Origin of the sequence: Hahella sp. HN01 (genome assembly GCF_018986435.1) — a bacterium.
GTDB lineage: Bacteria > Pseudomonadota > Gammaproteobacteria > Pseudomonadales > Oleiphilaceae > Hahella.
This window is the reverse complement of record NZ_JAHMIN010000002.1, coordinates 1-57,671: the sequence shown is the minus strand read 5'-3', so window position 1 is coordinate 57,671 and position 57,671 is coordinate 1. Positions and strand designations below refer to the sequence as shown.

Below are 57,671 nucleotides of genomic sequence, written 5' to 3'. Positions count from 1 at the left end.
TAAAGGGAAAGAAGCTAAGCGTGGACAGCGGCTTCAACCGCCGCTTTTACGGAATGCGTCCGGACTGACGCCGAAACGCTGACGGAACATTTTGCAGAGATGGCTGACATCCTGCGCGCCGATTTCATCCGCCAGCACAGCCAGGCTGTGATGAGAATTCAGCAGACGCCAACGCGCATGTTGCAAGCGCATTTCCCGCCAATAAGCCCGCGCCGTACAGTCAAACTCGGTCATAAAAAGACGATCCAGTTGACGACGGCTGACCCCGATGGCGGCGGCGATATCGTCCACGTTGAAGGCGTCTCCCAGCCACTGGCGCATCAGGCTGGTCGCGCGCCCGACGCTGCGACCGAGTCCGCTCTCTCGGGACAGCGATTTCAGCGGATGGGTTTCGCTGCGCGCCTCATCCACCAGCATATCCGCCAGGCCTTTCAGGGCCCGGGTTCTCCCGCAATGACGCGCCAACAACTCCACCGCCAGATCCACCGCAGCGACGCCTCCCGCACAGCTGATGCGCTTGCCGTCGAAGCAATACAACTGCCCGGTGCGGACTTCAATACGGGGAAAAGCGACCTGGAATTCCTGCACATGGCGCCAGTGCATCGCCACTTTGGCGCCTTGCAACAAACCTGCGGCGGCCAGCAGGAAACAGGCGTTGTCGATACTGACCAGCGACAATCCCTGTGCGGCGGCCTTGCGCAGCAGAGGTCCGTATTCGTCGGCCAGCTCCATGCTGCGACGGGCCGTGCGGCCGCCAAACACCACCAGATAGTCAAAATCAGTGAGGCGCGTCTGCGCCGCTATTTCCTGCACTTCAATGGCGACGCCGCTGCTGGAAACGATCGAGCCCAGCTCCAGGCCCAGCACACGCCAGGCGCAATAACGCTGCGCGCTGTAATCCTCTTCATCAGCGCTGAAACGCAGCTTATCCAGAAATCCACCGAATGGCAGCATGGTGAACTCCGGCAGCGGCAGCAAAAGAAAACGTACGTCCGGAACGGAGGGTGCAGGTTGAGTCATATTCAGGCGCGGAGTTTCCTTGAGTCCTAATGACCAAAATCTACCTTAATACGTCCAATAATTACCATTGAAATCCGCCCTTGCGCCTTAGACTGCTCACATCACCTATTCACCAAGGCGTTAGCAATGACTCTGCAAACCTGGCTTCTGTTTCTGGCCGCCACCGCCGGTCTGTCCTGCTCACCCGGCCCTAACGGTCTGCTCGCGCTGACCCATGGAGCCCTTTATGGACGCGTCCGCGCCGTCTTTACCATTGTCGGCGGCGTGTTGGGATTTCTTCTACTGATGCTGTTGTCCATGTTCGGCGTCGGCGCCTTATTGCAGTCCTCGGAGACCGCTCTGACCGTGCTGCAATGGTTGGGTGGGGCTTATTTGATCGGATTGGGGATACAGCAATGGCGCGCGCCGGGGCTGCATTTGCAGTTACAGGACGAAGCCGCCCGCAAGAACAATGCGCGCCTGTTTCGTCAGGGCGCGCTGGCCGCGCTGTCCAACCCCAAGGTGCTGATTTTCTTTGCCGCCTTTCTGCCGCAATTTGTTGATCCGCAGCAGGGGTTGCCTAGCCAGTTCGCCATCATGGCGCTGACCTTCGCCCTGATCGAATTTACGGTCGAGGTACTGCTGGCGCAGGCTGCGCACCGTATCGGGCCGAAGCTGGAGAAACATGGCAAGCGCTTCAATCAGATTTGCGGCGGCCTCTTTATTCTCATTGGTCTCGCCTTGCCGCTCTCTCGCTGAAGCGGCATAAAAAAGGGCGCTCCGCTCAGCGGGCGCCCCTTTGACGACGGGTATTGGCGACAAGGATCACTCGCCTTTACCGATCTCCCGGTCATAAGCCAGACGCTTGGCGGCGTCCAGGGTCAACATCTGCATAAAGGCGGTGACTTCCGTATCGGAGCCCTGAGGAGCGCCAGCGCCGGCTCCGCCGCCAAAAACGTTGGTCGGCACGGAACGGCGAGCGAACGCGTCCGCCCACAGTTTATGAATTTCGATTTCCGCATCCAGTTTTTGCGCCAACGCGTTATCCGCTTTCAGGATCACTTCTTTCTGGTAGGCTTCCGCTTCCGCCAAAGTGCGCTTGGTTTCCGCCTCAATGCGGGCTTTTTCCAGATTGATCTCGGCGGTTTCTTTCTCGATGCGGGCTTGCTCTTTCATCTTGGTCGCGGAGGTCACCGCCAACTGCTTATCGGTTTCCGCTTCAGTGGTTTTCTGAATCTGATCCACCTTGGCTTTGGCCTGACGCTCCGCGACTTCGCGCTCCCCGCGGGCGATCGCCAACAGGCGCTGTTCTTCTTCCTGAATCCGCTGCTCACGGGCAATAGCGCGGTCCGCGCTGGCTTTCTGCTTTAATTGCATACGCTCGACAAAGCGGTTGTTGGGCGTCATGTCGGTGATGCGCGCATCCACCACGCTGATGCCAAACTGGGTAAACTTCTGGTCCTTGCGCCGAGGCGTTCCGTTGGCGTCCGTGACTTTGCGCACAACGAACACCGCTTTGGCTTCGTCGCCATATTCTTCCTGAGAGGCTCCCATCGAAGCGTTGGCGGAACCGGAAATTTTACGCTGCGAGCTGATCAGCATTTCTTCGCGTTTAACGATGTAAATGCCGTTGGACATCTGGTTTTCGAATTCCGTGTTGAACTCGGTGCGTCCGCCGCTGTAGTAATCCTCTGCGCTCATCAGCGACGCCGTGGCCTGCAGGGTTTCCTTGAATGCCGGAATCAACGCCGTACGCAGCAGGTTGGCGGGAGTGCGGTATTCATGGGCCAGGCGGGTGAAGCCTTCCTGGTCGGTGGGAATGCTGAAGCGTACGGTGGCTTCCGCCGCAGCGTCCACCTGATCCAGAAACATGATTTTCAGCGGAGGCAGCGCAGCGCTGGTTTCTGAGTTTTCCACTTCGACGTAGGAAACGGTGCTGTCGCCGCCTTTCACCGCTTGCACGGTCAGGGCGCGTTTCCAGGCGTTCCAGCGTCCCCACAGGTAAAACTGATAGCCCACGTCAGACACCACGTGCTCATCGCCTAAGATGGTTCTTACGTGATACACATAACCGGGCTCGGCGTAAAAAATACTGTTCCAGGTAACGACAACAGTCAGGACAATGCCAGTCAGAATGGATATCAATCCAATTGATAAATTGCGCATGGGGATTCCACAAGGTAGGTAAAAAAACCGGCGTATCTTAGAGAAAAATTAATTTTTGGTAAATAACGCCGATCATTGGGTTTATGACCGTCTTCACACTCCCGCCGCAAGCCGACGAATATGGAAAAACTTAGGAAATCACGCCCTCAGAGCGCCACTGAGCTTAACGGCGCAGGGAAAAGCCGCTAGATTATCTGGTGAAGCGACCTATCCCGACCAAGCCAACCGGAAACCGACGTGCGCATTCAATCCAAACTTATTCTGGCGCTGTTGATCGCCACCACGGCCATGTTCGCCGCCATGTATTCGCTAATGCAGTGGAGCTTCGACCGCGGTTTCCTGGATTACGTGAATCGTCGCGATCTGCAGCGACAGGAGACGCTGATCAACAATCTCCAGCGTTTCTATCGACAATCCGGCAGCTGGGAGCCCCTGCGCCGCGACCATAATCTGTGGCGGCGGCTGTTAGAGGCGGAAGACGACGACCAGCAACCCTGGCGACCGCCTCGTCGCAACGAGGATGATCGTCCCGACCGCCCGCACCCGCCGCGTCCGCCGACCTTGCTGGACGCAGACAAACAGGTAGTGACGGGCCGCTTCCGCAGTGATTTCATCATGGCGCCGATCAAGCTGGGCGATCAGACCGTCGGCTGGCTGGCGCTGCCCCCGCGCGTGCGAGTGACGGAGCAAAATGATCTGGCGTTCAGTCAGAGTCAGGATAAGGCGTTCCTGGTTATCAGTACGCTGATGGTGGCTATCGCCCTGCTTATCGCCTTGCCCCTGGCGCGTCAGTTCGTCACCCCCATTAAACGCCTCGCCGTCGCCACCCGACAGCTGGCCCAGGGCGCTTATGACGTGGAGCTGAAAGTCTCGGGCAAAGACGAGCTGGGACAACTGGCGCGGGATTTCCATCAACTGGCGCAAACGCTTCAGTCCAATGAAACCGCGCGGCGACGCTGGATTGCGGATATTTCCCACGAGCTGCGCACGCCGCTGGCCATCGCCAAGGGCGAGCTGGAGGCGCTGGTGGACGGCGTTCGCCCCACCAACCGCGACAACCTGCTGTCCATCCAACAGGAAATCGAACACCTGCAAAAACTGATTAACGATCTATACGAGTTGACCAACGCCGAAGTGGGCGCGCTGCGCTATCAAAAAGACGAAGAGGACCTGCGTCTGATCCTGCAGCACGCACTGGACAGGCATCACGCCAATTTCACCGCCGCCGGCTTTCAACTGATCCACGATCTGGCCCCCAGCCCCGCCATGGTGTGGGCGGACGCCACGCGATTAAGCCAGTTGCTGGATAATCTGTTCAGCAACACCTGCAAATACGCCGACCCCGGCGCCCAGGTGCGCGTCTCTCTCAATGTCGACCATGATCAAGTGCGGCTGCGCATCGAGGACTCCGGCCCCGGCGCGCCGGACGAAGCCCTGCCCAAGCTGTTCGACCATCTTTACCGGGTGGAGAACTCGCGCAATCGCAACACCGGCGGCTCCGGTCTGGGACTGGCGATTTGCCGCAAAATCGTCGAAGCTCATGAAGGCGATATCAGCGCCTCGCGATCACCACTCGGCGGACTGGCCATCGACGTGACTTTGCCGGCATATCACGAGTGACGCCGGCCGACCTTATCTGAATACAGCGGAGACAACGCACATGCCTCAGAACAGCATACTCATCGTGGAAGATGAGCCAAAGCTCGCCAGTCTGCTGAAGGACTATCTGCAACAGGAAGGCTACCAATGCGACATCATTGGCGATGGACAGCAGGCGTTGGAAAAAATCCGCGCCAGCGCGCCTGACCTGATTCTGCTTGATCTCATGCTGCCGGGTCTCGACGGTTTGTCCGTGTGTCGGGAGGCGCGTCGCTTCACCGATACGCCCATCATCATGGTGACCGCCCGGGTGGAGGAAATCGATCGTCTGCTTGGGCTGGAGCTGGGCGCGGACGACTACGTCTGCAAACCCTTCAGCCCACGCGAGGTGGTGGCCCGGGTCAAGGCCATCCTGCGGCGCGTGCGTGGCGCGCCTGCGGGAGAAGAACAGGTCCTGGCGCTGGACCCGTCCCGTTATCGAGCGGTCCTGCGGGGCAAGCCGCTGGAGTTGACCGCCATAGAGTTTCAATTGCTGAAAATGCTGGCGGATGAACCCGGCCGTATCTTCTCCCGCAACCAGCTCATGGACGGCATCTATCAGGATCACCGCATCGTCAGCGATCGCACGGTGGACAGCCATATCAAAAAGCTGCGCAAGAAAATCGCCGAGCTTTCTCCCGACCATGACTACATCCATTCCGTCTATGGTCTGGGTTATAAATACGAAGGATGACAGCGCTGTAATCCCTGTTCCTTAATGCCTCCACAATTCCTGCACATTTCGGGCTTAGATTGAGAATCACACAAAGCCAAACAGGAAATTGAGGAAAAAGGTTATGAAAAAATTCGCTGCATTCACCCTGACATGTTTAATCGCCGCCAGCGGATTCGCACTGGCCAAGGGCGGCCCCCATCAAGGCCCGAACATCGACCGTCTGGCGGAAAAGCTGGCGCTGACGGATGACCAGAAAACGCAGTTCGAAACCATTATGGAAGAGAGCCGCGAGCAACGTCACACCCTGATGGAGCAATACAAGCCGCAACGTGAAGAAATGCACACGGCAATGGAAAATCTGCGCACGCAAACCGACGCCAAACTGGGCGCCGTACTGAACGCGGAGCAGATGGAAAAACTGAAAGAAATGCATGAGGCGCGCGGCAAGCACAAAGAACGTCGCCCTCATCCTGAAAACTGCGATAAAGGCGACGACGAAGAGGTATAACCCCGCTTCCGTTGCAGGCTCCCCTTCTTCGCCGGCCGCCCCAAGGGCGCGCCGGCTTTTTTACGTCTGCGCCATGCTTAGTCCAGTTTGATGGAGCGCAGGTGCGCAGCGCGCACGCGGGCAGTCTCCATGGGATCAAGACGCTCCTCCAGATGCGCTTTCAAGCGCTGCCCGGCGACAAGCGTGGCGTCTTCGTTGTTGATGATAGGCATGGGGTAATCCTGTCCGATCACGCAGCCGGACATTATCTGTTCCGCATGAGGCATCTTCCAGGGCGCATGCAGATACGCGTCGCTCACTTCCCGTAACGCCGAACATTCCGCCCGGATAAATTTGCCGGCGGGATCGAGTCGATGGGATTCGGTGACCGGATTGTAAATCTTCTGCTCAAACATCCCCGTGGTGCCGGCGAACTGCTGCGTCAGCGGAAAATGCACCGCGGGGTCATAGTCGATAGACAGCCGCGCCAGATGCAACGCCGGCTCACGCCAGTGCAGCCATAGCTGATTGGCGGCGAAGGACATCAACAACCCACGCAACTGATAGTTGATCCAACCGTATTGAATCAGCGCCTTCATGGCGGCGTCGATAAGGGGAAAGCCGGTCTCGCCATTCTTCCATGCGTCGAACTTGGCTTCTTCGAACTGATGCTCGCGCAACCCGTTAAAGCTTTTATGCAGATTGAGCGACTCCATGCCCGGCTCGTCCTCCATCTGCTGCATATAATGGCTGCGCAGGTACAAACGGGACAGAAACTCGTTTATGGACTTCACCCAGTCCGCGGAGCGGCGGGAATGATAGGTCTGCAACGCGCGTCGGGACTGCTGCACCGCCTCGCGCAAACTGAGAACGCCGTGGGCCAGATAAGGGCTCAGGCGCGAACCACCGTCAAAGGCTGTGGCGGGATAGTGAGTGTCACGGAAGTAGTTTTGCCCACGCGCCTGCAGAAAACTCTTCAGCTCCTGAGCGGCGGCGGCGCGTCCGCCCGCCTGACGCAACACGCAGGGGGTAGGATCGGCGCCGATAGTCTCAGGCCAGACTTCCGGCTTGAGCGGCGACGTGCCCACCATCGGCAAAGTTTTGGGGCTGGGGTAACGGGGCTGCGCCATGAAATCCTTCCAGGCGGTCTGCCAACGCTCTGCGCCGGTGGCTCGCCGCAGCACGCCGCAGACAGGCCATTCCCGCCACAGCACGCCGTTGCGACGACACCATTCCCGCACAATCTGATTGCGCCGGTTACACCATTGCACACCGGTTTCCTGGTGGGAGTACAGCTCAAAGACGCCGAAGCGGCCTTTCAGGTATTCCAGCACGTTGATCATGCTGTCATGCATGAACCACAGGGGTTGCCCCAGCTTACTCAACGTCTGGTCAAGCTCCAGCAGCGTTTCCCGCACAAATCCCCAACGCCTTTCGCCAGCGTCAGGCTGCGCCCAATACTCCGGCTCCGCCACATACAGCGGCGCCACCGGACCTTGTCGGGCGGCGTGATAAAGCGGCCCATGATCGGTGACCCTGAGGTCACGTTTAAACCAGACAACCCTTACTGTCACTGACTCCACACCTGATCAGACTCACACCATCAAAACGCTTAGACTCCCCGTTATACTGTCCCGACCCGCTATCCGTTTTATGCGCGGGCCGGGGTGTTCCTTCGCCTTACGCAGTCTTTCTACCGCGTTTAAGCGTTCACAGCCAAATAAATAGTTGTAATTTAAGTGTCGGCAATGACGCCTAAAGTTGCAACAAATTGCCGATTTTGCGATGCGGTAGCGGTTTTTCGCCGCATACCTTGGCGATCTGATCTCCCGGGCGCACCAGCCGTCGATGAGTGCGCGCCATCAGATAACCCGCCGTGCGTGCTCGCACCGGCGTCCGTTGATTCGGCTCGCCGCCATCCAGACTAACGATCTCGGCGAAGACATCGCCCTGCTCCAACCAGGCGTCCAACGGCTTCTGGAACACCAGCAAACCGGCGGCTTCCGCTTTCATGGAATCCACGGACTCCAATGGGCTGACATGGATGTCGTCCAGTTGCGGAACCTGCGCGTCGCCCCGAATCAGATTTTCACTGACCAGATAATTGAACAAATTGGCGGCGTCGACGGCGGCCAGTTCATCGGAGACGTCGTATTGACCGCGATATTCCACCGTCACCGCCAGCTTCGGCATTTCCATGGGATTATCGGGAAAATCCTTCTGCAGCCAGTGCCAGGGTTGCAGGTGAGAGCCGTCAAAGGCGACGACCCCGTCCAGGTCCTCCGTCAACAGATAACGGGCGCCAATATGGCGACACAGGTCCTGCGCTTTCTCCGCCTGACGTTTGACGGAATACACGTGGGCGCTGGAGTGATCGTCGCAATGCAGGTCGAAGACGTAGTCCGCGTCGATGGACAACGCCAGCAGGGTTTTCTTCAATGCAGTGGTTTCATCTTCCGCCAGCTCCGCCGCCACGGCGGCGCGCAAGGCCTCACGCACCAGTTCGTTGTTGGTTTCCAGATCAGAGCCGAGTCGACCTTCCACACTGTCGCGAGCGTCCAGATACAGGTCCGCAAAGTTGCGGTTGAAATTGCCGGTTCCGGTGAGGTCGAAGCGCCCCGCCACATAGCCGAACACATTCTGAGACAGTCCAACGGGATTGGCGTAAGGGACTACGATGATTTCACCCTGAATCGCGTTCTGGCGCTCCGCCTCCTGCAATAAGGTCAGCAGATGCTGCAGCACCAGCAGACCCGGCCACTCATCCGCATGCAGACCGGCTTGAAAATACACTTTCGGGCGCGCATCCGCTTGTCCCAGCCGATGGACAAGCAATTCCCGACGGGTGCCGGGGGACGGGCTCATCAATTGAATACGCTCGGTTCGCATCATTCACCTCTGAATAAATTCCATGCCTTCAATAGCGCAGTCGTCAAGTGCGCACTATAGCATTAAAGTATTAGCTAAACGCGATGCCAAAGTGGGCCGCCATGCAACCGCAGCGAATCGCCTGGTGCAATTTTTTACTGCCTGTGCTGGTGGCCCATGCCGCCTGGCTGTGGAGCACTCTGCTCGGCGCCATCGATGGGTGTCTGCCGTACTGGGACGGTTGCGTGTCCATCAGCAAAGCGGCGCGCTCCAGCGACGCCCTGTATCTGTTTCGCGCCGGCATGATCATTCACGCTGTCTTACTGCTCGCCTTCTGGTTACAAGCAGGCGCTTTCCTCAAGCTGCATCAGTCTTCGAGCAGCGTAGTCCGCGCCATGCAGTGCCTGGGCGCCATCGGCGCGCTGTTTCTGGTGTTATACGCAGACTTCCTCGGCGTGGACGGACGCATTTACCGACTGTTGCGCCAGTACGGCGTCACCATTTATTTCTCTTTCACCGTGCTGGCGCAGATGCTGTTATTGCGAAGTCTCCTGACCCTGTCGCGCACCTCCGATTGGCCCGCCAGCGTCCGCGTGCAGACATGGCTGCGGGCGAAATCCTGGCTATGTTGGTGGATGCTGGCGCTGGGTCTGGCCAGCGTCGCCAACAGCCTGGTACTGCAAAATCCCGCGAAGGATCGTTGGGAGAATGTCATTGAGTGGTTTTTTGCATCCAGCATGACCACCTATTTCGCCTTCACCGCCATGATCTGGCGTCGTCTGGGCTATCGTCAGCGCCCGCACCTGGACGCCCCCCGCCATTAAAACCGGTCCAAATATTAAAACCTGTCCAAAGAGACAAAATGCACCGTAATGGAGCAGTCAGGATTAGATTTAGGGCACGATATCTTCCCTTCAATCTCCGTAAAATCTACGCAAAATCAAATAAAATACATATTTATCAATTGGTTAATAAGGTGCAGCAAGGTTGGCACAGTCTGTGCGATAAACAGGGTGAAGAGATTTCGCTAAGTTGTTACAGGCTTAACGTTTCTTCATCAATAGTCAGGGTACTTCTTTTGTACAACGACTGTTACCTCTACGCTCGTGCCTTAAGCCTCGCGATGGGACCAGGATGGACTTTTTAATAGGGACACCCCGGAAGCGAGGCATTTTTTTGTCTGCACGCCAGACGCCGTCGGCCTTCTTTCCCCTACTTTCGCCCTTTGTAAGCATTTGTTAAGCCTATCAACGAATTTCCGCTTGCTCCCCGCTAGATTGACTCGCTCACAAAAACAAAAAGGACAGGGAACACCATGCGAATCCACTGTGGCGCACTGCTTATCGTCAGCCTGCTGACGCCGCTTCTGAGCGCCTGCGGCGGCGATAAATCCGATGTATCCACTCTGCGCGACCCTCGCGAGCCGGAGCAACCGCCGCCGCCCAACGCCAACTTTCACGGTGTAGTGCTGGACGGTTATCTGCGTCAGGCCAAAGTCTGGCTGGATTTGAATGGAGATTATCTCGCCGGCGATGACGAGCCTGCAGTGATGAGCGGCGCCGGCGGAGAGTATGAATTCACAGCGGAACAACTGGCTGGCGTGGACGACCCCAAGCTATACCCGCTCATGGCCTACGCGCTTCCCTGCGTCACTCAGGATGAAGACCTGATGAACGCCGCCGTCCCTCCCGCCACGGATTGCGCGTCCAGCGAACCGGGACTGGTGGATAAAGCCTATTTTCTGATGGCGCCGCCCGGAAGCCCGGTCATTTCCCCGCTGACCACGCTGGTGCGCATGCAGTACGACCTGATGCGGGAGGAAGACCCGGAAGCCACCGTCGAGCAGGCGCACCAGCGCGCCCGTGAGCGGGTGGGCTTCAACAACAATTATCTGTTCGATTACGTCAAAAGCGGACAGTATCGCCACCACGTCTACGCCAAGGCTTTCGCCATGGCGTTACAGAACATGATGACGGAAGAGGCGCAAAGTATTGACGCCGCCCAGCGTCTCGACAATCTGGACGCCACCAAAGTGAAAGTCATGGGCGCCAGTCTGCTGCACAACGCGCCGAAAATCGCCTATGCGGCGGCGGGCGTCATGAAGGATATACGCTCCACGGAAGACTTTGCGGCCTATGATTTCTCTCTCTGGAAAACATCGCTGCAGTATGAAAATGCCCTTAACGATCCCCTTTCGATCAAGCAAATCAACTGGTACGTGCATCCGGACACGGAAAGCGCGGCGCTGGAGGGACGCAATGACAACGATGTGAAGCTACTCGCCCTCGCCGGCGTACAGGACCCCCAACGCAAGCACGTTGGTCGCGCCGGACTGACCTACGATTCCAAAGGCGCGGTGGCGGCGGTGCGTCTGGATGGCGGCGTGGATATGAGCCGTCGCGCCCTGTCTCTGGACGCCTATGTCTCCTCCCTGACCCTGGACCCGTTGTATACGGAAATTTCGCCCGCGGACGGCGAGTGGGACGTCGTCAACGCTTTGGCGCTGGATCGCGGTCGTTGGGTGGAAACGTTCAGTAAGGTCGGCGACGCCGTGTTGAGCCAGCGCACCAGCGAGACGGTTACCGGCCAGATGAGACCGCAAAAAGACGCAGGCGCGGGGCTCGTGCGCATCAATTCTTATTCTACCGACAGCGCGACCCACAATCAGGTGCTGGTCAAACGCGCTTTCGTCTTTGACGGCGACGGACATTTGTCCAATGACACCTACGATAACAATCTGGAAAAGCTGAACACGCAATACGCCTACGCCAGCGACGGCAGACTGAACGGCATGCGCACCTTTACGGACAGGCCGGAGAGTTCCTGCGTTACGGAGCCGGGGTGCGAGATAGCGACCTCCAACTTTACCTACGACGCCGAGGGCCGCAGACTGGCCCGACGTTATACCGACATTCATGACCCCGGTTTCGAATGGTGCGAACACTACGTGTATCGGGAGGATGGGCTGTTGGATTACGTCTATCTGGAACGTTACTCCGTGGACGCCGAACCCCAGGGCGAAGACGGCGACGTCATTGTGCTGGTCACTTACGAGTATGACGCATTACATCGCCTGATGGAGTAACCTATCCGCTTCCATAAACGGACAGGAACCGACGCAGAATAATGAAAGCTTCTCTCAGACTACTGGCGGTGGTGGGGGTCATCTTACTGACCTACTTTTTATTCTCGCCTGCGGTCATTGATCCGGAAGCCTATGACGCCCCGTCGGCGCCGGATCTGGAAGGCCCCTACGCCCCAAATCAAAAGCTGTTGGATGCGGAGTTAATCGGCCAGGGGCGACTGGACGGCCCTGAGGACGTGGATCAGGACGCCGAGGGCGCCGTTTACGCCGGGCTCGCCAACGGCGACATCATTCGCATCAACAAAGACGGTGAATTTGAAGTTCTCGCCAATACCGGCGGACGTCCGCTGGGCATTGAGTTCAATCCGGCTGGCGACCTGATTGTGGCTGACGCGGCAAAAGGATTATTGCAACTCGATAAAGCGGGCAAACTCACCGTGCTGACCAGCAAGGCGGACAATCTGCCTTTCGGCGTCGCGGACGATGTGGATGTCGCCAAAGACGGCGTGATTTACTTCAGCGACGCCAGTTGGCGCTGGGGCGTGCATGAGCATCGCTTCGACCTCATCGAGAGCCGTCCTCACGGACGCCTGCTCCGTTACGATCCCGCCACAGGCGCCACCACGGTTCTGTTGGACGACCTGTACTTCGCCAACGGCGTGGCGCTGTCGCAAAACGAGGATTTTGTGGCGGTGTGCGAAACCGGGCGCTACCGGGTGCGTCGTTATTGGCTGCAGGGTCCCAAACAGGGGACCAGCGATATGTTGATCGAGAATCTGCCCGGATTCCCCGATGGCGTCTCCAGCAACGGAGCGGGAGAGTTCTGGATCGCGCTGATAGCGCCGCGCAACGGAATACTGGATTTCATCCACTCGTTTCCCTGGTTGAAAAGCCGCATGTCCAAGCTGCCGGAAGCTTTGCAACCGCAGGCGGAGCGTTATGGATTCGTGCTGGGAATGAATGAGCAGGGAGAGGTTTTACACAACCTGCAGGACCCGGAGGGCGAGCGCCTGCACACCATCACATCCGTGGAGCAAGTCGGCGACATCCTGTTGTTCGGCACCTTGACCGGAGACCGGATCGGCCGTTTATCTTTAACCCGCAGCGAAAGCGAAAGTCCGGGGCTTTAACCGGACCCGCAAACAGATTAAGCGACGCCGTCCGCAAGTTTGGCGATACTGTTCGCTCTGTCAGTGATCCAGTGGGACGACTGACTGAGGTGAGTGTCGATCATGCGGATCAGCTCGCGGTTGCGAACCAGCAGATCGCTGTAGAAATTCACCATCGTTTTGTTCGGGTTCGGGGTGCGTAATAACTCTTCGAGTTCTTTTTCCGCCAACGCTAACTCTTCCTGCAAGCGACAACGCTGAGCCTCAAGGGTGTTCATGGCTTACGACTTCCTGTTGTTGTTTGGCCTCCCGTAGCGCCCGCCGTCGGGATAGGTAAAAACCAGTATATCCACAATCCTTCCACAATTGGAGAAATAGTTCAAAATTTAACCTTAATACACATTTCTAACCGCAACACACACAGTGCAGTTACATAACGCTAACCCTCGCTAAAACTAACGTTACAGGACTTCCTGACGCCAGGACGGGGCGAGAGTGACCAGTTTTCAGGCGCCTGCGCCAGTTTTTGCTATGCTGAATGTAGAACGTTCCAAGCTTATCCGTAAATTTGAGGCGCACATGACACCCGCAAAAATATCCGATGCCTGCACCGAGTTCCTCAGCTTGATCGAAGTGTTGGACGATGCCTATTGGGAGGCGTCCACCATCACTAACAAGGATACGATTTATGATGTGCTGAGCGTATTCCAACAGGAAGCGGCGGAGCTGAATAAGCTCAGTATCCAGGACCACCATTATCCCTATGAGATGATCACCGAAGGCATTCGACAGGTCAGCCCCAAACTGCATCGTTTGCAGGCGTCCGTCTCTCAGGTGGTGGAGCGCACCCAGACCCAGGTCAGACTGCGTCAGTTATTGAAAAACGTCATGTTGATTATCGAACAACAGGCTAACCGCTGGTCCAGTCACGAGTAATTCCACGCCCCGAATTCGCGTCGCTCCGACTACAGTGCGAGCGGCGCGCATTGCAGATTGATTTGCCGGATCAACGCCGCCAATCGCGGTAGATGGTGCGCCAGCAAAGCCAGACCCGACGTCAGCAACGCCACGGAAATCTCCCGATCCGGGTCCGCCCAACAGAACTTATTGATCAGTCCGATATGGCCGAAGGCGCGCTCCGTGCGCGGTCCCCATAAACCCACCGGATCTCCCCCCAGCATAAAGCCGGCGCTGTAGCGCATGGGGATCATCATCGTACGATCGAAGGTGCAGCCGCCGAATTCCTGCGTCGCCCGTTTTACGGTGACGGGTTGTAGAATCCGCCGTCCACGCCACTCGCCGCCATTCAACAGCATCTGGAAAAAGCGCGAAGTTTCCTCCGCCGTCGCATAGAGGTTGGCGGCGGGGATAATGGCGTCCATCCAGCGTCTCTCATTGGAAATGTTCGCCGCCGCCGACATGTCCGCGCCCAGAGCGCGTTTAAGCGCCCAGGACACGGGAAACGGCGCCTCGGGACCGGTGGCGTAATTACGCGCGACAGCGTGCTTCCCGGCTTCCTCCAGGCCATAGGTAAAGTACTTCATCTCCAGCGGCGCACGCAGCGTCTGCTCCAGATATTCCATAATGCCGGCGCCTGTCACTTTCTCCAGGACCCTTTGCAGCACAAAACCGCCGGTGATGGCGTGGTAAGCCAGCTTGCCGCCGTCCACCGCGATGGGTTTGGCGGCGCACAACAGCTTCCACACTTGCTCCTGATCGTACAGCGTGTCGAGGGATTCATGGGTGGGAAGACCGGGAATGCCGCCCCGGTGAGAGAGAATCTGGTGAATCGTGATATTGCGTTTGCCGCGCTGGCCGAATTCCGGCAAGTAGAAGCTGACCGGGTCCAGCAGATTGATCAGCCCCTCTTCCGCCAGTTTGTGCATCAACACCGCCGTCACCGCCTTGGAAGCGGAAAACAGGCATACCGGCGTGGCGGTGGTCATAGGTTGGCGGAACTCATCAGACGCGTCGCCGGGGCCGCCGCCGCTGGCGTAACCTATCGCGCGATTGAGAATGACGCGGCCTTTGCGGCGCACGCACAAGCTGATGGCCGGCTGGGTGCCGGTGGCGTATAGACGCTCCACCGCTCGCCAGATCTGCTGTACGCCTTCCGGCGCCACATCCACCCGTTCCGGACAGACTTCCAGACCCTCATCGATGACGCTCACCTGCGCCGGATCAGCGGCGACCTCCGCCAGGCGCAGAGGATTTCGCAGTAGACTCAACATAACAGCACTTCCACGTTGGCGGAAAAAACGTCCCACGTAGCTGTTAAATTCTAGACGCTTTTACGCAGAAGCCCAGAGCGAGACAGCGTCTTTCCCTGAGCGTCTGCGTGGCCTGCTATGACAGAGTCACCGGAATATAGTGATCCGCCAGCAGCGCCACGAATAACAGCATCAGATAGGTAATGGAGTAGCGGAATGTCTTGATGGCCGCATGCTTGCGCGAATCCCGCCACATCGCCCAGGCCCAGTCCAGGAAGCGCAGCCCCAGCGCCAAGGCGGCGACAAAGTAGATCCAACCGCACATGCCGGTGATAAAGGGCAGCATGGTGGCGGCGAATAGCATAAAGGTGTACAGCAGAATGTGCAGCTTGGTGTAGCGGTCGCCATGGGTCACCGGCAGCATGGGTACGCCGGCTTTGGCGTACTCGTCTTTGCGATGCACCGCCAGCGCCCAGAAATGCGGCGGCGTCCAGGCGAAAATGATCAGCACCAGCAACAGCGCGTGAGGGTCGACGGTTCCGGTCACAGAGGTCCAGCCCAACAGAGGCGGCGCAGCGCCCGCCAGCCCGCCCAGCACGATATTTTGCGGCGTGGCCCGTTTCAGGAACAGGGTATACACCACCGCGTAGCCAATCAGCGAAGCCAGGGTCAGCCAGGCGGTCAGGGGATTCACGCCCCAGGCCAGAATCGCCATGCCCACCACCGCCAGAGCGAAGGCGAATGTCAAAGCGTGCAGGTTATCCACGCGCCCCTGCACAATTGGACGTTTTTGCGTACGCGCCATCACCGCATCGATTTTCTGGTCGACGATATGGTTGATCGCCGCCGCGGAAGACGCCAGCAAAGCGATGCCGAGGTTACCCAGAATCAGCGCATTCCAGGGCATGCCCTGGTCGCTGGCGAGCAACATGCCCACCACCGCGGTCAGCATCATCAGAGCCACCACCCGGGGCTTGCACAGTTCGTAGTAATCGCGCCAGCCGGCGGCGGCCGTAGTGGAAGCGGTATTTTTCATGAGCGCACCTCTTTGGCAGTCCATAAACGGTATGTCACCCATACCAGGGAAATCAGCAGCAATGCCGCCACGCCGTTGTGGGCCACCGCCACAGGCAATGGCACGAGCGCCACCACATTGGTTACGCCCAGCGCGATCTGCAGGAGCAGCAGCGCTCCGGTCAGACCCAGGCTGCGCCGGAGAGGCGATCCCTGGGAGCGGCGCCAGGCGGCGATCAGAAAGCCGCCCAATACCAGCAGCACGGCCACCGCGCCCAGGCGATGGGTCATGTGAATCGCGACTCTGGCCTCGTTATGCATCAGCCCGCCGAGATAATTGGGACCGATGGTCTGAGTGAGATTAAAACCGTGCTGAAAATCCATCTCCGGCCACAGTTTTTCCTGGCAGGTTGGGAAATCGGGACAGGCGACAGCGGCGTAGTTCGACGTCACCCAGGCGCCCAGAAAAATCTGTGTGGCCAATAACGCCACGGCGAGCAACGCCAGCGGCCTGAGTCGACGCCAGCGCCGCAGCGTTTCCGCAGAGACCGTCAGCAGTCGATCAAGGAGCCGCATGGCCGTCAGCGCCAGCAGGGTGAGTGTGCAGAAGCCGCCGAGCAGGTGCGCGCTGACGACTTGCGGCCAGAGCTTGAGAGTAACGGTCCACATGCCGAACAGCCCCTGCAGAATCACCAGGGCGCACAAAAACAGAGTCAGTTTGCGAGGCGGCCGGCGCGCGCCAGGAACAGAGTTGGGGGAAACATCGCGCCAGGACAGCGCGGCGATGGCGAATATCAACAGGCCCAGACCGCTGGCGAAGTAGCGGTGCACCATCTCCGGCCAGCCCTTATGCACCTCGACCGGCGCGTGGGGAAAACGGGCTTCGGCAATTTCGATCTCATGCGCCTCGTTCGGCACCGTAAGAAAGCCGTAGCAGCCAGGCCAGTCAGGGCATCCCAGACCGGCGTCCATCAGACGGGTGTACGCGCCTAGCAGAATCACACAGAAAGCCCAGACCGTGGTCAGGATAACCAGGCGACGCAGCCACTGCAGACGCGGGTTTACGACAGCCGACGTCACTAGCGCCGGCGGGGCGACATAGTCCATTTTCCAAACGCCTCTTGTTATTGTTGTTACTGCATTCGGAAGACGTTGATTTTACTGCCGGCTCAACGGCTCCCTGAGGAAGTCTTCAGACTCACTCTAACCAATCTTGGATACTTTGAGAAGCCGCTTAAGATCCTCCAGGATCGCCTTGCCGTCGTGCTTCTCTGAGTAATGCATCATGATGTTGCCCAGCGGGTCCATCAACAGCATATCGTACGGTTGCAATTGAATATTGTGCTTGTCCAACTTTGCGCGCAGCCCCTCCATGTCGGCGCTGGAAAAAGACGCCGGCAGCATACGGGGATAGTCGTTCAATGCTTGTTGCAGCGCCGCGTCGCCGGTTCCCGCCAGCAACGCCCGGCCCACGCGATCCGCTTCTTTTCCCAGCGCGACATTGATCTGACGGGACAGGTATAACGCCTGCAAACAGCGCTCACTGCAGGCGTCTCCAGCGACGGTGACCATCAGCCATTGCCGTTTGCCGTCAGCCTGGGTGATTTCATCCAGCCGCGTTTCCGGCAGGCTCACGCCGATCTCTAGGGCGTCCAGAGGAGGAATGATCAGGTCGCCATAATTGGTGGTGCCGGACGGAATGCCAATGCGACCGAAATACATCACCATCGCCGCAATAAGGGGGGTCGCAGCCACCAGGATGATGCCCCAGAGTTTGAGTCGCCCACGGGACGGAGGCGCGTTTTCAACCATGGCCAGTTGTTCCAATGTCTGTCTCTCCTGCTGCTTGTAATTGCTTATCTTCACTATCGCCGCGACGCCATTTCCAGATCGTCAGCGCCACCAGCGCTAACGCCATGGCGAACCATTGCACGGCGTAGCCATAATGTTTTTCCGGGCCCATCACCACGGGCTCCCAGACAGTCGTCAGCGCGCCAGGCTGGTTCGGGTCGAGTCGCAACACCCAATCCGCCAACCTGCCGGGCACGCGTTCGCGGACTTCCTCCAGCTTGAGCGTCTGCACTCGATAGGGCGCGGATATTGACGTTTCATTCGCGCCCATGGAGTAGCTGTCCGTGAGCTGGTCCGCCCGTCCTTCCAATGTCAGCCGTCCCGGCGCGGAAGGAATCGTCGGCAGCACGCTTCGGTCCAAATCTCCCGGTATCCATCCCCGCTCCACCAGCACGCATGCGTCATCGCGAAGGCAGAAAGGCGTAAATACCCGATATCCGAAGCGGCCTTCCCGTATCTGGTTGTCCAAAAGCCAGTCATCTGACTCAGAGTAAACGCCGGACACTGACACTCGCGCATAGCGCGGCGGCTCCTGCAGATTGTCCTGAGATTGCGGCGCCTTGTTCTGCATGCTCTGATAGGCCTGCAGCCACTGTTCTTTTTCCTGCGCCCGCAGCAATTGCCAGCAACCCAGCCCCAGTAAAACCGGCAACAATAACAGGCTGAACAGCAGGATTTTCCAGTTCACTCATTCCCATCCCGACACGTCGGCCAGAAGCCCACAGACATTTTCGCCAGCGGCGTTTTCACGCGGATGCTGCGCGCATAGTTTGTCTGCAATGTCTTTGTTATAGTGGGCTGAAAAAATAAGAGGGAACCCATGAAAATCCTTGTTTTGTTACTACTTACAGGCGCAGTCGTCAGTCTTTTCAGCGGTTTGTTTTTTCTGGTCAAGGATGACAGCACCAGTAAACGCACCGCTAAAGCGCTCACCTATCGCGTGGGCTTTTCCGTCGCCCTCATCGTCGTGCTGCTCGTCCTGATGTTCAGCGGGCATTTGCAGTTGAATCCGACGCCCCACTGATCGTTGGGACGCCGCCGGAGTCACGGCTCCGGCGAGGTCAAAAGACCCGACGCAAGCATCGGGTCGATCATCAGACTACATGATGTAAACCAGCACAAACAGGCACACCCAAACCACATCCACGAAGTGCCAATACCAGGCGGCGGCTTCAAAACCGAAGTGATGCTCCGCCGAGAAATGGCCTTTCATATAGCGCAGCAAAATAACGGTCAGGATAATCGCCCCCAGCGTCACGTGCATGCCGTGGAAGCCGGTCAGCATAAAGAACGTAGTGCCATAAATGCCGGAATCCAGCGTCAGGTTCAGCTCATGATAGGCTTCTATGTACTCGTAAACCTGAAAGCCCAGGAAAACCGCCCCCAGCAGAATGGTCAACGCCAGCCATAACTTCACTTTGTCGCGATCATTCTTTTTGATGGCGTGATGGGCGAAGGTGATGGTGACGCTGGAAGTCAGCAGCAACACAGTGTTGAGCAGCGGAATGCTCCAGGGATTGATGACCGCTTCCGGCCCTGGAAACACCTTCGGATCCGGGTTGTGGAGCAAAGGCCAGGAGCCCTCGAAATTCGACCACAGCAGGGTGTTCATAGTGCCTTCGCCTTCGCCGGCCAACCAGGGCACGGCCAGGAAGCGCACGTAGAACAGCGCGCCGAAGAACGCAGAGAAGAACATCACTTCGCTGAAGATAAACCAGGACATGCCCCAGCGGAACGAGCGGTCCATTTGAGCGTTGTACAATCCAGCCATGCTTTCTTTGGCTACATTGCCAAACCAGCCAAACAGCATGTACACCATCACTGCAACGCCGATACTGAACATCCACCAGCCGGTGCTGGTGTCGCCGCCGCTTTTGTTCACCATCACTGTCGCCAGACCGGACAGGGTCAAAAACAGCCCCACCGTCGCGATGATGGGCCACTTACTCTGTTCCGGTACGTAATAACTTTGTTGAGTCGCCATAGGTCCTCCCGTGGCAGTTATTTTGTTCTTGTTATCTCAATACCCTTGCGCGCCTACTTCACAGTAGGCGGCTCAGAGAAGCTGTGGTAGGGAGCCGGAGACGGCAATGTCCATTCCAGTCCGTCCGCGCCTTCCCAGACCTGAGCGGTGGCTTTCTTACCGCCCCGGATGCATTTGATAACAATAAACAGGAACAGCAGTTGCGTGGTTCCGAAAACGAACGCGCCAACGCTGGATATCTGGTTAAAGTCGGCGAATTGCAGAGCGTAGTCAGGAATTCGCCGCGGCATGCCAGCGAGCCCTACGAAGTGCATCGGGAAGAAGGTCATGTTCAAGCCGATGAACGACATCCAGAAGTGCACTTTGCCCAGTGTTTCGTCGTACATGTTGCCGCACCATTTCGGCAACCAGTAATAGGTGGCGGCGAAGATGGAGAAGATCGCGCCCGGCACCAGCACGTAGTGGAAATGCGCCACCACGAAATAGGTGTCGTGATACTGGAAGTCCGCCGGCGCGATGGCCAGCATCAAACCGGAGAAGCCGCCGATGGTGAACAGAATCACGAAGGCCACCGCGAACAGCATCGGGGTCTCAAAGGTCAGCGAGCCGCGGAACATGGTGCTGACCCAGTTGAACACTTTCACCCCGGTGGGGACAGCGATCAACATGGTGGCGTACATGAAGAACAGTTCTCCGGCCAGCGGAATGCCGACGGTGAACATGTGGTGCGCCCATACCACGAATGACAGGATCGCAATCGACGCCGTGGCGTACACCATGGAGGGATACCCGAACAGCGGTTTGCGGCTGAAGGTAGGAATGATCTGCGACGCCACGCCGAAGGCGGGCAGGATCATGATGTACACTTCCGGATGGCCGAAGAACCAGAATACGTGCTGGAACAGCACCGGATCGCCGCCGCCTTCCGCTTTGAAGAAGCTGGTGCCGAAGTTGATGTCCATCAGCATCATGGTGACGGCACCCGCCAGCACCGGCATAACCGCTATCAGCAGGAAGGCGGTGATCAGCCAGGTCCACACGAACAGAGGCATTTTCATCAGGGTCATGCCCGGCGCCCGCATGTTCAGAATGGTGGCGATCACGTTAATGGCTCCCATGATGGAGGAGATCCCCATCATGTGCACCGCGAAGATGAAATAGTTCACGCTCGCCGGCGCGTAGGTAGTGGAGAGAGGCGCATAGAAAGTCCAACCGAAGTTGGGACCGCCGCCTTCCATCAACAGGGTGGATAACAACATGGCGAATGCGAATGGAAGAATCCAGAAGCTCCAGTTGTTCATTCTGGGCAGCGCCATATCCGGCGCCCCGACCATCATGGGAATCAGCCAGTTGGCGAGCCCTACGAAGGCGGGCATGACCGCCCCGAACACCATGATCAGACCGTGCATGGTGGTCATCTGATTGAAAAATTCCGGATGGACGATCTGCATGCCTGGTTCGAACAATTCCGCCCGAATCACCAGGGCCATCGTGCCCCCGATGAGAAACATGGCGAAACTGAACCACAGGTACATGGTGCCAATGTCTTTATGGTTGGTGGTGAAGAGCCACCGCTTGAAGCCTTTAGCCGGACCGTGATGGTGATGCGCGTCAGCGCCTAGTACCGCACTCATGGTCAAACTCCTCTTAAATTGGTTGTGTGTCGCTGAGAACTACTTGTTCTTTAACTCTGCAACTTGTTGCGGAGTAATCATGTCGCCCATCTTGTTGCCCCAAGCATTACGCTCGTAGGTCACGATAGCGGCGATATCAACTTCACTCAGCTGCGCTCCGAACGCCTGCATGGCGGTGCCTGACACCCCGTGCAATACAACTTCGGCGTGCTTCTCTACCGGGCCTTTGACTATGCCGCTGCCAGCAAGAGCAGGAAATGTCGGCGGCAGACCGGCGCCATTGGCCTGATGGCACACTGCGCAATTGGACGCATAGGATTTCTCCCCGCGTGCAACCAATTCTTCCATCGTCCATTGTTTGTTCTTCAACTCGTATTCCTGACGAGCCAGTTCCTGTTTGGCCAGGAGCCATTCCTGATACTCTTCCTGAGGCACGGCTTTCACCACGACAGGCATGAAGCCATGGTCCTTACCGCACAGTTCAGCGCACTGACCGCGATAAATACCGGGCTCTTTGATGACGGTCCAGGCTTCGCGAACGTAGCCGGGAATGGCGTCGCGCTTGACCGCAAGACTGGGCACCCACCAGGAGTGGATGACGTCGGCGGAGGTGACCAGGAAACGAATCTTCTGATTTATCGGCAACACCAGAGGCTCGTCCACTTCCAACAGGTAGTGTTCGCCCTTGTCGTCGCGATTGTAGATTTGGTCCTGGGAGGTCGCCAGATTACTGAAGAAGTTGACGTCCTGATTCAGGTACTCGTATCGCCATTTCCATTGGTAACCGGTGATCTTGATATCCATATCCGCTTCACTGGCGTCATACATTTTGACCAGAGTGCCGGTCGCGGGTATGGCCATGCCAATGAGAATAAGGAAGGGAATAACAGTCCAGATAATCTCGACTGTCGTACTTTCATGGAATTGGGCGGGTTTCGCCCCTTTACTTTTGCGGTGATTGAAGATCGACCAGAACATTACTCCAAACACCACTATCCCTATGATCACGCAGATCCAGAAAATAGTCATGTGGAGGCTGTATACTGACTGACTCACTTCAGTCACACCGGGAGTCATGTTCAATTCCCAGGCGGCCGAAGCGGACGCAGATACAAACGGAACGGGCGAAGCCACCGCTATTGCGCGTCTTCGTGACATCATATTATTGTGTCTCCACAGCTTAGTTTTTATTGTTACTGCCGGACACTTCCTGCAAGACGGCCCGCCTACAGCGGTCCGTCGACTACGTTTGTAGGAAGTCAAATGCAAGGTACAGCGCCAGTATAGACAAACTTGGATCGGGCTGGCAATTGTTCAGTCATGGTTTAGGTAAAAAAGCTATCCAGCTGATTTCATGCACAAATCTGGTCACTTACAGTGATCTGACCGTCACATCTTCAGGAGTTTCATGAGCAATCCCCCGGCAACGCTTCACTTGCGTTTGTGGGCCCTCGCCTGGCCGTTAATTCTGAGCAATATCACCACGCCGTTGCTGGGTCTGGTGGACGCCGCCGTACTGGGACACCTGGATTCTCCGGTCTATCTCGGGGCCGTGGCGCTGGCGGGAAATCTGTTCACATTTCTGTTCTGGGCGTTCGGTTTTCTGCGCATGGGCGCCACTGGACTGGCGGCGCAATCCTGGGGCGCCGGGGACCAGGGCAGGTTGATCCGCGAGTTTTTGCGGGCGGCCGCCATCGCGCTCGGCATCGGGTTATTCATGATCCTCAATCGCGCCTGGATATTGCCCCTGGGATTGGAGTGGATGCAGGCCACTGGCGACATCTGGACGCAGGCCCACAACTATGCGGAAATTCGCATCTTCAGCGCTCCCGCCGTGCTGATTCAATACTGTGTCGTGGGTTGGCTGATAGGCTGCCAACGCACCCGCAGCGCCTTGATCCTGGCGGTCAGCGCCAACATCGTGAATATCGCGCTGGACCTGCTGTTCGTGGTCGGCTTCGGCATGCGCGCCGACGGCGTAGCCTGGGCGTCGCTCATCGCCGAGTATTACAGTCTGGTTCTCGGGCTCTATTTCGTCGTTCGCGGCGATGCGGGGAATTTCCTTGCGCAGTTACGCAACTCTGAGCTGTGGGCGCGCAGCGCCTTCGCCAAGCTGCTCAAGCTGAATGGCGACCTTTTCATTCGCACGATCCTGCTGCTGTTCACTTTCGCTTTCTTCACCGCCCAGGGCGCACAGATGGGAACCAACGTTCTGGCCGCCAACGCCGTATTGCTGACTTTTTTGATGATCATCTCCAACGCCCTTGATGGTTTCGCCAATGGTGTAGAAGCTCTGTGTGGAGAAGCCGTAGGTAAGCGCGATCAGGCCATGCTGCGCCGCACCGCCAGAATAGGGGGCGTCTGGTCCCTGGTGACTGCACTGCTGCTGACGCTGGCGTTCTGGCTGGGAGGCGACTGGCTGATCAACCGCCTCACCGACCTGGAAGTCATCCGCACTGAAGCGAGCCGCTATCTGATCTGGCTGATCCTGTGTCCCTTGATCGGCGTGTGGAGTTACCTGTTCGATGGTGTGTTTGTCGGCGCTACCCAAGGCAAGGCAATGCGGGATACAATCATCGTCGCGACACTGCTGGTGTTTTTACCCAGCTGGTGGCTCACTCAGGGTTGGGGCAATCACGGACTCTGGTTTTCACTCTGTCTGTTTCTGGCGGCCAGAGGCGCCTATCAGGCGTGGCTGTACAAAACATTTTGTCAGCATGAAAAGTGGTTCATTACAAATTAGTATTACGCACTTTGCTAACCCTTGACTACACTGAAGTCATGCGTCCGGATTGAAACAGTTTTTTATAGTTGTCACTTAGGGAAATCGTTATAGATGAGCCTCGCTGCAGTATACGAGATCATCAATCAGGCTAAGGCCGCAGAGCTTAAAACTCAAAATTACGCCAAGTGGCTTCGCCAGCAACTGGATTCTCTGCACCGAGTCATTGAACTGAACGGATCACAGCCGGTTGAAGACCTCATTCATTTCGTCATCGATTATATCGAACTCGCCCCGCGTTTAGTGGAGTGCGTGGCGCATTGCGCCGCTGCGAGCCAGACGGAAAAGCTGTTCGCGCCCTTCATCGAGAAATCCATCCATTATTTCGCGCACCCATCCGTGCTGGTGCTGCGCCATACCGGTTTGGACTGCCTGTTGATCATGGCCTATCAAAGCCATCGTTTGGTGGAGGAGGTTTATGAAAACAATCGCAGCCTGCGCAACAGTCCCATCTGCGATCTGCAGGCCACTCAGGCCAATCTGTTGGCCCATCATCTGATCGGCGAGCCCTTCGCCAATGAACTGGATCAAGCCACCCACCTGACCGTACGCCAGATGGTAAGCTTGCCGGACTTCTACCATTTGGATCTGTCGCCCTTTCTGGCGAAGACCAACACCCAGCGCTGGCGTCCTCTGAACGAGGATTGGCTGAATCTGTTGGACAAGCATCACATCCGCATGAGCTTTCAGCCCCGTTGCTGACAGGTTTCAACAACAAGGCGTCAGGCTCAGATCGTCGTTACTGCTCTTTCTTGGGACGGGGATAGAACTTGATCGTCTGCACTTGCGCCTCCGCCTGTTTCGGGCGGGTGACGCGGGTTTGCAGCTCCGCCGGACCGTCAGCTTCGCGCAGCTTTTCAAAAAAGCCGCAAGCCACGCATTCACGCACTTGCCGTTGATCTTCGTCAGCGTAACTGACGATCTTGTCCATCTCTCCGCAGCGGGGACACACCGCCCCCGCGATAAAACGCTTCACCATATGCACTACCAGGTAAATACGATTGCTGAATGTCGACAAGGCCCGCAACGCAGGCCTTGCTGGTTCTCTCAGGCGGCGATGCCGCTTTGACGCAACAACGCCTCCACTTCCGGCGGACGCCCGCGGAATTCAATGAATAAATCCATCGGCTCGCGGCTGCCGCCTTTTTCCAAAATCGAATGCAGGAAGCGTCGACCCGTTTCTGGATCGAACACGCCATTTTCCTCAAACAAGGAAAACGCATCCGCCGCCAGCACTTCCGCCCATTTATAGCTGTAATAGCCTGCGGCGTATCCGCCAGCAAAAATGTGACTGAAACTGTGCTGGAAACGATTGAATGCGGGCGGCTTGATCACTGCGACTTTATCCCGCACTTCGTCCAGCACCTGCTGGACGGCGAAATCCGCCGACCCGTCGTATTCATGATGCAGACGGAAATCAAACAAAGCGAACTCAAGCTGGCGCACCATCAGCATGCCGGACTGGAAGTTTTTCGCCGCCAGCATTTTTTCCAGCAATTCTTTCGGCAGCGGCTCGCCACTTTGGTAATGACCGGAAATCAGCGCCAGGGCTTCTTCCTCCCAGCACCAGTTTTCCAGGAACTGACTGGGTAATTCCACCGCATCCCAAGGCACGCCATTGATACCGGATACATCGTTGCAATCGACGGTGGTCAGCATGTGGTGCAGCGCATGGCCGAATTCGTGGAACAGCGTGGTGACTTCATCATGCGTCAGCAGGGCGGGATGCTCTTCCGTCGCCGGCGCAAAGTTACAAGTGATGAACGCCACAGGTTTCTGCACAGAGCCGTCGTCCAAACGACGACGTACGGCGTAATCCGCCATCCAGGCGCCGCCGCGTTTGTTCTCTCGCGCGAACAAATCCATATAGATAGAGGCGATTTCCTCGCCGTCACGACGCACTTTGAAGTAGCGGACGTCTGAATGATAGCTATCAAATTCCGTAATTTCGTCGAGTGTGACGCCAAACAGGCGCTGCACCACGGCGAACATGCCATTGATCACTTTCGAAGCGGGGAAGTAAGGCTTCAGCTCTTCCTGAGACACGGAATAACGGTGACGGCGCAGCTTCTCTGAATAAAAACTGACATCCCAGGACTGTAATTCCGTCTGCCCCTGCTCCGCGGCGAACGCTTGCAGCTCTGCAAACTCCTGACGCGCCACCGCTACGGACTTCTCCGCCAGCTCGTTCAGGAAGCCCAGCACCTCATCCGGCGTACGCGCCATTTTGGTGGCCAGGGAGTATTCAGCATAGGAGTTAAAGCCCAGCAGGCGCGACTTCTCCAGTCGCAGCGCCAGGATCTCCTGCATCACTTCCGAGTTGTCCCAGCGACCGGCGTAGGGCCCTTGTTCAGAAGCGCGGGTGTTGTAGGCCTCGTACATTTCCTGACGTAATTCGCGATTTTCGCAGTAGGTCATCACCGCGTAGAAGCTGGGGAAATCCAGCGTCAGCACATAGCCTTCTTTGTCACGGGACTTGGCGGCCTGGCGCGCGCCAGCCAGTGCGGAGTCCGGCATGCCTTTGAGCAGAGCGGCATCCGTCACATGTTTGGTCCAGGCCTGAGTAGCGTCCAGCACGTTATCGCTGAACTTGCTGCCCAGCTCCGCCAGACGCTGCGAAATTTCCATATAGCGCGCTTTCTTGTCTTCCGGCAGATCAACGCCGGCCAGATGAAAGTCGCGCAGGGTATTGTCGATGGATTTACGCTGCGCTTCGCTGAGCGAACTAAATTCATCAGATTCTTTAATGCCGTGATAAGCGTCGTACAGCGCCTTGTTCTGACCGATTTCCGTACCGTAGCGGGACAGCTCGGGGATACAGGCGTTGTAGGCCTCACGCAGCGCTTCGCTGTTGAGCACGCTGTTCAGATGGCTGACCGGGGACCACACATGGTTCAGCTTGTCCGACATGTTATCCATTTGCTGCGCCAGATTATCCCAGTTGAAGCTGGGCTGAGCCGCCAGCTCGGCGATGCGCTGTCTGTTTTCGGCAAGTAATTTGTCCATCGCCTCTTTGACATGTTCGGCGCGAATCTGTGAGAACGGGGGTAACGCCGTATCGGCGAGCAATGGATTGGTCATTGAAATATTCCTGAATTGACGAGTCTTCCGGGGTTGCTGATCGCAACGCCCCCGAGCAAACAAAATGTGGGCGTGCGGGGCCGCTTTCAAGTAATGCGCCGCTGAATCCTGCTTTAGAATAGTCCGATCAATGCTAAAGTAACAATCCGCCATTCAGGCCCTTGAGCCCGTCTACGGCGCTTCAGATTTTTGATGCTTGGAGTCCACCATGCCTGTGCGCACTTATCAGGGAATCACCCCGACGCAGGGAGAGCGCGTCTTTATCGACCCCACCGCCGTCGTCATCGGCGACGTCCACTTGGGCGACGACTGTTCCGTCTGGCCGACCGTCGTGATACGCGGCGACATGCACCGGATTCGCATCGGCGCGCGCACCAGCGTGCAGGATGGATCGGTGCTGCATATCACCCACGCAGGACCTTTCAACCCCGACGGCTATCCACTGACGATCGGTGAGGACGTCACCATTGGCCACAAGGCTATCTTGCATGGCTGCACGCTTGAGAGCCGCATCCTCGTCGGCATGGGCGCCATCATCATGGATGGAGCCCATGTGGAGAGCGATGTAGTGATCGCCGCCGGTACGCTTGTGCCTCCCGGCAAACGCCTGGAAAGCGGTTACTTGTACGTTGGCGCGCCTGCGAAACAAGCCCGTCCGCTCAACGACAAGGAAAAAAATTTTTTCCAGTACACCGCCGCCAATTACGTCAAATTGAAAGACCGGCATTTGCAGGAAAACTGGGGCGAGTAGCCACATTTCAGGGGCGCAGTGGAAATTGACGTAAATCAGAATATGATTTTTTTGTCAGTAGGGCGCCCCTTGAAAACATTTTTAACGCCATTATTTCTATTATCACGATACGCAGCGTAACCGGGGCAAGACGTCACCCCAATCAGCAGTTTCAGGTGTAAATGATTACTGAGGGCCTGTCGCATCAGGCCAACCGATTTGTACTTAAACTCTTTTTGGAGATAGAACTATGGCGATTACCCGTTGGAACCCGTTTTCTGAATTTGAAGATATTCTCGACCGTTATAACCGCTCTTTGCAGGGTCAGGCTCGCAACAGCGAAAACGGCAAAGAAGTGATCCGCAAAGCCGACTGGGCTCCTGCCGTGGATATCACGGAAACCAAAGAAGCGTTCTTGATCAAGGCTGAGTTGCCTGGCGTGGATAAAAGTCACGTCAAGGTGGCCGTCCACGAAGGCGTGCTGTCCATTCAGGGCGAGCGCAAGCTGGAGAAGGAAGAAGGCGACAAGAAACATCATCGCGTAGAACGCTTTTACGGAAACTTCGCACGCTCCTTCACGCTGCCGGATAATGTGGATGAAAACAACATTCGCGCAGAGTACCGGGACGGCATCCTCACCTTGCATCTGAACAAGGTGGAAAAGGCGCAGCCGAAAGCGATCGAGATCAACGTACAGTAAGTCGAACGACTACTGTCACCGCAAACCATCTGGGGCGACACATAGTTCGCCCCTTACTTTTTAATCCTGCTTTTTACAGCTCAGCCGCTTTTTTACCGCCGGCGTCGCGCAGGATTTGCGCATATTCCGCGCCACGAGCATGCTCATCAACGCGATCCAGCATGGTTTCGCCCTCTGGACTCAACGCATTGATATTGCGGTCAGCTTCCGCGAAATAGGCCACGAAACGCGCGTAATCGCGGGCCAGCATGTATTCATAGGCCTGACGCAGAACATGATAATCGGGATCAGATTCATCCCGTGGCTCCAGCTCTAAAAAGCCCTGAACCCGTTCATCGCTCCATTCCTCATCCACTACCTTCGGTTGTGAAGGACCGCTCATATCGTATTCACCTGTCTATCATAGTTATTTACCGGGCCGCACATTCTACCCCGATCCAGCGCGGATAATGAAGGTTGTAGGCGCTTAGCTCATGCGGCATTCGGCGTTTTCGATATGAATTTCCACCCGTCGGTTTTGCGCCCGGTGCTCATCGCTGTCATTGGGAACCAGGGGACGCGTCTCCGCCTGCCCGATGGCGCTCACGCGACTGGCGTCGAGACGCCCATCCAGCACCAGCCGATGCACCACGCTTACCGCTCTGGCCGCCGATAGATCCCAATTGGAGCGAAATCTCGCTGAGTCGATAGGGCGATCATCCGTATGCCCCGTCACCAGAATGTCTCCCTTGCAATCAGCCAGCACGTCAGTGACTTTCATCAGCACCGGCAGCATGTATAGCTTCAACTCCTCACTGCCGGAGGCGAATGTGGCGCGCTCGGTAAAGCTGAGCACCACCCCCTGGTCGTCAAACTTGATGGCCACCGCCTGATCTTCTATTTCATTCTCCAGCAAACTGATCATGCGCGAGGCCAGGCGGTCGTTCTCCATATACGCCGCCTCGCTCACCACCTCCTGGCTTAAATCCAGGCTGGGCTCTACGTTGGATTGGGGCGCCGGCTGCTCTGTGTCGCCCTTATCGCGGATCACTGGCTCCATGGGCACGGTAGGCGTGATATCGCCCCCCAGAGGATACATATCCGGCGCGCCCTGAGACGAAGGAACCCAGGCCACGCCAAAGGCCTTACTCATGGAGTAGGCGATGGCGCGGTATTTCTCCGCATCCAGACTGGAAAAGCTCAACAGCAGAATGAAAAAGGTCAGCAGCAACGTCATCAGGTCAGCGAAGGTGACAATCCAGACCGGCGCGCCGACTGGCAACAGACCACCGGATTGCTTGCGCGGCTTGATCATGTCTCTTCCTGTGCGGACGCCGACTCATGGATGTCTTCCATGGCGTCCAGCTCAGGCAGATAAGACGCCAACACGTCTTTGATAATGCGCGGGTTCAGCCCCTTCACCATACTCAGAATGCCGCTGATCACGATCATGCGGTTACGGACTTCATCCTGGGTTTTAAGCTGCAACTTGTCCGCCAGGGGCAGAACAATAATCTGGGCGATAAAGGCGCCGTAAAACGTGGTGAGCAAGGCGATCGCCATAGCAGGTCCGATAGAAGAGGGGTCCTGCATGTTATTCAGCATCTGCACCAGTCCCACCAGGGTGCCCAGCATGCCCAGCGCCGGCGCCGACTCTCCCAGACCGCGAAACACCTTTTCCGCTGTCTGCAGGCGCTCGACAAACTGGTGGGTGTCCTCAAGCAGGACTTCTTCTATAAATTCCGGGGGATGGCCGTCAACGGCGAGACCGACGGCTTTGCGTAGAAACGGATGGGTAATTTCAACCCGATCCAGCCCCAACAGTCCCTGCTTGCGCACGACATCCGCCAGTTGCCGCGCTTCGCGATACAGGTCCCATGGGTCCTGGGTTTTCTCAAGAAAAGTAGTGGAGAAGGCAAGCCGCACGCTGCCAAAAAAGTTACGCCAGCGGTACTTCACCAAGGTGACGGCGAAAGAGCCGAAGACCACTATCATCAACCCGGGAACATTGACGAAGTCCCAAAGCCCGGAGCCGGAAGCCACTGCTCCCAGCACCACGCCCATTCCGAACAAAAGTCCCACCCAGGTGAGTATATCCATGTTGACCGTCCATACTTCGCGATGCTCAAGTAACTGGCCCGAATTCGCCCAAAGCGAACCTAAGCACTTAAAATCATTAGCTTAAGCATAGTCAAAGTTGGCGTTGGCGGTGGCGCTAATCTCCCTTTCTTAGCGCAGCCAGCACCGGAGCGGTATCCGGACGCACGCCGCGCCACAGATAAAAGGCCGCCGCCGCCTGCTCCACCAACATGCCGAGCCCATCGCAGCATTGTCCTGCGCCGCGCGCTTTGGCCCAGGCGACGAATGCCGTGTCACGCAGGCTGTACATCATGTCGTAGGTAAAGGTATGAGACGCGATGACGGCATCCGGGAGAGGCGGAATATCCCCCACCAGACTCGCGGAAGTGCCGTTAATCACGACATCGAAAGGACCTTGCAAATCCTCGAACGCACAAGCGCTGACCGATCCATTGCGACCAAAGATACGCGCCAGATCCTCCGCCTTGGAAACAGTGCGGTTAGCGACCACGATAGAGGCGGGACCTTCATCCAGCAACGGCGCCATAACGCCTTTCACCGCTCCGCCGGCGCCGACCAGCAAAATCTTCTTACCGCTTAACGCAACGCCCTGATTTATGCAGATATCGCGCACCAGGCCTTCGCCATCGGTATTATCGCCGAACAGACGCCCGTCCCGTTGCAGCAAGGTGTTGACGGCGCCGGCAAGCTCGGCGCGATGCGAGCGCTCACTGACAATTTTCCAAGCCTGTTCTTTGAATGGCACTGTAACGTTAAGGCCTTTGCCGCCGCCGATAAAAAATGCCTCCACCGTCTCTCTAAAGCTGTCCAGAGGAGCCTGGATCGCCGTATATTCCAAACTCTCGCCGGTCTGTTGCGCGAACATTCCGTGGATTTTGGGAGACTTGCTATGGCTGACCGGATTGCCGACCACCGCGTACATATCCATGCTATACCTGCCTTTATTTGCGCTGATTAAGGTTTTGGCGTTGCGGGATTACACCCAGTCTCTGTGCTTCAAATAATACTCGGTCAGACGGGCTTCATCCGAGCCCGGCTCCGGCGTCCAGGCATATTCCCAGCGCACCAGCGGAGGCAGAGACATCAGGATCGACTCCGTTCTGCCGCCGGACTGTAAACCGAACAATGTGCCCCGGTCATAGACCAGGTTGAACTCGACATAACGACCGCGTCGATAAAGCTGGAATGAACGCTCCCGTTCACCATAAACCATATCTTTGCGGCGCTCGACAATGGGTAGGTAGGCGGGCAGATAGCTGTTCCCGACCGCCTGCATAAAATCGAACGAGCGCTCAAATCCCCAGTCGTTGAGATCATCGAAAAACAGTCCGCCCACGCCGCGGGCCTCATCGCGATGCTTCAGGTAAAAGTAATCGTCACACCACTTTTTGTATTTGGGGTAAGTCTCCGCGCCAAAGGGCTCGCACGCTTGCGCCGCCGTGTGATGCCAGTGGACGCAGTCTTCATCGAAGCCGTAATAAGGCGTCAGATCGTAACCACCGCCGAACCACCATACCGGCTCTTCATCCTCTTTTTCCGCCACAAAGAAGCGTACGTTGGCGTGAGAGGTTGGCGCATAGGGGTTACGCGGATGCACGACCAATGAGACGCCCATGGCCTGAAAACTACGTCCCGCCAGTTCCGGTCGGGCAGCGCTGGCGGAGGCGGGTAGGCGGGCGCCACTGACATGAGAGAAATTGACGCCGGCTTTCTCAAACACGCCGCCTTCGCTAAGCACCCGCGTGCGTCCACCGCCACCTTCCTCTCTTTTCCAGGCGTCCTCGACGAATCCCTCGCCACCGTCAATGGCGGCTAACCCATTGCAGATCTCATCCTGCAATCCCAGAAGATAGTCTTTAACCTGCGTAATCTGTTGCTGCATGAAGTCGCCTTTATTGTCTGAGGATGGCGCCGGTGGCGGCGTCGCGAATTTGGCTGGGTTTATTCAGTCCGCTCAGCTTTCCGGGCAGATAGTGATCGACGCCGGATTTAAAATAGCGACGGCAGTCGAATAGAGTGCGGGCCGGCTCCCTCGTCGCAGGATTGGCGGAGGTTGAAACGATAGGTCCGCCAAACGCCTTGGTCAGTTCCGCCACCAGGGGATGCGCCGTCACCCGAATAGCGATGGCGTCGTGGGCGCCACGCACCAATGGCGCATAGACGCCAGGATCAGGGACAACCCAGGTAACCGGTCCGGGCCAGGACGCCAGCATCTGATCTTTCTGTTGCTGCGGCAATCGGTCTAGTAACTGGGAAAAATGTTCAATCTGACCTGACACCAAGATCAAGCCTTTGCGCCATGGCCGGCGTTTAAGCTGCAGGATGCGATTCACCGCGTCTTCGCAAGATGGATCACAGCCCAGACCCCATACCGCTTCAGTGGGATAAGCGAGCACGCCGCCGCGGTTGAGAACGGACACCGCTTTCTGAATAAACCATGCTGACAAGTTTTGCCCCTCCAGATACCAATCTGGCGCAAAGTAACCGAAGGCGACCGTGGGGGCAAGCTCTAAGGGTATCTATGGGAGATGGGTAACTAACGGGCGTTGCGAATGAAGCCTCCCGCGACTTCCTGCACCCAGCCTTCCAGTTCCAGTTCGATCAATACGCTTCTGATTTCCGCGATAGACAGACCCGTCCGCTCCACCAAAGCATCCGGGGGCGTACAATCGTACCCCATCCCGTTGAGCACCACCTCCGCTTGCTCAGACAAGGGCGCCAGAGACGCCGGCTCAGGCTGACTCTGTTGGCCAGGGAATTCTTCTGCAGCGAACACCGTCGTCCATGGCTCATTGAGAGAGCGGTACAGCCCCATCAACGCAGGCAGTTCGGCGAGTATGTCGTCGGTGCATTCCACCAGCTTCGCTCCCTGCTTGATCAGGTGATGACAGCCACGCGCCTGGGGATTGTGGATAGAGCCGGGTATGGCGAAGACTTCCCTGTGTTGCTCCAGGGCATTGCGCGCCGTAATCAACGAGCCGCTGCGCAGACTGGCTTCCACCACCAGCGTCCCCAGCGACAAGCCGCTGATAATGCGATTCCGCTTGGGAAAGTGCTGCGACCTGGGTTGAGTATCCGGCGGAAACTCACTAACCAGCAAACCGTTTTCCATCATTTTTTGGGCAAGGTCGCGATGCTTCGCGGGGTAGATGACATTCAAACCCGACCCCAGCACACCTATTGTCGATCCCAATGTTCCCAATGCGCCCGCGTGAGCGGAGCCATCTATGCCCGCCGCCAGACCACTGGTGATGGTAAAACCGCTTTCTCCCAGAGAGCGAGCGAACTGCCGCGCCGTTTCCTGACCATGCACACTTGGGTTGCGAGAACCCACCATGGCGATCTGCGGCTGATGAATCAGCTCATATCGGCCTCGTGCATACAACACCGCAGGAGGATCAGGCAATAAACGCAGCAGACTGGGGTAATCAGCGTCAGGTAACAGAAACAGACGGTTCCCCATCTGCTCGCTCCATCTCAAAATGCTCGCCACCTGAGCATTGATGGGACGGTCGCCATATGCGATCACTCTCTCTATGGCGCGCCACAGTTCAGTGGAAAATGACAGGTTGGAGGAAACGCCTAATTGAAAATCATCAGTCTGTGACGACTCTTCAAAATGCTGTGCAAGCAGGGCAAGACGACTATCGCCCAAAGAAGGAACTGTAGTGAGGTTTAACCAAACAATAGGAGTAAGAGTAGACATTGGATCATCCTTGATCGGCTGAGACGTCGAAAACTACGACGTCTCAGAACATTAACAAACTATGGATTACGAACTTCGTCCATTATAGCAAGCGGACGGTCAGCTTTTAAGATCAGACCGTAGCTGACTTTTTCAAATGTGCGAAATACCATCAGCACACCTGCGCGATCAGAAGGTAAAAGCAAAATTTCTTTGGTGTAAGGATCACGCACTTGTTCGCCCGCTTTGAAGATAGCCAGCACGTTCCCCACTTTTAGGCCTTCTCTATCACCTTTATTGATGACTACGACGTCATATTGGCCAATCTGGCTTACACCGTCTATAACGGCAATCATTTTGCCGTTGATTTCACCTTCGGGATTGCTGGGATAAAAAGTAGAGTTAATTTCACGATCTTCCTCTTGCAGCAACCGGTCGCCTTGACGGATTTCTTCATTCGAACGACGAATCTGTACCGTCTGAACATCGTCTTCCTGCGCAACGACTTTACCCACTGCAATTGAACGGGCTTGAATACCTAAGAATTCCTTGGTGTCAGGATCAACGTAAACATCATCTCGACGATAAATGCCATAGGAAGCTTCAAGCACAGCATCGCCTCTGGCGTAAACTTGATCGCCCGCGCCAACGATCAAATTACCTTTTTTGCCGAGTAACACATAAGGCGCTTTATTCAGCTCCTCTTCTGTTACCACGCGACTGTCAGTAAGAAAAGGGTTGATGGCTTCAAGGGGAATAGCGGGAATGGCGCTTTCCAGCGGCGTAATACGTTTTTTCGGGGACAGTTTCACCGTACGGCCGATATCGCCCCGCTGCGCGATGGTGACATGAGGTTTACCGTCGATATACACCAAGGCCAACACGTCACCAGGGAAAATCAAATGGGGATTTTCTATTTGCGGATTAACATGCCAGATCTCCGGCCAATACCAGGGATTCCGCAAAAAGCGCGAAGATATATCCCACAAAGTATCACCTTTGACGACGGTGTAGCGATCTGGATGGTCGTCACGTAGCTCAGGCGCGGCCAGCGCAAACTGGCTCAACGTTAGCATCACTACGAACACAAAGGACAGCAGTTTCCTCATGATACATTCCCTTAGGTCATAACCGGGCAGTTTGGGATGAAATCAGGCTATAATGACGATTAGCCTATTCAATTTTGTTTAGTTTGTACTCATTCTTACACTAATAGATAATACTAGCAGGCGTTATCCAATCTGTAATGGAAATTTTTTCACAAATTTAATTATGAGTAAGCTCCAAATTCTTGAATTTCCTGACCCTAGGCTGCGTACTGTGGCCAAGCCAGTACAAACCTTTGACGCGGCTTTGAGTCAGTTAATCGACGACATGTTTGAGACCATGTACGAGGCCCCCGGCATCGGGCTGGCCGCCACCCAGGTGGACGTCCACAAACGCATCGTAGTAATTGATGTGTCCGAGGACAAATCCGAACCAATGGTGTTTATCAACCCCGACATCGAAGTACTGGACGGCGACCCCGAAGAAATGCAGGAGGGATGCTTGTCCGTCCCGGGTTTCTACGAGTCGGTCACACGGATTCCCCACGTCAAGATCAGAGCACAGGATCGTAACGGCGAATCCTACGAGATGGAAGCCCGCGGCCTGCTCGCGGTATGCCTCCAACATGAGGTTGACCATCTCAACGGCAAACTGTACGTCGACTACCTGAGTAATGTTAAACGGACTCGAATCCGGAAGAAACTGGAAAAGCAGCATAAAATGCGCGCATAAGTCCACATTTCCGAAAGATTTTTTAACCGCCCACCATGGCGGTTTTTGTTTTTAAGGCCTGAAACTTCATGTCATCACCCCTGAAAGTCATTTTCGCCGGCACCCCAGACTTCGCTGCTTCCGCACTGCAAGCGCTGCTGGACGCCAGCTATCAGATCGTCGCCGTATACACTCAACCTGACCGGCCCGCCGGCCGTGGCAACAAGCTTCTTCCTGGCCCTGTAAAACAGCTTGCGCTAAAGCACGAAATTCCGGTGGAGCAGCCGCTCAACTTCAAAAATGAAGAAGATCGCCAACGCCTGCGCGATTATGACGCTGACGTGATGGTCGTAGCCGCCTATGGAATCATCCTGCCCCAAGCGGTGCTGGACGCTCCCAAACACGGCTGCCTCAACATCCATGCCTCGCTGTTGCCGCGCTGGCGCGGAGCCGCGCCAATTCAGCGGGCGATTATTGCGGGAGATGAAGAATCCGGCATCACAATCATGCAAATGGAAGCGGGGTTGGATACAGGACCGATGTTGCTCAAGACAGTCACTCCAATCACTGCTGAGGACACAGGCCGCACACTGCACGACCGTCTGGCGCAAATGGGCGGAGCTGCAATTGTAGAAGCGCTGTCTCTCTTGCAGGAAGGCGAACTTCAGGGTGAAAGGCAACAAGACTATCTGGCCACCTATGCCCATAAGCTGCAAAAAGAAGAAGCTCGTATCGATTGGTCAGAGCCTGCGGCGCTGATTCAACGCAAAATCGCCGCCTTCAATCCCTGGCCAGTGTGTTTCACGGAAGACAACGGACAAACTATCCGCTTTTGGGCGGCGAGCGCTTCTGTCGGAGGCGCCAAGGCGCAACCGGGGACGATTCTTGAGCGCACAGCGGAAGCGGTCAAAGTCGCCTGCGGCGAAGGCGTGCTATCCATTACCAGCCTGCAGCTGCCCGGCGGCAAGCCCATCAGTTGCCAGGACCTGATCAACGGCGGCAAGCCCTTGATGCAATTGGGCCAGATCCTAGGGATAAACGGCTGATATGAAGCGACGCAAAACTCTCAGCGCCCGCGCAGCGGCGGCCAAAACCCTGCGCGCAGTGGCGGAAGAAGGACGTTCTCTGTCCGCCGCAATGGCGCCGGCTCTGGAACAGGTCGAAGAAAATGATCGCAGTTTTCTGCAAGCGCTGTGCTATGGCGTTTGTCGACATTATATGACCTTGGAGCATTGGCTGGGGCAGTTATTGCGTCAGCCCATCAAGGCCAAAGAACGGGATATTCATTTCCTGCTGCTCAGCGGTCTGCATCAATTGGCGTTTATGGATAAACCCGCTCACGTCAGCATCAATGAAACCGTTAACGTCACCAAGGAGCTCAACAAGCTCTGGGCCACAAAATTGGTCAACGGCGTACTCCGCAGCTTTCAACGCCGTAAGGACGAATTGCTGGCGCACAGCGAAGCGGACCTCAGTCTCCGCTACGCGATGCCACAGTGGCTATTGGACAAACTGGCCGCCGCCTATCCTCGACAACTTGACGAGTTGCTTGCCGCCAGTAACGCCCAGGCCCCGTTGACGCTACGAGTCAACTTGCAGAAAACCCGGCGGGAAGACTATCTGGAGCAATTGCGTCAGGCGGAAGTGGACGCCCACCTCTGTGAATGGGTGGATACAGGCATCCAATGTGAACAGGCAGTGGATGTAAGCCGTCTGCCAGGATTCTTCGACGCCGGTTTGTGCTCTGTACAAGACGAAGCGGCGCAACTCAGCGCCGCCCTGATGGACCCTCAGCCCAACGAGCGGGTGCTTGACGCCTGCTGCGCGCCGGGAGGCAAAACCGCTGCGCTGTTGGAGCGTTGTCCTGACCTTTCCGCAACTGCCGTAGATGTTGACCCCGAACGCCAACTTCGCACTCGCGACACGCTGCAGCGCCTGCAGTTGGACGCGGAGGTGCGCACAGCGGATGTCGGCGACCTGCAACAATGGTGGGATGGGACGCCATTCGACCGCATTCTGCTCGACGCCCCGTGCAGCGCGACGGGTGTGATACGCCGTCATCCAGACATCAAGCTGCTGCGCCGCAGTGAAGATATTCCCCAGCTTGCAGCGCTGCAACTAAAGCTGCTGCGAACTTTATGGACTACCCTGAAGCCTGGGGGCCTATTAGTCTATGCGACCTGTTCTATTCTTAAAGAAGAGAATGAGCATATAATTGAACGCTTTATCGCCGACGCTACGGACGCGGAGGTCTTACCGATTGAAGGGAAATATGGAATTCAGTCGTCTTTCGGAGTGCAGCTTTTGCCGGTAACCGGCGGCCATGACGGCTTTTTCTACGCCAGATTGCGGAAACAACCAACTCTGAAAGTCTCAGCTGTGGACGCTTAGCATGAAAATCATAATTCTTGGCGCCGGCCAAGTTGGGGGAACCCTCGCGGAAAACCTGGCCAGCGAGGCGAATGACATCACCGTGGTGGACTCCAATCCCCAGCGCCTGCGCTCATTGCAGGACCGGCTGGATATCCGCACCGTGCAGGGACAGGCTTCCTATCCCAACATTCTGAAACAGGCGGGGGCGGACGACGCGGATATGCTGATCGCCGTCACCAACAGCGATGAAGTCAATATGGTGGCCTGTCAGGTCGCCTTCACGTTGTTCAAGACGCCGACCAAGATCAGCCGGGTGCGCACCTCCGCTTATCTCACCAAAAAAGGCCTGTTTAACACTGAAGCCTTTCCCATTGACGTCATTATCAGCCCGGAGCAGGTAGTAACCGAGCACATCACCCGCCTGATTGAGAATCCCGGCGCCTTGCAGGTGCTGGATTTCTCTAAAGGACTGGTGCGACTGGTGGGCATCAAAGCCACCAAAGGCGGCCCCTTGATCGGCCATGAATTGGCCTACCTGCGCCAGCATCTGCCGCATATCGATACCCGCGTCGCGGCCATATATCGCAAGGACAGAGCCATTATTCCTCAGGGCGATACGGTCATTGAGGAAAATGACGAGGTCTTCTTCATCGCCGCGCGGGATAACATCCGCAAGGTCATGAGTGAACTGCAGCCGCTGGAGAAGCCGTATCGTCGCATCATGATTGCCGGTGGCGGCAATATCGGGGCGCGGCTGGCGGAAACATTGGAGGGGCGCTACCAAGTCAAACTGATTGAGCATAACCAGGACCGTTGCATCCAGCTCTCCGAAGAGCTGAACAAGACCATCGTGCTACACGGCAATGCGGCCTACAAGGAGCTGCTACTGGAAGAAAATATCGAAGACACGGATGTTTTCTGCGCCGTCACCAACGACGACGAGGCTAACATTATGGCTTCCATGCTGGCCAAGCGGCTTGGCGTGCGTAAGGTGATGACCTTGATTAACAACCCGGATTACGTCGACCTGATTCAAGGCGGCGAAATCGACGTCGCTATCTCGCCGCAGCAAACCACCATCGGCAGTTTGCTTACGCACGTGAGAAGAGGCGACGTGGTAAGCGCACACTCACTGCGACGCGGAGCGGCTGAAACCATTGAGGCGATCGCTCACGGCGACCATCGCTCCTCCAAAGTGGTGGGCAAGCGGCTGGATGAAATTTCGTTGCCCGCAGGCTCTACTATCGGCGCCATTGTAAGACGGGGCGAGGTATTGATCGCTCACGACCATCTGCGCATCCAGCCGGATGACCACGTCATCCTGTTCGTGGTGGATAAACGCAGAATCGCCGAAGTTGAGCGCCTGTTCCAGGTGGGACTCGCATTCTTTTAACGCATATACCAAAAATAAGCGCACAACAGATCAATGCATTATTCGGCGATAGCTAAAATTCTGGGCGTCCTGCTGATGTTGTTCAGCACCACCATGATCCCTCCCATCGTGGTGTCGCTGATCTACGAAGACGGCCATATGCAGCCTTTCCTTACCGCCATGTGCGGTATTTTTCTGACCGGACTCCTGGTATGGCTGCCTGTATTTCGCCAAACCAGTGAACTGCGCATACGCGACGGCTTCGTGGTCACGGTGTTGTTTTGGGTAGTGCTCAGCCTGAGCGGGGCGGTGCCTCTTTATCTCAGCGAACACCCTCATCTCAGTCTGGTCGACGCTATTTTTGAATCGGTATCCGGCCTGACCACCACCGGAGCCACGGTGATGACCGGTATCGACATACTCCCCAAATCCATCCTCTGGTATCGGCAGCAACTACAGTGGCTGGGCGGCATGGGAATTATCGTATTGGCGGTGGCGATCCTGCCGATGCTGGGCATTGGCGGCATGCAGCTATACCGGGCGGAAGCGCCGGGACCTGTGAAAGACAACAAACTCACCCCCAGAATCACCGAGACCGCAAAGGCCTTATGGTACATCTACGTCTCACTGACGGCGCTGTGCGCACTGTTGTACTGGTGGGCGGGCATGGATGCATTCGACGCCATCGGACACAGCTTCGCCACCATCGCCATTGGCGGTTTCTCCACCCATGACGCCTCCATCGGCTACTTCAACAGCCCGATGATTGAGATCATCTGCATCGTTTTCATGTTCCTGGCCGGGATCAATTTCGCCATGCACTTTTTCGCCTGGCGTCGCCGCTCAGTGCTGGTCTATCTGAAAGATCCAGAGGTCGTGTTTTATTCGCTGATTCTGTTGAGCGTCTCCATCGTCACCGTCGGCGTATTGATTGGCACTTCCACCTACGATCCCTTCACCGCCATTATCCGCGGCGTGTTTGAAGTGGTTAGCGTGGCGACCACCACCGGTTTCGCCACTGCGGACTTCGCCCATTGGCCGCACCTGTTGCCGTTCCTGCTGTTCGTCGTCGCCTTTATCGGTGGTTGCGCGGGCTCGACAGGGGGCGGCATGAAAGTCATCCGGGTACTGCTGATTTATAAGCAAGGTATGCGGGAAGTGAAGCGCATCGTACACCCCAATGCCGTGCTGCAAGTAAAACTGGGACGCAAGCCGGTGCCGGACCGAGTGCTGGAAGCGGTATGGGGCTTCTTCTCGGTTTACATGTTCATGTTCGTGTTCATGTTGATGGGCCTGCTCGCCACCGGGCTGGACCAGGTCACTGCCTGGTCCGCCGTCGGCGCCTGTATCAATAATCTTGGACCAGGTTTAGGTGGCGTGGCGTTGCATTACGGCGAGCTGAATGAGCCCGCCAAGTGGATACTGTGCTTCGCCATGCTGCTGGGTCGTCTTGAAGTGTTTACGCTGCTGATTCTGTTTACGCCTGCTTTCTGGCGTCGCTAGTCTCAGGCGCCACTAAATGACGCCGGATAGCGGACATCAGTTCACGCTGAAAGTCCGCCTCCAACGGAAACATATGGCCGGCGTCGGTGATCATACGCAAATCCGCCAACGGCAGGTTATCCGCCAGATGTTGAGCGAAACGCCAGGGAACGAAGCGGTCTTTCACACCTTGATAAATATGAGTCGGCAAACGGATTTCCGATAAAGAAAAACCCCAGTGTCGATACTGCGCCAGCAAATCCAACATCACACCTTGTACGCCCTGGTTAAAAGCTTCATGTTGATTGTCCATGAAACGCTCCAAGATACCTGCATCGCGCAACAAGGCCAGGTCCTGCTCCGTACTCGAGCTTTCAATAAACTTCAGATACAACTTGGGACTGTATCGCTCCGTCAGCCTCAGCAGGGATAATAAAGTACGAAACAACCCCGTGCTGACTTCAGCAATCTTCGGACCGCGTTGTTCATTACGCCAGAGCAAATCTTTGGCCGCGCTCATTTCTCCAAAATTGGTATAGCTGGCCATGACTGCGACAAAGGCGATGCGTTTGGGGATCTCAAAGGCGCAGGTCAAAGCATAGGCGCCGCCACTGGACCAACCCGCCACCGCGAACTGATCAATCCCCAGCGCATCGGCGACGGCGCTGACGTCTCTGGGATAATCCAGCAATGTGTAATTGTCCGCCAGAGAGGATGCGCCCATGCCCGGACGATCAACGACAATCCAGCGCAAACCGGCGGCGCGCGCCGCGTCATGAAAAAAAGCGCCTTCCAAACGCGAACCGGGCGCGCCGTGAGCGTAAAAAACCGGCGCTCCAGCGGGGTCGCCCCATTCGCCATAGGCGAGGGTTCGCTGGCCGGGGAGTTGCAACAGGTTGAGCGCGCCTGTTGCGGGAAGGGGTGATACATTCCTTCGCCAAGGCATGTTCATGGATGCCTTACCTCTCTACTTCTTCCAACTACTTAAGCAACAGCGTCCGGGATCGCCGGTCGCTTCCAAACCCTGAATGCGGATCGCATCACAAAATATAGCAAAGGGCTTCATATTGTCTAACCAGCAGGCTGTCAGGGCTATGAGCAACACGCCAGAACCAAGGCTGGTTCAAATTTTCACGGCGAAAATTACTGTAAATTTATGTGTTTGTTAGTTATTGCACGTTAACAAACCAATAAAAATAGCGGCGTCATGCGAGGCAGGTATGGATAAACTCCAGCGCAACATTCTGTTGTCTTTGTGCTTAAGTTCCCTCGCGCTGGGGGGCTGTGGGGGTAGTGAAAAGAAAGATGACTCCACGCCGCCAGTGGTGGTGGAACCGCCGGATGTCATTGTAGAGGAGCCTCAAGAACCTTTTCCTGTCACCAAGAACCTGTTTTTCTCAGGGCTGCAAAACCCTGGAGAGGATACGGAAAAGAACTTCGCATTCCGCTATGACATCGCCGCCGGCAGCGTATACCGGCAAAGTCCCAGTCAACCGACCTCCACCCTGGCGCCGGTAATTCCTCTGGGAAAAAGCCGCGCCAGCGCAGGCTATATGCTGATGATCGAGTCTGGAAAACTATTCCTGGGGAAACCTGATCAGTCCTCCCTGACCCAGGTCAGTACGCTCGCCTCCACCGTCTGCACCGCCGCCGTCCTGCCGGAAGGTCTGGGTTACGGCAAGTCTAAAATCACCGTGCGCACGCCAGGCGCAGACGCCACATGCGCCAATGAGGACGACGCCTACTTCAAAATTCCACTCAACGCGGCGGTCACTGACGCGCCCGGCAATGGCGCCGCTAACGACCTCAACCTGACGCCTTTCTGGAAACCCAACTGGGCATTGGCGGGTTACCTGCGGCCCACGGCCGATTCCCTGGAGATACTGGACGCGCAAGGCGCTCTGGCGCGTAGCATCGACGGACTGACAAGCGCTGACTTCGACTACGCCTTCACCACCGGCGAGCTGGATATGATACTGACCACAGACAGCCAGGTCTTCGCCAATAGCGGCGCCGAACTACTGGATACAGGCATGGCGTTGACGGCGCTGACCACCATCAACGCCAATGTCATGGACCCTGCAAAAACGGTCATAGACGGCGACAATGTATACCTGATTGATGGCGCCCTGGTGCGCAAAATCGCTCTGGAAGGCGGCGCCAATAACGTCTTGCATGACTTCACCAGTGAGGGCTCTATTACTGGTCGTCTGGCGCAAACGACAGATTATCTGGTTATCGCTGTGGATAGTGTACGTTTGTATTTAGTGGATAAAGTGACAGGGGAGTCGCGGGAAATCATTAATCCTATCAGCGGCGATTACCTGACCGGCGCGTCTCGCATCTACGCTAACTATCAAGACGCCAGCAACGCCAGCGCCTATCTGGTGAATCTGGATATGGCTGCAACCGTATGCCCAGGCGATAACTGCGCCGTCACGGAAAACGCCCATTGGCTTTACTTCCAGACCTTCAAGGAAGTAGGGATCGGCTACGCGCCAGTGCTGATGACGGGAGAAGAAACCCCAGACCCGAATCCGGACGATTCCGTCGACAGTTACGTACCCGCCTTTGAAAACGGTTACTACAACCGCCCGGTTTTTACTTCGTACAACCTGAATGAAGGCTTGCCTGTGCTCAACCTTGGCCGCCTGAACGGTCAGAACAAACTAATCCAGACAGGCGTTGTGGAACAGACTCACGGTCTGTTCACCATGGAGAACAATCCAGACAACGGCGATGAACTCGCTGACGTGATTTATTTCAATCTGTCTCTGGCCAGCTCTCTGAAAAATATCAGCCGTTCTGGCTCAATCGATGAAAAAGTGCTGCGGGAAAGCGATCTATCCCAGCGCTCGCCACTGCGGACCGGCAACCGCTTTTAAGGGGTTCCGGTTCGTTGGGGCATTCAGTCGTAGAAATGGCGTTCACCGTCTGGACGCCGTTTGAACCGCTTATACTCCCATTGATACTGCTCCGGTGTTTCCCGCACGCAGGCCTCCACCGTGGCGTTCAACGCAGCGGCGGAGGTTTCCAGATCTTCGGAGTAAATATCCGCAGCCACTGACCGTACCGTCATCACAAAACCTTCTCCTTCCGGTAAACGCTTGGCGTAGACGCAAAGCACTTTGGCGTCGGTGCGTTCAATCAGTTTGGAGACCAGCTTGATAGTATTGGCGGGAATGCCGAAGAAAGGGGCGAATACGCCACCGCTGAGCTCCGGTTCCTGGTCGGGAAGAATGCCGATTACGCCTTGCTCCCGCAAAATATGGAACAAACGCATGACGCCGCGCTTATTGGCGGGAACAAGCTCTGAGCCATTGCGCTCGCGCACGGCGCGCATATAGTCGTCCAGTTCCTCGATTTTAGGCGGCTGATAAAGCGCCGCCATGGAGTAACGCGCAGCRAAAAACAACCCCGCCACTTCCCAGTTGCCCAGGTGCGGAGCCAGCAGAATCAACCCTTTTCCGGCGTCTTCCGCTTCTTTGATGAGGTGCTCGCCATCAATGGATTTGATCAAAGACAGCGTCTTCTCAGCGGGCCATTCCCACACCGCGCCAGTTTCAAACGCCACCTTACCGGTTTCGCGCATACTGGCGGCGCCCAGCGCGTTGATTTCAGCAGCGCTTTTTTCAGGGAAACAACGTTGCAGATTGGTGCGCGTCACCCGCGCCGGACCGGCGTTGCAGCGCCAGGTCAAAGCGCCCAGCCAACCGCCCAATCGCTGCGCCCAGCGCAGGGACAGTTTGGAAACCAGGCGAATCAGAAAGATGATCAGCGTGGCGATGAGTTTGGATTTGTTCAAGAGATACCTGTGAATTCGGGGCGTACGTCACCATAAACTGGCGTCAGATAGCGTCTTTTTTCCGCAGAAACGGCAATTTTCGCGTAATTTCGCGGCTATATCCTATGGCTATCTGCAATCGGCGCGCACACGTAGTATAATTTGCCGCTTTATTCTACAGGCCGGCGACGTCCTGACAAGTAAGCGCCTGCGGCTAAAGAACCAAACATGCACAGCAAGTGGTGTAAACCGTGACTGATACAAACAAGCCAGATGTAAAAACCTTTCAGGGATTAATCCGAACTCTCCAAGACTATTGGGCTCGTCAGGGCTGCGTCATTTTGCAACCGCTGGACATGGAGGTAGGGGCAGGCACCTTTCACCCGGCCACGTTTTTACGCGCTATCGGTCCGGAAACCTGGAACGCCGCCTATGTACAGCCCAGCCGCCGTCCCACTGACGGCCGCTACGGCGAAAMCCCCAACCGCCTGCAGCATTACTACCAATATCAGGTAGTGCTGAAGCCTTCTCCCGATAATATTCAAGAGCTGTATCTGGGCTCTCTGCGTGAGATGGGCATTGATCCCCTGGTGCACGACATCCGCTTCGTGGAGGATAACTGGGAATCCCCGACACTGGGCGCCTGGGGACTGGGTTGGGAAGTCTGGCTGAACGGCATGGAAGTAACCCAGTTCACTTACTTCCAGCAGGTGGGCGGCCTGGAATGTTATCCCGTGACCGGCGAAATCACCTATGGTCTGGAGCGGATCGCCATGTATCTGCAGGGCGTCGACAGCGTATACGACCTGATCTGGACCCATGGCCCACAAGGCCCGGTCACTTACGGCGATGTGTTTCACCAAAATGAAGTGGAGATGTCCACTTACAACTTTGAAGAGGCAGACACCACCGAACTGTTCCGTCACTTCGACACTTACGAGCGCGAGAGCAAGCGTCTAATCGAAAAAGGTCTGCCGCTGCCCGCCTATGAAATGGTGTTGAAGGCGTCGCATACGTTTAACCTGCTGGACGCACGGCACGCGATCTCAGTCACTGAGAGACAGCGTTTCATCCTGCGCGTGCGCGGCCTCGCCAAAGATGTGGCGCAAGCCTACTTTGACCGCCGCAAACAATTGGGCTTCCCATTGGCCGAAGCCTCTATCCGTGACGAAGTGCTAGCCAGCGAAGGGGAGAAGTAAGTCAATGAACCACCAGGATTTTTTAGTAGAAATCGGCGCTGAAGAACTGCCGCCGAAAGCCTTGCGTCAATTGGCGGACGCCTTCGCACAAGGCATTCGCCAGCGTCTGGAAAAAGCGCAACTGTCCTTCTCTGACCTGACATGGTACGCCGCCCCCAGACGTCTGGCGGTGCATGTATCAGGACTGGCGGAAAAGCAACCGGATCTGGAAGTGGAAAAACGCGGTCCCGCTCTGCAAGCGGCATTCGACGCCGCCGGCGCGCCCACCAAGGCCTGTGAAGGTTTCGCCCGTTCCTGCGGAACCACGCCGGACAAACTGGAGAAACTGGAAACGGACAAAGGCGTATGGCTGGTGTTTCGCAGCAAGCAGTCCGGCGCGCCAACCACCGGCCTGTTGCCGGCCATCGTTGAAGAATCACTGGCGGCGCTGCCAATTCCCAAGCGCATGCGTTGGGGCGCACGCCGCACGGAATTCGTGCGTCCCGTGCATTGGATCATCATGCTGTTCGGCGAAAAAGTTATCGACTGCGAAATTCTGGGTCTGAAAGCAGGCAATACCACGTTGGGCCACCGTTTCCACCACCCTGCGCCTATCGAGATCGCCACGCCCGCCAATTACAAAGAGGCGTTGAAAGCTGGCTATGTCATGGCGGACTTTGAAGAGCGCATAGCGCTGATCAGACAACAAGTGGAAGCCATCGCCAAGCAAACTTCCGGCGTCGCCGTTATCGACGAAGCGCTGTTGGAGGAAGTCGCCAGCTTAAACGAATGGCCAACCGCGTTAATGGGACGCTTTGAGGATCGCTTCCTGGAAGTCCCGGCGGAGGCCTTGATCTCCACGATGAAAGGCAACCAGAAATACTTCCACGTGGTGGATGCGGAAGGCCGCATGCTGCCTTACTTCATCACCGTAGCCAATATTGAAAGCAAAGACCCGCAACAGGTTATCGACGGTAACGAGCGAGTCATCCGCCCCCGTCTCAGCGATGCGGCGTTTTTCTTCTCCACGGATAAGAAACGCACTCTGGCGAGTCGCCTGGAAGACCTGAAACCCATCGTATTCCAGCAGCAGTTGGGAACGGTGTACGACAAGGCCATTCGCGTCGGCAAGCTGGCGGCGAAAATCGCGGCGAAGATCGACAGCAACCCTGAATGGGCGCAGCGTGCAGGCGAACTCAGCAAGACCGATCTGGCGACGGAAATGGTCATGGAATTCCCGGAATTGCAGGGAACCATGGGCCGTTATTACGCCGCTATCGACGGTGAGCCGGAAGAAGTCTCCCTGGCCCAGGAAGAACAGTACCTGCCTCGTTTCGCCGGCGATCAGCTGCCAACAACTTTGACCGGCTGCGCGGTATCCCTGGCGGATAAACTGGACACCATCGTCGGTATTTTCGGCATCAATCAACCGCCGACAGGCGCTAAAGACCCGTTCGGTCTGCGTCGCGCCGCCTTGGGCGTACTGCGGATTCTGGTGGAGAAAAAGCTGGATCTGGACCTTGCCGAGTGCGTGCAATGGGCGCAGGAACTGCACGGCGATCTGCCGGCGGAAAACCTGGAAACCGCTGTGGTTGACTACATGCTGGATCGTTTCCGCGCTTGGTACGAAGAAGCCGGCGTGCCTACTGAAGTATTCCTGAGCGTGCTTGCTCGTCGTCCCACCAAACCAGTGGAGTTCGATCAACGCGTGCTGGCGGTGGCGGAGTTCCTGAAGCTCGACGCAGCGCAGGCATTGGCGGCGGCGAACAAGCGGGTCTCCAATATCCTCAGCAAAGAGCAGGTGGAAATCTCCGCAGAGTCGGCGAATCCAGAGCTGTTCACCGAGGAAGCGGAGAAGAACCTGTTCCGCGCCTTACAGGAGAAATCCGAGTCCACGCGTCCGTTTATCGAACAACGCAATTTCACCCAGGCGCTGCAGCAATTGGCGGAGTTGAAAGACGTCATCGACCTGTTCTTCGACAAGGTCATGGTGATGGTGGATGATCCGGCTATCCGCAGTAACCGTATGACGCTGCTGGCCAGCCTGCGTAACGTGTTCCTGCAGGTCGCGGACATATCCTTACTGCAAAACAAAGCGTAAACCACACAGGGAAGAGCGGGTGAGCATCAATACACTGCTGATATTGGACCGGGACGGCGTCATCAACGAAGACTCCGACGACTACATCAAGTCGGAACAGGAATGGCGGCCAATTCCGGGCAGTATTGAAGCCATCGCGGCCTTATCCGCCGCGGGCTTCACCGTCGCCGTCGCCACCAACCAAAGCGGTCTGGGACGCGGCTATTTCGATGAAGCCGAGCTGGGCAGGATGCACGCCAAATTGCTCGATCTGGTTGCGAAGCATGGCGGCGCCGTCGCCGCCATCGCCTTCTGTCCCCATGTGCCGGACGATCAATGCGATTGTCGCAAACCCAGGCCCGGCCTGGTGCGCAGAATTGAAGATGAAACCGGCATGTCCGCCGCCGACGCCTGGTTTGTCGGCGACAACGTCGGCGATATCGGCGCCGCCCGCGCTGCAGGTTGCCAGCCTGTGCTGGTGAAAACCGGCAAAGGCGAGCGCACCCTGGTCAAACTCGCGCCTGAAGAACTGGACGGCGTCCCCGTTTTTACCGACTTGGCGGACTTCGCCAACTATGCCATCGCAAAGCTCAAAGAGAGCCATTCAGAGAGCTAAACGAAGCTTGATTTTAACCGCCGCATTATCTATGTTATGCGGCACGGTTTACGGCGTGTAGCGCAGCCTGGTAGCGCACTTCGTTCGGGACGAAGGGGTCGGAGGTTCGAATCCTCTCACGCCGACCATGTCCACCTCCCAACCAATCGTTTACAACCTTTTTATCCAAGAAAACTCCAGCGGGGTCGGACCCGGAAGCCCGGCGCGTTGAGTCCCCTCCCGCCGACTGCATTCATATACCCCAGTCATTGTTTATCGCCCTTTCTCGCATAATCCCCGTTCGCCCTGAGCCTGTCGAAGGGCCTTCCAGAGCGTTCACAGAATCCAGATCACCACCCTCCAAATTCCCCCTCATAATCGGCCAAATTCCATACTGATTCCCCTGGTGGTATGCGTTACGCTTAATACAGCGCCGGAGGAGGAATGCATGATGCTGCGTGTTCTGTTTGTCTCTGCTTTAGTTCTGGTTATGACGGGTTGCGGATCTGGCGGTTCAGACCAGAGCGAGGATCCCCCGGTGGGCTTGTCTGAGCGACCGGATAATACGACCTGTCTGGCTTTCAACAGTAGCGGTTCCAGCGCCATCAAACTTACCCCCATTGCACCGGATATGGACTTCTCCAGCCCGATTCTGATGCTGCCCCATCCCAGCCTGACTAATATTTTTTATGTCGTGCAGCAACGGGGACGGGTTTACCGGGTGAACCTCAACGACAACACCCGCACCACGCTGATTGATCTCTCCGAGCACTACGATCTAAGCACTTGCGGTGAGTGCGGATTACTCGGCATGGCGTTCCACCCGAACTTCGCCGAGAACGGCTATCTCTATTTTTCCTTCACGGAAAACGTCTCTGGCATGACCTCTTATGTGGCCCGGTTTGAAAGCGCGGACAACGGCCAGACTCTTCGTTCCGATAGCGGCGGCGATCTGCTGCGGGACAATCTAATTGAAGTCAGCCAACCCTATTCCAACCATAACGGCGGCCACATCGCTTTCGGCCCAGACAATTTGCTGTATTACGGCCTGGGTGACGGCGGCTCCGGCAACGATCCTGACAATAATGGGCAGACAGTTTCCACACTACTAGGCTCCATGTTGCGCCTGAATGACGATGGCTCTCCCGCCTCCGGTAATAACGTGCCCGGCGCGCTACCGGAAATCTACGCATACGGTCTGCGCAATCCCTGGCGTTGGAGTTTTGATCGGGACACTGGCGACTTATGGTTGGGCGATGTCGGCCAGGGTCAGTATGAAGAGGTGGATATCATCATCTCTGGCGGTAACTACGGTTGGCGCTGTTACGAAGGCATGCACCGCACCGGTAACAGCTGCACAAGCACTGGCCCTTATATAGCGCCAGTGGCGGAATACGACCATTCCGAGGGCATATCCATCACTGGGGGTTATGTCTATCGCGGCGACGCCATTCCTGGTCTTAAAGGCGTCTATGTGTTTGCCGACTTCGGTTCGGGAACCCTTTGGGGATTGAGAGCCAATGGCAGCGGCGGCTATGACCGGGAGACTCTGCTGGAAAGCGGCCGCAACGTCGCGTCTTTCGCAGAAGGAGCGGATGGGGAACTCTACGTCGTCACCTTTTCCGGGCTCTTCCGTATCGACCCGGATGACACGGATACCGACTCAGACTCTGTCCCGCAATTGCTTTCGCAAACCGGCTGCGTCAATCCCGATAATCCCACACAGCCTGCATCCGGGCTCATTCCCTACACCGTCATTGAGCCGTTCTGGTCCGATGGCGCAGACAAACAACGTTTTTTCGCGCTGCCCAATAATACCTATATTGACGTCAACGCTGCGGGCGACTTTCTGTTTCCCGATGGCTCCGTGCTGGTCAAACACTTCTACCTCAACGGCGCCATTATCGAAACCCGCCTATTCATGAAACAGGCGGAAGGTGACTGGCGCGGCTACAGTTATCAGTGGAATGAGACGAAAACAGACGCCACGCTGGTCGCGGAAGGCAAGGACGTGGATTACAGCGGACAAACCTGGCGCTTTCCCGGTTCAGGCGAATGCGCTCAATGCCACACGAGCGCTGCGGGTTTCAGCCTGGGCCTGGAGACAATGCAGTTGAATCGGGAGCTGATCTATCCACAAAGCCGCATACGCGCCAACCAGCTGCAGACTCTGGCGCATATCAACGTCTTCTCCGCACCGCTGAGCGACGCGCATCTGGCCAACGCACTTCCCGCCAGCAGTAATGACAACGCCCCGCTGGAACGACGGGCCCGTGCTTATCTGCACAGTAACTGCGCCAATTGCCATCAACCCGGCGGCACGTCGCAGAGCACGATGGACCTGCGCTTTTCGACAGCGCTGTCTTCGACCCAGGCCTGCGACCAGGAGCCATTGAACGGCGATATCGGCGTCGACAATGCGAAGCTGATCTCTCCGGGAGACGCATCCATGTCGCTGATTTATCTGCGTATGACCCACCCTGGCGAATACCGGATGCCGCCGCTGGCGAGTCATCAAGTCGACACGGAAGGCGGCGTCCTGATTCAGGACTGGATCAACAGCCTGACTTCATGCGACTGAACTTTATGGCTATCTATATTGATTAACGAACAGGCGGACACGACTTTTGTCCGCCGCATAAATAAAACACGTAGTAGGGGAGAAATAAGGAATGCTCGCGCATTTTTTGGGAGGCGTCGGCCTGTTTTTGCTGGGAATGACCTTGTTGACGGACGGCCTCAAACTCGCCGCCGGTCCCGCACTGGAGGTCATGCTTAGCCGCTGGACATCAACTCGATCGCGAGCCCTGGCCAGCGGCGTGGCCATTACGGCCCTGGTGCAGTCTTCCAGCGCTGTCACGGTCGCGACCCTGGGTTTCGTTAACGCAGGACTCTTGATGTTTGAACACGCCACCTGGGTCATTTTCGGCAGTAATGTCGGCACCACATTGACCGCCTGGCTGGTGGCGCTACTGGGCTTCAGTATTAAAATCGACGCTTACGCTTTGCCGTTAATCGGCATCGGCGCCTTCATTCATCTCGGCGGTCGCAGCCCCCGTCTGAAAGCCGCAGGAACCGCCATCGCTGGCTTCGGCTTGCTGTTCCTGGGTATCGACGCCATGAAGTCCGCCTTTGAAGGATTCGGCGCCAATTTTACGGATAACCTCAACTTTGGAGACAACCTCTCTCTGTTGTGGATGGTGGTGGTTGGCATCGTGCTGACTGTGCTGATGCAGTCCTCCAGCGCCGCTATCGCCATTATTCTGACCGCCATCGCAGGCAAGATGCTGCCCTTGGAAGCGGGAGCGGCGGCGGTAATTGGGGCGAATATCGGCACCACTTCCACCGCCATTCTTGCCTCCTTCGGCGCCACCGCCAACGCGAAACGCCTGTCTTTGGCGCATGTGTTATTCAACCTCATCACCGGCGCAGCCGCCCTGGCGATGCTGCCTTTGTTTCTGTGGGCGCTGGGAGCGCTTAGCGGCATGCGCCAGGACCTGAATAACCCTGCGGTTTTGCTGGCGGCCTTCCATACTGTTTTCAACCTGTTGGGCGTCGCGCTGATGTGGCCCTTGGGGACGCCAATGACCGCGTGGTTGAAAACCCGCTTTCAGAAAGGCGGCAAAGTGCTCTCCCTGCAACATCTTGATAAGAGCGCCATCGTGGTGCCGGACGTCGCTATTCACGCCGTCGTCATGGAGCTGGAGCGTTTTCAGGGGCTGCTGTCCGCCCATATCCAGAATTCGCTGCTCAACCCCGGAGACCACCGCACGCTGGAAACCCGTCGCGAACTGAGAGAGCTGTTGGATGAACTGAACCAGCACATCACTAATATTCTGCATCAGCCGCTAAGACTGCCGCTGACGCAGCAGTTGCCTCAGTGCCTGCAAGTGATTCAATACGCCTATAATCTCCTGGAGACGCTGGATGAAGTAGAGCAGGAACCATCGCTGGATCGCTCTCTGACCGCCCCTATGAACGATTGGCTGAATCTGTATTGCCATCCCTCCATTGTGACGGAAACGGCGCAGGAAGGCGCTGACAGTGCGGCTCAGGCGGAACTCTCATATCGTGAGGCCAAACAAAGATTGTTGGACGACGCGCTGGAGAAAACGCTCAAGTTAACTACGATGAATCAGGCTCTGCAGCGATTGAGCCTGTATAAGCGGATGCAGGAGCAGATGTTAAAAGCCGCCCGCTTGGTGGCGGGCCTGAAACCCGGGACTTAATGGACGTCCCGGCTTGACAGTCCGCTTCGGCCCAGAGTTAAATGATAATCATTATCAATTAATAAACTTAACATCCGATCCATGACAGGGACACTTCAGGGTTTCGACACACAAGAGCCGGCGATCCGCGAACTACGCCGCAAGATCCGCTACGCCACAGAAGCGGACAACCCGCAGTTACTGTCCTTGTGGCTGTCGATGGAAGAAACCCTGACGCCCGCCTGCGCCGCCAGTCGCTGGCGGTTGTACGCCGCAGAGTTCCGGCTCTTGTTGGACACGCTTGCGGACGACCTGATTCCCGACCACTGGCGAACGCTGTGCATGGATCAGATTTATCGCCCCCTGGCGGCGCTGAGCCGCATCGCCGATGGCGAGTCCCGCCGCCGCCAGCTAAATGAGTTCCTCTACGAACTCAGAACCACCAGCCATTTCTTTCAAGCCAGCCTGACCGGCTGAAACACTCAGGAGAGACCGTGTGAAAACCCGTATCGAAAAAGACAGCATGGGCGAGTTACAAGTGCCGGCGGACGCCTTGTACGCCGCGCAAACCCAGCGCGCCGTCAACAACTTTCCCGTCAGCGGCGAGCGCCTTCCCAAGGCTTTCATTCGCGCCCTGTTGCTGGCGAAATCCGCCGCGGCGCGCGCCAACGTCAAATTGGAGCTGATTCCCGCCAAAATGGGCGACGCCATTTGCGAAGCTGCGCAGCAACTGCTGTCCGCCGACGACATGATGACTCACTTCCCTGTGGATGTGTTCCAGACCGGTTCCGGCACCAGCACCAACATGAACGCCAACGAAGTATTGGCGAGCCTCGCCAGCCGCATTCTGGACGAGAAAGTCAGCCCTAACGACCACATCAATTACGGGCAAAGCAGTAACGACATCATCCCCAGCAGCATCCACATCAGCGCCGCGCTGGAGCTGGACAAGCTGTTGCTGCCGGCGTTGCGCCGCCTGTTAAAAACCATTCAGGACAAAGCTGCGCAAACCGACGGCTACATCAAAACCGGCCGCACCCACCTGATGGACGCCATGCCGGTGCGTCTGAGCCAGAGTCTGCTGGGCTGGGGCGCACAAATTGAGCAGAGCATCGCCGCACTGGAGGCGACGCAACCGGCGCTGCACACCCTGGCTCAAGGCGGTACGGCGGTGGGCACCGGCATCAACGCGCATCCGGATTTCGCCGCGGAATTCAATCGCCAGCTCAGTGAGATGACAGGCCTTAGCTTCAAACCCGCAGCCAATTTCTTTTCCCATATTGGCTCGCAGGACATCGCCGTCTCTCTGTCCGGTCAATTGAAAACCGTCGCCGTCGCCATCATGAAAATCGCCAATGACTTGCGCTGGATGAATTCCGGTCCGCTGGCGGGCTTGGGCGAAATTGAACTGGAGGCGCTGCAGCCCGGCTCGTCCATCATGCCCGGCAAGGTCAACCCGGTCATACCTGAGGCGGCGGCCATGGCGGCGGCGCAGGTTATCGGCAACGACACCGCGATTACTATCGGCGGCCAGTCCGGTAATTTTGAACTGAACGTTATGCTGCCGCTGATCGCCCGCAACCTGCTGCAGAGTATTGAACTGCTGTCCAACGTCAGCCAGTTACTGGCGGACAAGGCCATCGCCACCTTCAAAGTCAATGAAGCCAAATTGCAGGAAGCGCTGTCCCGCAACCCCATACTGGTCACGGCGCTGAATCCGATCATCGGTTACCTGAAAGCGGCGGAAATCGCCAAACAGGCGTACAAAGAAGGACGCCCGGTCATCGATGTGGCGGAGGAGCAAACCGATCTGTCCCGACAGGAACTGGAGAAGTTACTGGACCCCGCCAAACTGACCCACGGCGGCCTGTAAGCGTCGCCTCACCGCTTAAGAAAAGTCTCGTGGCGCCTGAGCGTCACGACTTTTCCACGATCGCCGTAAGGGCGTCCTGTTCGCCTTCGGACTCTTCCTGCGCAGGTTCACACAAAGCGTCGCTATCTGCGCTCTCCTCTTGGGTAAAACGATTAAGTGAGCAAACTTCGGAAAGAAAGCTCATCAGTGCGTTAGCGACATTTTCCTCTACCAAAGAGTAAGTGACATAAAGTCCTTTTTTTTCTTCCTGCACCAGCCCTGACGCCAATAATATGGAAAGATGTTTGGAGATGGCCGGCTTGGAGATATCGAATCGGTCGGCGATTTCTCCCGCGGTCAGCGGCGACTTGGAGAGGTACGCCAGAATTCTTCTACGGGGGGTGGAGGACAGAGCCTTAAACACATTATCCGTACTCATAATAGTCCCTACTACGCTTATCAGTTCTAATTGTTTTTAACGACAAGGTTCATATAGAACCATCCCGGGGGGTAAATCAATGGTTAACGCACGCCCCCGCACTTCCTTCTTACAGACCATCGTTAGGCCTTCAAGTTCCACAGGCGTGAAAAACCTGGGGTTTCTCCCAGATGACCTGCGCCGAGAATATGCTGTAATCATCGCCCTGTTTAATCATCCAGACGCCGCTGCCCTCCTCATCGACGTCGCCCTGCCGCAAGGAGAAGAACTTGAACATGTCATCGACCGCTTATCGCAATATCGCCATCGCCGTCCTGGTTTTACTGGTTTACTTTTCCTGGGGAGACAGCGATGAAGAAGAGGCTCTTCCGTTTCAAGAATCCGGCTCCCAGGCAGGACCGGTTAACAATGCAGAGCTTCCGATGTATGAACTGCCTGACGCGTACGAAGCTCTGATATGTGAGTCGACGTCAGGCATGGTCGCTTCCAATTATCGGGTGGATTATAAAATTCTCCTGCTGATGGAGGACGGCTCCGCGTATGAGTCCCTGGGGGTACCGCCGGAAGATTTCGATGTGGAAACATCGCGAGAAGAACAGCCTGCGCGCTGGGGAATCTGGGAAAGCGATGACGACGGTTACCGGGTGAAAATTCCTGATGACGAAAATGAGTGGCGCACCTTCTCAAAGTCCGACCGTTTAGTTCCCGCCCGCGAAGGCGAGCGCCTGCACCGACGCCTCTACCACATGGTCGCTTATGGCATGGCGGGGATCACCATGAGCAGCACGGTCAACACCCGTCGCTGGACTTTCCGGGGCGACGAACGCTTCACCAAAGGCCGTTCCAGCCTCGCCGGTAGCGGCGGCGCTTATTCCGCGATGACAGGAACCTCCGTTTATGCGCAATCGAGCAGCGACGCATCAGGAGATCAGTCATTGGCGGCGGGATCAGGCTCCGGCGTTTTCACCCACTCCCAAAAGAAAGGCGGAGACGGTTCCAAAAACCGGGGAGAATATGAACTTTCCGGGTATACCCTGACGCTGAACTTCGATAATGGCGAGCAGGAGCGAAAATTATTTGGCTTCTGTTATAACGATCGCACCAGTCCCTTTTTGGATGGCGGCGTGTTTTGGATGGATGAGTCGGACCTGGAGGAAGACCTTCCCCGGAACTTTGAGTTGGTGATGAACATCAACGAGGATCGCTTCTATGAACCGAAGAATCTGGAAGAGGATGAAGTGCTTCGTTTGGCGTTCAGCGACAGCCTGAGACGCAACAAAGATTCTTTTACGCAGCAATTTGAGGACTATGTACGCGCCGATCTGACTTCTCTGGGAGAAGACCTGGACGATGAAGAATGGAAACTGGACAAGCGAGTCGCCATTTTCACCGCCCTGGTTGAGGACGCAGATCCCATGCCCTTATATGTGTCCTATCTGGCCGTTCCAGAGGGTGAGAAGTATTGGAAATATCTGCGCATTCTGACGTCAGACGATGAGGTTCTTTCCCGTTACAACGATAAGCTCACTCCCGTAATGAAGCGCTTTTTTACCGGAAAATAAAGAGCACCCAAGATTGTGAGCACACACTAACCAACTCAAAGTATTTGACGCCCAGACTATATATTAACCTGGCATCGATATAGGTATGATACACTACCCATATGATTATAGAAGACGCTCGCTCATTACCTGCCGCAGCGCAGGAAGAAAAAAGAAAACAGGCCGTGCGACTGCGCAAGCAGGGGTATAGCTATCAGGAAATAGCCGATA

The 57,671-nt window shown here is 56.5% G+C and carries 54 protein-coding genes and 1 tRNA gene; 28 read left to right on the top strand and 27 right to left on the bottom strand.

Annotated elements, in window-relative coordinates; translation table 11 throughout:
* Window positions 1-33: 33 nt before the first annotated feature.
* Window positions 34-1,020, bottom strand: coding sequence for a GlxA family transcriptional regulator (locus KP814_RS02610; RefSeq protein WP_216735287.1), 987 nt, complete (start codon window positions 1,018-1,020; stop codon window positions 34-36).
* 126 nt (window positions 1,021-1,146) lie between these two features.
* Here KP814_RS02610 and KP814_RS02605 point away from each other — a divergent pair, with 126 nt between their 5' ends.
* Entirely contained in the window at window positions 1,147-1,758 is a 612-nt protein-coding gene (locus tag KP814_RS02605) for a LysE family translocator (protein ID WP_216735286.1), read from the top strand.
* Window positions 1,759-1,824: 66 nt separating this feature from the next.
* On the opposite strand, the gene KP814_RS02600 is transcribed toward KP814_RS02605, so the two are convergent.
* Window positions 1,825-3,165 carry an SPFH domain-containing protein gene (locus KP814_RS02600; protein ID WP_216735285.1) on the bottom strand — a complete coding sequence of 447 codons (1,341 nt, stop codon included), beginning with the start codon at window positions 3,163-3,165 and terminating at the stop codon, window positions 1,825-1,827.
* A 237-nt stretch (window positions 3,166-3,402) separates the two neighbouring features.
* Here KP814_RS02600 and KP814_RS33295 point away from each other — a divergent pair, with 237 nt between their 5' ends.
* The 3 genes from KP814_RS33295 (at window position 3,403) to KP814_RS02585 (ending at window position 5,987) form a co-directional block, all read left to right on the top strand.
* Window positions 3,403-4,785, top strand: a complete 1,383-nt coding sequence (locus KP814_RS33295; RefSeq protein WP_216735284.1) for an ATP-binding protein — start codon at window positions 3,403-3,405, stop codon at window positions 4,783-4,785.
* Between the two features lie 40 nt (window positions 4,786-4,825).
* Window positions 4,826-5,497 carry a response regulator gene (locus KP814_RS02590; RefSeq protein ID WP_216735283.1) on the top strand — a complete coding sequence of 224 codons (672 nt, stop codon included), beginning with the start codon at window positions 4,826-4,828 and terminating at the stop codon, window positions 5,495-5,497.
* Window positions 5,498-5,600: 103 nt separating this feature from the next.
* Window positions 5,601-5,987: a Spy/CpxP family protein refolding chaperone gene (locus KP814_RS02585; RefSeq protein ID WP_216735282.1), complete on the top strand. Its 387-nt coding sequence runs from the start codon at window positions 5,601-5,603 to the stop codon at window positions 5,985-5,987.
* A gap of 77 nt (window positions 5,988-6,064) precedes the next feature.
* Here the strand turns inward: KP814_RS02585 and KP814_RS33100 are convergent, their stop codons facing one another.
* On the bottom strand, window positions 6,065-7,540 hold the full coding sequence (locus KP814_RS33100) for an FAD-binding domain-containing protein (protein ID WP_216735281.1): 1,476 nt from the start codon (window positions 7,538-7,540) through the stop codon (window positions 6,065-6,067).
* A gap of 181 nt (window positions 7,541-7,721) precedes the next feature.
* The gene (locus KP814_RS02575) at window positions 7,722-8,858 is read right to left on the bottom strand and encodes a succinylglutamate desuccinylase/aspartoacylase family protein (RefSeq protein ID WP_216735280.1); all 1,137 of its coding nucleotides are present in this window, start codon (window positions 8,856-8,858) and stop codon (window positions 7,722-7,724) included.
* A 98-nt stretch (window positions 8,859-8,956) separates the two neighbouring features.
* Between KP814_RS02575 and KP814_RS02570 the strand changes: the two genes are divergently transcribed.
* The 3 genes from KP814_RS02570 to KP814_RS02560 all read left to right on the top strand — a co-directional run bounded on the left by KP814_RS02570 (window position 8,957) and on the right by KP814_RS02560 (window position 13,049).
* Entirely contained in the window at window positions 8,957-9,658 is a 702-nt protein-coding gene (locus KP814_RS02570; protein ID WP_216735279.1) for a hypothetical protein, read from the top strand.
* Window positions 9,659-10,149: 491 nt separating this feature from the next.
* The gene (locus KP814_RS02565) at window positions 10,150-11,919 is read left to right on the top strand and encodes a hypothetical protein (protein WP_216735278.1); all 1,770 of its coding nucleotides are present in this window, start codon (window positions 10,150-10,152) and stop codon (window positions 11,917-11,919) included.
* A gap of 41 nt (window positions 11,920-11,960) precedes the next feature.
* A complete protein-coding gene (locus KP814_RS02560; protein WP_216735277.1) occupies window positions 11,961-13,049 on the top strand; it encodes an SMP-30/gluconolactonase/LRE family protein in 1,089 nt (362 codons plus the stop codon).
* Between the two features lie 17 nt (window positions 13,050-13,066).
* On the opposite strand, the gene KP814_RS02555 is transcribed toward KP814_RS02560, so the two are convergent.
* Entirely contained in the window at window positions 13,067-13,306 is a 240-nt protein-coding gene (locus KP814_RS02555; RefSeq protein WP_127967819.1) for a hypothetical protein, read from the bottom strand.
* 301 nt (window positions 13,307-13,607) lie between these two features.
* Between KP814_RS02555 and KP814_RS02550 the strand changes: the two genes are divergently transcribed.
* Complete coding sequence (locus tag KP814_RS02550; protein WP_216735276.1) at window positions 13,608-13,964, top strand: hypothetical protein; 357 nt, start codon at window positions 13,608-13,610, stop codon at window positions 13,962-13,964.
* 29 nt (window positions 13,965-13,993) lie between these two features.
* Here the strand turns inward: KP814_RS02550 and KP814_RS02545 are convergent, their stop codons facing one another.
* The 5 genes from KP814_RS02545 to KP814_RS02525 all read right to left on the bottom strand — a co-directional run bounded on the left by KP814_RS02545 (window position 13,994) and on the right by KP814_RS02525 (window position 18,791).
* The gene (locus tag KP814_RS02545; RefSeq protein ID WP_216735275.1) at window positions 13,994-15,259 is read right to left on the bottom strand and encodes a serine hydrolase; all 1,266 of its coding nucleotides are present in this window, start codon (window positions 15,257-15,259) and stop codon (window positions 13,994-13,996) included.
* A 115-nt stretch (window positions 15,260-15,374) separates the two neighbouring features.
* Entirely contained in the window at window positions 15,375-16,274 is a 900-nt protein-coding gene (gene cyoE, locus KP814_RS02540) for a heme o synthase (protein WP_216735274.1), read from the bottom strand.
* Window positions 16,271-17,359 carry a heme A synthase gene (locus KP814_RS02535; RefSeq protein WP_216735273.1) on the bottom strand — a complete coding sequence of 363 codons (1,089 nt, stop codon included), beginning with the start codon at window positions 17,357-17,359 and terminating at the stop codon, window positions 16,271-16,273. Before KP814_RS02535 ends, cyoE begins: the two co-directional genes overlap by 4 nt.
* Window positions 17,360-17,455: 96 nt before the next feature.
* On the bottom strand, window positions 17,456-18,079 hold the full coding sequence (locus KP814_RS02530; protein WP_253938121.1) for a hypothetical protein: 624 nt from the start codon (window positions 18,077-18,079) through the stop codon (window positions 17,456-17,458).
* Window positions 18,057-18,791, bottom strand: a complete 735-nt coding sequence (locus tag KP814_RS02525) for an SURF1 family protein (protein ID WP_216735272.1) — start codon at window positions 18,789-18,791, stop codon at window positions 18,057-18,059. The genes KP814_RS02530 and KP814_RS02525 overlap by 23 nt, the downstream gene beginning before the upstream one ends.
* 132 nt (window positions 18,792-18,923) lie before the next feature.
* Between KP814_RS02525 and KP814_RS02520 the strand changes: the two genes are divergently transcribed.
* On the top strand, window positions 18,924-19,127 hold the full coding sequence (locus KP814_RS02520) for a twin transmembrane helix small protein (RefSeq protein ID WP_164887160.1): 204 nt from the start codon (window positions 18,924-18,926) through the stop codon (window positions 19,125-19,127).
* Between the two features lie 75 nt (window positions 19,128-19,202).
* Here KP814_RS02520 and KP814_RS02515 read toward each other — a convergent pair whose 3' ends face one another.
* Genes KP814_RS02515 through coxB form a run of 3 tightly spaced genes read right to left on the bottom strand, consistent with a single transcriptional unit; the run spans window position 19,203 to window position 22,882 of the window.
* Complete coding sequence (locus tag KP814_RS02515; protein ID WP_216735271.1) at window positions 19,203-20,087, bottom strand: cytochrome c oxidase subunit 3; 885 nt, start codon at window positions 20,085-20,087, stop codon at window positions 19,203-19,205.
* Between the two features lie 53 nt (window positions 20,088-20,140).
* Entirely contained in the window at window positions 20,141-21,721 is a 1,581-nt protein-coding gene (gene ctaD / locus KP814_RS02510; RefSeq protein ID WP_216735270.1) for a cytochrome c oxidase subunit I, read from the bottom strand.
* 39 nt (window positions 21,722-21,760) lie between these two features.
* On the bottom strand, window positions 21,761-22,882 hold the full coding sequence (gene coxB, locus KP814_RS02505; protein WP_216735269.1) for a cytochrome c oxidase subunit II: 1,122 nt from the start codon (window positions 22,880-22,882) through the stop codon (window positions 21,761-21,763).
* Window positions 22,883-23,129: 247 nt separating this feature from the next.
* On the opposite strand from coxB, the gene KP814_RS02500 reads away from it, so the two are divergent.
* Entirely contained in the window at window positions 23,130-24,464 is a 1,335-nt protein-coding gene (locus KP814_RS02500) for an MATE family efflux transporter (protein WP_216735268.1), read from the top strand.
* A 93-nt stretch (window positions 24,465-24,557) separates the two neighbouring features.
* Window positions 24,558-25,205 carry a hypothetical protein gene (locus KP814_RS02495; RefSeq protein ID WP_216735267.1) on the top strand — a complete coding sequence of 216 codons (648 nt, stop codon included), beginning with the start codon at window positions 24,558-24,560 and terminating at the stop codon, window positions 25,203-25,205.
* 37 nt (window positions 25,206-25,242) lie between these two features.
* Here KP814_RS02495 and KP814_RS02490 read toward each other — a convergent pair whose 3' ends face one another.
* The gene (locus KP814_RS02490; RefSeq protein ID WP_127967807.1) at window positions 25,243-25,482 is read right to left on the bottom strand and encodes a YheV family putative zinc ribbon protein; all 240 of its coding nucleotides are present in this window, start codon (window positions 25,480-25,482) and stop codon (window positions 25,243-25,245) included.
* A gap of 68 nt (window positions 25,483-25,550) precedes the next feature.
* On the bottom strand, window positions 25,551-27,584 hold the full coding sequence (gene prlC, locus KP814_RS02485; protein WP_216735266.1) for an oligopeptidase A: 2,034 nt from the start codon (window positions 27,582-27,584) through the stop codon (window positions 25,551-25,553).
* A 208-nt stretch (window positions 27,585-27,792) separates the two neighbouring features.
* Between prlC and KP814_RS02480 the strand changes: the two genes are divergently transcribed.
* Together KP814_RS02480 and KP814_RS02475 are read left to right on the top strand one after the other, a co-directional pair.
* Window positions 27,793-28,335, top strand: a complete 543-nt coding sequence (locus KP814_RS02480) for a gamma carbonic anhydrase family protein (RefSeq protein WP_216735265.1) — start codon at window positions 27,793-27,795, stop codon at window positions 28,333-28,335.
* A 229-nt stretch (window positions 28,336-28,564) separates the two neighbouring features.
* Window positions 28,565-29,014: an Hsp20/alpha crystallin family protein gene (locus tag KP814_RS02475; RefSeq protein ID WP_216735264.1), complete on the top strand. Its 450-nt coding sequence runs from the start codon at window positions 28,565-28,567 to the stop codon at window positions 29,012-29,014.
* A gap of 73 nt (window positions 29,015-29,087) precedes the next feature.
* Here KP814_RS02475 and KP814_RS02470 read toward each other — a convergent pair whose 3' ends face one another.
* From KP814_RS02470 to KP814_RS02435, 8 genes are all read right to left on the bottom strand, one after another.
* Entirely contained in the window at window positions 29,088-29,396 is a 309-nt protein-coding gene (locus KP814_RS02470) for a PA4642 family protein (protein WP_216735263.1), read from the bottom strand.
* 84 nt (window positions 29,397-29,480) lie between these two features.
* Window positions 29,481-30,308: a flagellar motor protein MotB gene (locus KP814_RS02465; protein ID WP_216735262.1), complete on the bottom strand. Its 828-nt coding sequence runs from the start codon at window positions 30,306-30,308 to the stop codon at window positions 29,481-29,483.
* Window positions 30,305-31,093, bottom strand: a complete 789-nt coding sequence (locus tag KP814_RS02460) for a motility protein A (RefSeq protein ID WP_127967801.1) — start codon at window positions 31,091-31,093, stop codon at window positions 30,305-30,307. Before KP814_RS02460 ends, KP814_RS02465 begins: the two co-directional genes overlap by 4 nt.
* Window positions 31,094-31,208: 115 nt before the next feature.
* Window positions 31,209-32,021 (bottom strand): shikimate dehydrogenase, encoded by an 813-nt coding sequence (aroE, locus tag KP814_RS02455; RefSeq protein WP_216735261.1) that lies wholly within the window; start codon window positions 32,019-32,021, stop codon window positions 31,209-31,211.
* Between the two features lie 48 nt (window positions 32,022-32,069).
* A complete protein-coding gene (gene hemF, locus KP814_RS02450; RefSeq protein WP_216735260.1) occupies window positions 32,070-32,975 on the bottom strand; it encodes an oxygen-dependent coproporphyrinogen oxidase in 906 nt (301 codons plus the stop codon).
* Window positions 32,976-32,985: 10 nt separating this feature from the next.
* Window positions 32,986-33,540 carry an L-threonylcarbamoyladenylate synthase gene (locus KP814_RS02445; RefSeq protein ID WP_216735259.1) on the bottom strand — a complete coding sequence of 185 codons (555 nt, stop codon included), beginning with the start codon at window positions 33,538-33,540 and terminating at the stop codon, window positions 32,986-32,988.
* Window positions 33,541-33,629: 89 nt separating this feature from the next.
* Window positions 33,630-34,799, bottom strand: a complete 1,170-nt coding sequence (dprA, locus tag KP814_RS02440) for a DNA-processing protein DprA (RefSeq protein WP_216735258.1) — start codon at window positions 34,797-34,799, stop codon at window positions 33,630-33,632.
* Window positions 34,800-34,858: 59 nt separating this feature from the next.
* Entirely contained in the window at window positions 34,859-35,887 is a 1,029-nt protein-coding gene (locus KP814_RS02435) for a LysM peptidoglycan-binding domain-containing protein (protein ID WP_216735257.1), read from the bottom strand.
* A gap of 163 nt (window positions 35,888-36,050) precedes the next feature.
* Between KP814_RS02435 and def the strand changes: the two genes are divergently transcribed.
* The 5 genes from def to KP814_RS02410 all read left to right on the top strand — a co-directional run bounded on the left by def (window position 36,051) and on the right by KP814_RS02410 (window position 41,784).
* Window positions 36,051-36,557 carry a peptide deformylase gene (gene def / locus KP814_RS02430; protein WP_216735256.1) on the top strand — a complete coding sequence of 169 codons (507 nt, stop codon included), beginning with the start codon at window positions 36,051-36,053 and terminating at the stop codon, window positions 36,555-36,557.
* 68 nt (window positions 36,558-36,625) lie between these two features.
* Complete coding sequence (gene fmt / locus KP814_RS02425) at window positions 36,626-37,582, top strand: methionyl-tRNA formyltransferase (RefSeq protein ID WP_216735255.1); 957 nt, start codon at window positions 36,626-36,628, stop codon at window positions 37,580-37,582.
* Between the two features lies 1 nt (window position 37,583).
* Window positions 37,584-38,927 carry a 16S rRNA (cytosine(967)-C(5))-methyltransferase RsmB gene (gene rsmB, locus KP814_RS02420; protein WP_216735254.1) on the top strand — a complete coding sequence of 448 codons (1,344 nt, stop codon included), beginning with the start codon at window positions 37,584-37,586 and terminating at the stop codon, window positions 38,925-38,927.
* Between the two features lies 1 nt (window position 38,928).
* On the top strand, window positions 38,929-40,302 hold the full coding sequence (gene trkA, locus KP814_RS02415; RefSeq protein WP_127967793.1) for a Trk system potassium transporter TrkA: 1,374 nt from the start codon (window positions 38,929-38,931) through the stop codon (window positions 40,300-40,302).
* 33 nt (window positions 40,303-40,335) lie between these two features.
* Window positions 40,336-41,784 (top strand): TrkH family potassium uptake protein, encoded by a 1,449-nt coding sequence (locus KP814_RS02410; protein ID WP_216735253.1) that lies wholly within the window; start codon window positions 40,336-40,338, stop codon window positions 41,782-41,784.
* Here KP814_RS02410 and KP814_RS02405 read toward each other — a convergent pair.
* Window positions 41,759-42,715 carry an alpha/beta fold hydrolase gene (locus KP814_RS02405; RefSeq protein ID WP_216735252.1) on the bottom strand — a complete coding sequence of 319 codons (957 nt, stop codon included), beginning with the start codon at window positions 42,713-42,715 and terminating at the stop codon, window positions 41,759-41,761. The genes KP814_RS02410 and KP814_RS02405 overlap by 26 nt on opposite strands.
* 268 nt (window positions 42,716-42,983) lie before the next feature.
* Here KP814_RS02405 and KP814_RS02400 point away from each other — a divergent pair, with 268 nt between their 5' ends.
* Window positions 42,984-44,648 carry a hypothetical protein gene (locus KP814_RS02400; RefSeq protein WP_216735251.1) on the top strand — a complete coding sequence of 555 codons (1,665 nt, stop codon included), beginning with the start codon at window positions 42,984-42,986 and terminating at the stop codon, window positions 44,646-44,648.
* A 23-nt stretch (window positions 44,649-44,671) separates the two neighbouring features.
* On the opposite strand, the gene KP814_RS02395 is transcribed toward KP814_RS02400, so the two are convergent.
* Window positions 44,672-45,568, bottom strand: a complete 897-nt coding sequence (locus KP814_RS02395; RefSeq protein WP_216735250.1) for a lysophospholipid acyltransferase family protein — start codon at window positions 45,566-45,568, stop codon at window positions 44,672-44,674.
* Between the two features lie 230 nt (window positions 45,569-45,798).
* Here KP814_RS02395 and glyQ point away from each other — a divergent pair, with 230 nt between their 5' ends.
* The 8 genes from glyQ (at window position 45,799) to KP814_RS02355 (ending at window position 55,481) form a co-directional block, all read left to right on the top strand.
* Window positions 45,799-46,746, top strand: a complete 948-nt coding sequence (gene glyQ, locus KP814_RS02390) for a glycine--tRNA ligase subunit alpha (RefSeq protein WP_216735249.1) — start codon at window positions 45,799-45,801, stop codon at window positions 46,744-46,746.
* A 4-nt stretch (window positions 46,747-46,750) separates the two neighbouring features.
* On the top strand, window positions 46,751-48,826 hold the full coding sequence (gene glyS / locus KP814_RS02385; RefSeq protein WP_216735248.1) for a glycine--tRNA ligase subunit beta: 2,076 nt from the start codon (window positions 46,751-46,753) through the stop codon (window positions 48,824-48,826).
* A 19-nt stretch (window positions 48,827-48,845) separates the two neighbouring features.
* Complete coding sequence (gene gmhB / locus KP814_RS02380; protein ID WP_216735247.1) at window positions 48,846-49,421, top strand: D-glycero-beta-D-manno-heptose 1,7-bisphosphate 7-phosphatase; 576 nt, start codon at window positions 48,846-48,848, stop codon at window positions 49,419-49,421.
* Window positions 49,422-49,472: 51 nt separating this feature from the next.
* Window positions 49,473-49,549: transfer RNA gene (locus KP814_RS02375), tRNA-Pro, on the top strand.
* Between the two features lie 299 nt (window positions 49,550-49,848).
* Window positions 49,849-51,981, top strand: coding sequence for an SO2930 family diheme c-type cytochrome (locus tag KP814_RS02370; RefSeq protein ID WP_216735246.1), 2,133 nt, complete (start codon window positions 49,849-49,851; stop codon window positions 51,979-51,981).
* 91 nt (window positions 51,982-52,072) lie between these two features.
* Window positions 52,073-53,629, top strand: a complete 1,557-nt coding sequence (locus tag KP814_RS02365; RefSeq protein WP_216735245.1) for a Na/Pi cotransporter family protein — start codon at window positions 52,073-52,075, stop codon at window positions 53,627-53,629.
* A gap of 81 nt (window positions 53,630-53,710) precedes the next feature.
* Window positions 53,711-54,085 (top strand): hypothetical protein, encoded by a 375-nt coding sequence (locus KP814_RS02360; protein WP_216735244.1) that lies wholly within the window; start codon window positions 53,711-53,713, stop codon window positions 54,083-54,085.
* 46 nt (window positions 54,086-54,131) lie between these two features.
* The gene (locus KP814_RS02355) at window positions 54,132-55,481 is read left to right on the top strand and encodes a lyase family protein (RefSeq protein ID WP_253938129.1); all 1,350 of its coding nucleotides are present in this window, start codon (window positions 54,132-54,134) and stop codon (window positions 55,479-55,481) included.
* A gap of 43 nt (window positions 55,482-55,524) precedes the next feature.
* Here KP814_RS02355 and KP814_RS02350 read toward each other — a convergent pair whose 3' ends face one another.
* Window positions 55,525-55,899 carry a metalloregulator ArsR/SmtB family transcription factor gene (locus KP814_RS02350; RefSeq protein WP_216735242.1) on the bottom strand — a complete coding sequence of 125 codons (375 nt, stop codon included), beginning with the start codon at window positions 55,897-55,899 and terminating at the stop codon, window positions 55,525-55,527.
* Window positions 55,900-56,029: 130 nt separating this feature from the next.
* Complete coding sequence (locus tag KP814_RS02345) at window positions 56,030-56,176, bottom strand: hypothetical protein (protein WP_216735241.1); 147 nt, start codon at window positions 56,174-56,176, stop codon at window positions 56,030-56,032.
* Here KP814_RS02345 and KP814_RS02340 point away from each other — a divergent pair.
* On the top strand, window positions 56,175-57,461 hold the full coding sequence (locus KP814_RS02340; protein WP_216735240.1) for a hypothetical protein: 1,287 nt from the start codon (window positions 56,175-56,177) through the stop codon (window positions 57,459-57,461). The genes KP814_RS02345 and KP814_RS02340 overlap by 2 nt on opposite strands.
* Window positions 57,462-57,671 lie beyond the last annotated feature (210 nt).

Coding starts and splice junctions, on each gene's coding strand:
- KP814_RS02610 (WP_216735287.1), bottom strand. CDS start 1,020: ATGACTCAACCTGCACCCTCCGTTCCGGACGTACGTTTTCTTTTGCTG.
- KP814_RS02605 (WP_216735286.1), top strand. CDS start 1,147: ATGACTCTGCAAACCTGGCTTCTGTTTCTGGCCGCCACCGCCGGTCTG.
- KP814_RS02600 (WP_216735285.1), bottom strand. CDS start 3,165: ATGCGCAATTTATCAATTGGATTGATATCCATTCTGACTGGCATTGTC.
- KP814_RS02590 (WP_216735283.1), top strand. CDS start 4,826: ATGCCTCAGAACAGCATACTCATCGTGGAAGATGAGCCAAAGCTCGCC.
- KP814_RS02585 (WP_216735282.1), top strand. CDS start 5,601: ATGAAAAAATTCGCTGCATTCACCCTGACATGTTTAATCGCCGCCAGC.
- KP814_RS02575 (WP_216735280.1), bottom strand. CDS start 8,858: ATGATGCGAACCGAGCGTATTCAATTGATGAGCCCGTCCCCCGGCACC.
- KP814_RS02570 (WP_216735279.1), top strand. CDS start 8,957: ATGCAACCGCAGCGAATCGCCTGGTGCAATTTTTTACTGCCTGTGCTG.
- KP814_RS02565 (WP_216735278.1), top strand. CDS start 10,150: ATGCGAATCCACTGTGGCGCACTGCTTATCGTCAGCCTGCTGACGCCG.
- KP814_RS02560 (WP_216735277.1), top strand. CDS start 11,961: ATGAAAGCTTCTCTCAGACTACTGGCGGTGGTGGGGGTCATCTTACTG.
- KP814_RS02555 (WP_127967819.1), bottom strand. CDS start 13,306: ATGAACACCCTTGAGGCTCAGCGTTGTCGCTTGCAGGAAGAGTTAGCG.
- KP814_RS02550 (WP_216735276.1), top strand. CDS start 13,608: ATGACACCCGCAAAAATATCCGATGCCTGCACCGAGTTCCTCAGCTTG.
- KP814_RS02545 (WP_216735275.1), bottom strand. CDS start 15,259: ATGTTGAGTCTACTGCGAAATCCTCTGCGCCTGGCGGAGGTCGCCGCT.
- cyoE (WP_216735274.1), bottom strand. CDS start 16,274: ATGAAAAATACCGCTTCCACTACGGCCGCCGCCGGCTGGCGCGATTAC.
- KP814_RS02535 (WP_216735273.1), bottom strand. CDS start 17,359: ATGGACTATGTCGCCCCGCCGGCGCTAGTGACGTCGGCTGTCGTAAAC.
- KP814_RS02520 (WP_164887160.1), top strand. CDS start 18,924: ATGAAAATCCTTGTTTTGTTACTACTTACAGGCGCAGTCGTCAGTCTT.
- KP814_RS02515 (WP_216735271.1), bottom strand. CDS start 20,087: ATGGCGACTCAACAAAGTTATTACGTACCGGAACAGAGTAAGTGGCCC.
- ctaD (WP_216735270.1), bottom strand. CDS start 21,721: ATGAGTGCGGTACTAGGCGCTGACGCGCATCACCATCACGGTCCGGCT.
- coxB (WP_216735269.1), bottom strand. CDS start 22,882: ATGATGTCACGAAGACGCGCAATAGCGGTGGCTTCGCCCGTTCCGTTT.
- KP814_RS02500 (WP_216735268.1), top strand. CDS start 23,130: ATGAGCAATCCCCCGGCAACGCTTCACTTGCGTTTGTGGGCCCTCGCC.
- KP814_RS02495 (WP_216735267.1), top strand. CDS start 24,558: ATGAGCCTCGCTGCAGTATACGAGATCATCAATCAGGCTAAGGCCGCA.
- KP814_RS02490 (WP_127967807.1), bottom strand. CDS start 25,482: ATGGTGAAGCGTTTTATCGCGGGGGCGGTGTGTCCCCGCTGCGGAGAG.
- prlC (WP_216735266.1), bottom strand. CDS start 27,584: ATGACCAATCCATTGCTCGCCGATACGGCGTTACCCCCGTTCTCACAG.
- KP814_RS02480 (WP_216735265.1), top strand. CDS start 27,793: ATGCCTGTGCGCACTTATCAGGGAATCACCCCGACGCAGGGAGAGCGC.
- KP814_RS02475 (WP_216735264.1), top strand. CDS start 28,565: ATGGCGATTACCCGTTGGAACCCGTTTTCTGAATTTGAAGATATTCTC.
- KP814_RS02470 (WP_216735263.1), bottom strand. CDS start 29,396: ATGAGCGGTCCTTCACAACCGAAGGTAGTGGATGAGGAATGGAGCGAT.
- KP814_RS02465 (WP_216735262.1), bottom strand. CDS start 30,308: ATGATCAAGCCGCGCAAGCAATCCGGTGGTCTGTTGCCAGTCGGCGCG.
- KP814_RS02460 (WP_127967801.1), bottom strand. CDS start 31,093: ATGGATATACTCACCTGGGTGGGACTTTTGTTCGGAATGGGCGTGGTG.
- aroE (WP_216735261.1), bottom strand. CDS start 32,021: ATGGATATGTACGCGGTGGTCGGCAATCCGGTCAGCCATAGCAAGTCT.
- hemF (WP_216735260.1), bottom strand. CDS start 32,975: ATGCAGCAACAGATTACGCAGGTTAAAGACTATCTTCTGGGATTGCAG.
- dprA (WP_216735258.1), bottom strand. CDS start 34,799: ATGTCTACTCTTACTCCTATTGTTTGGTTAAACCTCACTACAGTTCCT.
- KP814_RS02435 (WP_216735257.1), bottom strand. CDS start 35,887: ATGAGGAAACTGCTGTCCTTTGTGTTCGTAGTGATGCTAACGTTGAGC.
- def (WP_216735256.1), top strand. CDS start 36,051: ATGAGTAAGCTCCAAATTCTTGAATTTCCTGACCCTAGGCTGCGTACT.
- fmt (WP_216735255.1), top strand. CDS start 36,626: ATGTCATCACCCCTGAAAGTCATTTTCGCCGGCACCCCAGACTTCGCT.
- rsmB (WP_216735254.1), top strand. CDS start 37,584: ATGAAGCGACGCAAAACTCTCAGCGCCCGCGCAGCGGCGGCCAAAACC.
- trkA (WP_127967793.1), top strand. CDS start 38,929: ATGAAAATCATAATTCTTGGCGCCGGCCAAGTTGGGGGAACCCTCGCG.
- KP814_RS02410 (WP_216735253.1), top strand. CDS start 40,336: ATGCATTATTCGGCGATAGCTAAAATTCTGGGCGTCCTGCTGATGTTG.
- KP814_RS02405 (WP_216735252.1), bottom strand. CDS start 42,715: ATGAACATGCCTTGGCGAAGGAATGTATCACCCCTTCCCGCAACAGGC.
- KP814_RS02400 (WP_216735251.1), top strand. CDS start 42,984: ATGGATAAACTCCAGCGCAACATTCTGTTGTCTTTGTGCTTAAGTTCC.
- glyS (WP_216735248.1), top strand. CDS start 46,751: ATGAACCACCAGGATTTTTTAGTAGAAATCGGCGCTGAAGAACTGCCG.
- KP814_RS02370 (WP_216735246.1), top strand. CDS start 49,849: ATGATGCTGCGTGTTCTGTTTGTCTCTGCTTTAGTTCTGGTTATGACG.
- KP814_RS02365 (WP_216735245.1), top strand. CDS start 52,073: ATGCTCGCGCATTTTTTGGGAGGCGTCGGCCTGTTTTTGCTGGGAATG.
- KP814_RS02360 (WP_216735244.1), top strand. CDS start 53,711: ATGACAGGGACACTTCAGGGTTTCGACACACAAGAGCCGGCGATCCGC.
- KP814_RS02355 (WP_253938129.1), top strand. CDS start 54,132: ATGGGCGAGTTACAAGTGCCGGCGGACGCCTTGTACGCCGCGCAAACC.
- KP814_RS02350 (WP_216735242.1), bottom strand. CDS start 55,899: ATGAGTACGGATAATGTGTTTAAGGCTCTGTCCTCCACCCCCCGTAGA.
- KP814_RS02340 (WP_216735240.1), top strand. CDS start 56,175: ATGTCATCGACCGCTTATCGCAATATCGCCATCGCCGTCCTGGTTTTA.
- KP814_RS02345 (WP_216735241.1), bottom strand. CDS start 56,176: ATGTTCAAGTTCTTCTCCTTGCGGCAGGGCGACGTCGATGAGGAGGGC.